At 68.4% G+C, this 57,228-nt stretch carries 52 protein-coding genes, 1 rRNA gene and 1 other RNA gene (1 of these 54 only partly in view); 27 read left to right on the top strand and 27 right to left on the bottom strand.

Features of this window, described 5'->3' with window-relative positions; all coding sequences use genetic code 11:
- Positions 1–831, bottom strand: partial view of an RNA polymerase sigma factor SigJ gene (gene sigJ, locus AB0F86_RS22370; protein WP_356985050.1) — the 5' portion only. It extends 108 nt beyond the left edge of the window; 831 of the gene's 939 nt are visible here — the first part of the coding sequence; it begins with the start codon at positions 829–831; the stop codon falls past the left edge of the window.
- Between the two features lie 110 nt (positions 832–941).
- Here sigJ and AB0F86_RS22365 point away from each other — a divergent pair, with 110 nt between their 5' ends.
- Complete coding sequence (locus AB0F86_RS22365) at positions 942–1,859, top strand: cobalamin biosynthesis protein (RefSeq protein WP_356985049.1); 918 nt, start codon at positions 942–944, stop codon at positions 1,857–1,859.
- A gap of 3 nt (positions 1,860–1,862) precedes the next feature.
- Here the strand turns inward: AB0F86_RS22365 and AB0F86_RS22360 are convergent, their stop codons facing one another.
- Positions 1,863–2,720 carry an SURF1 family protein gene (locus AB0F86_RS22360; RefSeq protein WP_356985048.1) on the bottom strand — a complete coding sequence of 286 codons (858 nt, stop codon included), beginning with the start codon at positions 2,718–2,720 and terminating at the stop codon, positions 1,863–1,865.
- Positions 2,720–3,223, bottom strand: a complete 504-nt coding sequence (locus tag AB0F86_RS22355) for a low molecular weight protein-tyrosine-phosphatase (protein ID WP_225281144.1) — start codon at positions 3,221–3,223, stop codon at positions 2,720–2,722. The genes AB0F86_RS22360 and AB0F86_RS22355 overlap by 1 nt, the downstream gene beginning before the upstream one ends.
- Positions 3,224–3,267: 44 nt before the next feature.
- Here AB0F86_RS22355 and cobC point away from each other — a divergent pair, with 44 nt between their 5' ends.
- The 5 genes from cobC to AB0F86_RS22330 all read left to right on the top strand — a co-directional run bounded on the left by cobC (position 3,268) and on the right by AB0F86_RS22330 (position 8,650).
- Positions 3,268–4,449, top strand: coding sequence for an Rv2231c family pyridoxal phosphate-dependent protein CobC (gene cobC / locus AB0F86_RS22350; protein ID WP_356985047.1), 1,182 nt, complete (start codon positions 3,268–3,270; stop codon positions 4,447–4,449).
- Positions 4,450–4,544: 95 nt separating this feature from the next.
- Entirely contained in the window at positions 4,545–5,660 is a 1,116-nt protein-coding gene (locus tag AB0F86_RS22345) for a Nif3-like dinuclear metal center hexameric protein (protein ID WP_356985046.1), read from the top strand.
- A gap of 109 nt (positions 5,661–5,769) precedes the next feature.
- A complete protein-coding gene (locus AB0F86_RS22340; protein ID WP_181697970.1) occupies positions 5,770–6,507 on the top strand; it encodes a C4-type zinc ribbon domain-containing protein in 738 nt (245 codons plus the stop codon).
- 17 nt (positions 6,508–6,524) lie between these two features.
- The gene (locus AB0F86_RS22335; RefSeq protein WP_356985211.1) at positions 6,525–7,847 is read left to right on the top strand and encodes a bifunctional RNase H/acid phosphatase; all 1,323 of its coding nucleotides are present in this window, start codon (positions 6,525–6,527) and stop codon (positions 7,845–7,847) included.
- Between the two features lie 98 nt (positions 7,848–7,945).
- Complete coding sequence (locus AB0F86_RS22330) at positions 7,946–8,650, top strand: S1 family peptidase (RefSeq protein WP_243749924.1); 705 nt, start codon at positions 7,946–7,948, stop codon at positions 8,648–8,650.
- Between the two features lie 63 nt (positions 8,651–8,713).
- On the opposite strand, the gene AB0F86_RS22325 is transcribed toward AB0F86_RS22330, so the two are convergent.
- Positions 8,714–9,601: an alpha/beta fold hydrolase gene (locus AB0F86_RS22325; RefSeq protein WP_225281148.1), complete on the bottom strand. Its 888-nt coding sequence runs from the start codon at positions 9,599–9,601 to the stop codon at positions 8,714–8,716.
- Between the two features lie 36 nt (positions 9,602–9,637).
- Between AB0F86_RS22325 and rnpB the strand changes: the two genes are divergently transcribed.
- An RNA gene (rnpB, locus tag AB0F86_RS22320) (RNase P RNA component class A) lies at positions 9,638–10,047 on the top strand.
- Positions 10,048–10,108: 61 nt separating this feature from the next.
- On the opposite strand, the gene AB0F86_RS22315 is transcribed toward rnpB, so the two are convergent.
- The gene (locus AB0F86_RS22315; RefSeq protein WP_225281149.1) at positions 10,109–10,474 is read right to left on the bottom strand and encodes a hypothetical protein; all 366 of its coding nucleotides are present in this window, start codon (positions 10,472–10,474) and stop codon (positions 10,109–10,111) included.
- Positions 10,475–10,868: 394 nt separating this feature from the next.
- Here AB0F86_RS22315 and AB0F86_RS22310 point away from each other — a divergent pair, with 394 nt between their 5' ends.
- Both AB0F86_RS22310 and AB0F86_RS22305 read left to right on the top strand, forming a co-directional pair.
- Positions 10,869–11,201 (top strand): hypothetical protein, encoded by a 333-nt coding sequence (locus AB0F86_RS22310; RefSeq protein ID WP_067487308.1) that lies wholly within the window; start codon positions 10,869–10,871, stop codon positions 11,199–11,201.
- Between the two features lie 19 nt (positions 11,202–11,220).
- The gene (locus AB0F86_RS22305) at positions 11,221–12,678 is read left to right on the top strand and encodes an RNB domain-containing ribonuclease (protein ID WP_356985045.1); all 1,458 of its coding nucleotides are present in this window, start codon (positions 11,221–11,223) and stop codon (positions 12,676–12,678) included.
- 156 nt (positions 12,679–12,834) lie between these two features.
- Here AB0F86_RS22305 and AB0F86_RS22300 read toward each other — a convergent pair whose 3' ends face one another.
- The 4 genes from AB0F86_RS22300 to panB all read right to left on the bottom strand — a co-directional run bounded on the left by AB0F86_RS22300 (position 12,835) and on the right by panB (position 16,041).
- Positions 12,835–13,683, bottom strand: coding sequence for a CHAD domain-containing protein (locus tag AB0F86_RS22300; protein ID WP_356985044.1), 849 nt, complete (start codon positions 13,681–13,683; stop codon positions 12,835–12,837).
- Between the two features lie 3 nt (positions 13,684–13,686).
- Complete coding sequence (gene pip, locus AB0F86_RS22295; RefSeq protein WP_356985043.1) at positions 13,687–14,649, bottom strand: prolyl aminopeptidase; 963 nt, start codon at positions 14,647–14,649, stop codon at positions 13,687–13,689.
- Positions 14,649–15,080, bottom strand: coding sequence for a hypothetical protein (locus AB0F86_RS22290; protein ID WP_181697964.1), 432 nt, complete (start codon positions 15,078–15,080; stop codon positions 14,649–14,651). Before AB0F86_RS22290 ends, pip begins: the two co-directional genes overlap by 1 nt.
- Positions 15,081–15,183: 103 nt before the next feature.
- A complete protein-coding gene (gene panB, locus AB0F86_RS22285) occupies positions 15,184–16,041 on the bottom strand; it encodes a 3-methyl-2-oxobutanoate hydroxymethyltransferase (RefSeq protein ID WP_356985210.1) in 858 nt (285 codons plus the stop codon).
- A gap of 143 nt (positions 16,042–16,184) precedes the next feature.
- Here panB and AB0F86_RS22280 point away from each other — a divergent pair, with 143 nt between their 5' ends.
- From AB0F86_RS22280 to AB0F86_RS22270, 3 genes are all read left to right on the top strand, one after another.
- Complete coding sequence (locus tag AB0F86_RS22280) at positions 16,185–17,786, top strand: alpha/beta hydrolase (protein WP_181697963.1); 1,602 nt, start codon at positions 16,185–16,187, stop codon at positions 17,784–17,786.
- Positions 17,787–17,901: 115 nt separating this feature from the next.
- On the top strand, positions 17,902–19,242 hold the full coding sequence (gene glnA, locus AB0F86_RS22275; protein WP_067487327.1) for a type I glutamate--ammonia ligase: 1,341 nt from the start codon (positions 17,902–17,904) through the stop codon (positions 19,240–19,242).
- Positions 19,243–19,303: 61 nt separating this feature from the next.
- The gene (locus AB0F86_RS22270; RefSeq protein WP_356985042.1) at positions 19,304–22,315 is read left to right on the top strand and encodes a bifunctional [glutamine synthetase] adenylyltransferase/[glutamine synthetase]-adenylyl-L-tyrosine phosphorylase; all 3,012 of its coding nucleotides are present in this window, start codon (positions 19,304–19,306) and stop codon (positions 22,313–22,315) included.
- A 59-nt stretch (positions 22,316–22,374) separates the two neighbouring features.
- Here AB0F86_RS22270 and AB0F86_RS22265 read toward each other — a convergent pair whose 3' ends face one another.
- Positions 22,375–22,578: a cold-shock protein gene (locus tag AB0F86_RS22265; RefSeq protein WP_056821080.1), complete on the bottom strand. Its 204-nt coding sequence runs from the start codon at positions 22,576–22,578 to the stop codon at positions 22,375–22,377.
- A 221-nt stretch (positions 22,579–22,799) separates the two neighbouring features.
- Here AB0F86_RS22265 and AB0F86_RS22260 point away from each other — a divergent pair, with 221 nt between their 5' ends.
- Both AB0F86_RS22260 and AB0F86_RS22255 read left to right on the top strand, forming a co-directional pair.
- Positions 22,800–23,795 (top strand): hypothetical protein, encoded by a 996-nt coding sequence (locus tag AB0F86_RS22260; protein WP_181697960.1) that lies wholly within the window; start codon positions 22,800–22,802, stop codon positions 23,793–23,795.
- A 115-nt stretch (positions 23,796–23,910) separates the two neighbouring features.
- Complete coding sequence (locus tag AB0F86_RS22255) at positions 23,911–26,427, top strand: DUF262 domain-containing protein (RefSeq protein ID WP_225281155.1); 2,517 nt, start codon at positions 23,911–23,913, stop codon at positions 26,425–26,427.
- On the opposite strand, the gene AB0F86_RS22250 is transcribed toward AB0F86_RS22255, so the two are convergent.
- Positions 26,424–26,681, bottom strand: a complete 258-nt coding sequence (locus AB0F86_RS22250) for a hypothetical protein (protein WP_356985041.1) — start codon at positions 26,679–26,681, stop codon at positions 26,424–26,426. The two genes, AB0F86_RS22255 and AB0F86_RS22250, sit on opposite strands and share 4 nt — an antisense overlap.
- A 94-nt stretch (positions 26,682–26,775) precedes the next feature.
- Between AB0F86_RS22250 and AB0F86_RS22245 the strand changes: the two genes are divergently transcribed.
- Entirely contained in the window at positions 26,776–27,726 is a 951-nt protein-coding gene (locus AB0F86_RS22245; protein WP_356985040.1) for an endonuclease/exonuclease/phosphatase family protein, read from the top strand.
- Positions 27,727–27,800: 74 nt separating this feature from the next.
- Entirely contained in the window at positions 27,801–29,252 is a 1,452-nt protein-coding gene (locus AB0F86_RS22240) for a metallopeptidase (RefSeq protein ID WP_356985039.1), read from the top strand.
- A gap of 1 nt (position 29,253) precedes the next feature.
- Here the strand turns inward: AB0F86_RS22240 and AB0F86_RS22235 are convergent, their stop codons facing one another.
- The 3 genes from AB0F86_RS22235 to AB0F86_RS22225 are packed head-to-tail and all read right to left on the bottom strand — an operon-like array spanning position 29,254 to position 32,021.
- Positions 29,254–29,715 (bottom strand): 6,7-dimethyl-8-ribityllumazine synthase, encoded by a 462-nt coding sequence (locus tag AB0F86_RS22235; RefSeq protein WP_181697955.1) that lies wholly within the window; start codon positions 29,713–29,715, stop codon positions 29,254–29,256.
- Positions 29,716–29,739: 24 nt separating this feature from the next.
- The gene (locus AB0F86_RS22230; protein ID WP_356985038.1) at positions 29,740–30,573 is read right to left on the bottom strand and encodes a lysophospholipase; all 834 of its coding nucleotides are present in this window, start codon (positions 30,571–30,573) and stop codon (positions 29,740–29,742) included.
- Entirely contained in the window at positions 30,570–32,021 is a 1,452-nt protein-coding gene (locus tag AB0F86_RS22225) for a M20/M25/M40 family metallo-hydrolase (protein WP_356985037.1), read from the bottom strand. Before AB0F86_RS22225 ends, AB0F86_RS22230 begins: the two co-directional genes overlap by 4 nt.
- Before the next feature lie 100 nt (positions 32,022–32,121).
- Between AB0F86_RS22225 and AB0F86_RS22220 the strand changes: the two genes are divergently transcribed.
- Positions 32,122–32,868, top strand: a complete 747-nt coding sequence (locus tag AB0F86_RS22220) for a DUF4191 domain-containing protein (protein WP_067487348.1) — start codon at positions 32,122–32,124, stop codon at positions 32,866–32,868.
- A 51-nt stretch (positions 32,869–32,919) separates the two neighbouring features.
- On the opposite strand, the gene AB0F86_RS22215 is transcribed toward AB0F86_RS22220, so the two are convergent.
- Together AB0F86_RS22215 and AB0F86_RS22210 are read right to left on the bottom strand one after the other, a co-directional pair.
- Positions 32,920–33,303, bottom strand: a complete 384-nt coding sequence (locus tag AB0F86_RS22215; protein ID WP_356985036.1) for a YrdB family protein — start codon at positions 33,301–33,303, stop codon at positions 32,920–32,922.
- 39 nt (positions 33,304–33,342) lie between these two features.
- Positions 33,343–33,795 (bottom strand): RDD family protein, encoded by a 453-nt coding sequence (locus AB0F86_RS22210; protein ID WP_181697951.1) that lies wholly within the window; start codon positions 33,793–33,795, stop codon positions 33,343–33,345.
- 253 nt (positions 33,796–34,048) lie between these two features.
- Between AB0F86_RS22210 and glnA (AB0F86_RS22205) the strand changes: the two genes are divergently transcribed.
- Positions 34,049–35,485 carry a type I glutamate--ammonia ligase gene (gene glnA / locus AB0F86_RS22205; protein WP_067487357.1) on the top strand — a complete coding sequence of 479 codons (1,437 nt, stop codon included), beginning with the start codon at positions 34,049–34,051 and terminating at the stop codon, positions 35,483–35,485.
- 185 nt (positions 35,486–35,670) lie between these two features.
- The gene (locus AB0F86_RS22200; protein WP_356985035.1) at positions 35,671–37,323 is read left to right on the top strand and encodes a CocE/NonD family hydrolase; all 1,653 of its coding nucleotides are present in this window, start codon (positions 35,671–35,673) and stop codon (positions 37,321–37,323) included.
- On the opposite strand, the gene AB0F86_RS22195 is transcribed toward AB0F86_RS22200, so the two are convergent.
- The 3 genes from AB0F86_RS22195 to AB0F86_RS22185 form a co-directional block, all read right to left on the bottom strand.
- The gene (locus tag AB0F86_RS22195) at positions 37,320–39,029 is read right to left on the bottom strand and encodes an alpha/beta fold hydrolase (protein ID WP_356985034.1); all 1,710 of its coding nucleotides are present in this window, start codon (positions 39,027–39,029) and stop codon (positions 37,320–37,322) included. The two genes, AB0F86_RS22200 and AB0F86_RS22195, sit on opposite strands and share 4 nt — an antisense overlap.
- Before the next feature lie 73 nt (positions 39,030–39,102).
- Positions 39,103–39,657, bottom strand: a complete 555-nt coding sequence (locus AB0F86_RS22190) for a TetR/AcrR family transcriptional regulator (RefSeq protein WP_356985033.1) — start codon at positions 39,655–39,657, stop codon at positions 39,103–39,105.
- A 38-nt stretch (positions 39,658–39,695) separates the two neighbouring features.
- Positions 39,696–40,649, bottom strand: coding sequence for a nitronate monooxygenase (locus tag AB0F86_RS22185; RefSeq protein WP_356985032.1), 954 nt, complete (start codon positions 40,647–40,649; stop codon positions 39,696–39,698).
- Positions 40,650–40,783: 134 nt separating this feature from the next.
- Between AB0F86_RS22185 and AB0F86_RS22180 the strand changes: the two genes are divergently transcribed.
- Complete coding sequence (locus tag AB0F86_RS22180) at positions 40,784–41,080, top strand: hypothetical protein (protein ID WP_356985031.1); 297 nt, start codon at positions 40,784–40,786, stop codon at positions 41,078–41,080.
- On the opposite strand, the gene AB0F86_RS22175 is transcribed toward AB0F86_RS22180, so the two are convergent.
- A complete protein-coding gene (locus AB0F86_RS22175; protein ID WP_356985030.1) occupies positions 41,013–41,594 on the bottom strand; it encodes a helix-turn-helix domain-containing protein in 582 nt (193 codons plus the stop codon). The genes AB0F86_RS22180 and AB0F86_RS22175 overlap by 68 nt on opposite strands.
- Positions 41,595–41,692: 98 nt before the next feature.
- On the opposite strand from AB0F86_RS22175, the gene AB0F86_RS22170 reads away from it, so the two are divergent.
- Both AB0F86_RS22170 and AB0F86_RS22165 read left to right on the top strand, forming a co-directional pair.
- Complete coding sequence (locus AB0F86_RS22170) at positions 41,693–42,355, top strand: methyltransferase domain-containing protein (protein WP_356985029.1); 663 nt, start codon at positions 41,693–41,695, stop codon at positions 42,353–42,355.
- A gap of 71 nt (positions 42,356–42,426) precedes the next feature.
- Positions 42,427–43,068 (top strand): HD domain-containing protein, encoded by a 642-nt coding sequence (locus AB0F86_RS22165; protein ID WP_356985028.1) that lies wholly within the window; start codon positions 42,427–42,429, stop codon positions 43,066–43,068.
- 2 nt (positions 43,069–43,070) lie between these two features.
- Here the strand turns inward: AB0F86_RS22165 and nagB are convergent, their stop codons facing one another.
- The 4 genes from nagB to AB0F86_RS22145 form a co-directional block, all read right to left on the bottom strand.
- Positions 43,071–43,850, bottom strand: a complete 780-nt coding sequence (gene nagB, locus AB0F86_RS22160; RefSeq protein WP_356985027.1) for a glucosamine-6-phosphate deaminase — start codon at positions 43,848–43,850, stop codon at positions 43,071–43,073.
- Entirely contained in the window at positions 43,850–45,133 is a 1,284-nt protein-coding gene (locus tag AB0F86_RS22155) for an amidohydrolase family protein (RefSeq protein ID WP_356985026.1), read from the bottom strand. Before AB0F86_RS22155 ends, nagB begins: the two co-directional genes overlap by 1 nt.
- An 846-nt stretch (positions 45,134–45,979) precedes the next feature.
- Positions 45,980–47,644: a phosphoenolpyruvate--protein phosphotransferase gene (ptsP, locus tag AB0F86_RS22150; RefSeq protein ID WP_356985025.1), complete on the bottom strand. Its 1,665-nt coding sequence runs from the start codon at positions 47,642–47,644 to the stop codon at positions 45,980–45,982.
- Between the two features lie 6 nt (positions 47,645–47,650).
- Positions 47,651–48,976, bottom strand: a complete 1,326-nt coding sequence (locus AB0F86_RS22145; protein ID WP_356985024.1) for a PTS transporter subunit EIIC — start codon at positions 48,974–48,976, stop codon at positions 47,651–47,653.
- Positions 48,977–49,150: 174 nt separating this feature from the next.
- On the opposite strand from AB0F86_RS22145, the gene AB0F86_RS22140 reads away from it, so the two are divergent.
- The 3 genes from AB0F86_RS22140 to AB0F86_RS22130 all read left to right on the top strand — a co-directional run bounded on the left by AB0F86_RS22140 (position 49,151) and on the right by AB0F86_RS22130 (position 51,382).
- Entirely contained in the window at positions 49,151–49,381 is a 231-nt protein-coding gene (locus tag AB0F86_RS22140) for a PTS glucose/sucrose transporter subunit IIB (RefSeq protein WP_067487390.1), read from the top strand.
- Positions 49,378–49,827: a PTS glucose transporter subunit IIA gene (locus tag AB0F86_RS22135; protein WP_181697939.1), complete on the top strand. Its 450-nt coding sequence runs from the start codon at positions 49,378–49,380 to the stop codon at positions 49,825–49,827. The genes AB0F86_RS22140 and AB0F86_RS22135 overlap by 4 nt, the downstream gene beginning before the upstream one ends.
- Before the next feature lie 499 nt (positions 49,828–50,326).
- Positions 50,327–51,382: a class I SAM-dependent methyltransferase gene (locus AB0F86_RS22130; protein ID WP_356985023.1), complete on the top strand. Its 1,056-nt coding sequence runs from the start codon at positions 50,327–50,329 to the stop codon at positions 51,380–51,382.
- Here AB0F86_RS22130 and AB0F86_RS22125 read toward each other — a convergent pair.
- Together AB0F86_RS22125 and AB0F86_RS22120 are read right to left on the bottom strand one after the other, a co-directional pair.
- The gene (locus tag AB0F86_RS22125) at positions 51,364–54,708 is read right to left on the bottom strand and encodes an AAA domain-containing protein (RefSeq protein WP_356985022.1); all 3,345 of its coding nucleotides are present in this window, start codon (positions 54,706–54,708) and stop codon (positions 51,364–51,366) included. The genes AB0F86_RS22130 and AB0F86_RS22125 overlap by 19 nt on opposite strands.
- A 78-nt stretch (positions 54,709–54,786) precedes the next feature.
- Positions 54,787–55,041, bottom strand: coding sequence for a hypothetical protein (locus AB0F86_RS22120; RefSeq protein ID WP_181697936.1), 255 nt, complete (start codon positions 55,039–55,041; stop codon positions 54,787–54,789).
- 147 nt (positions 55,042–55,188) lie between these two features.
- Here AB0F86_RS22120 and AB0F86_RS22115 point away from each other — a divergent pair, with 147 nt between their 5' ends.
- Positions 55,189–55,806: a hypothetical protein gene (locus tag AB0F86_RS22115; RefSeq protein ID WP_356985021.1), complete on the top strand. Its 618-nt coding sequence runs from the start codon at positions 55,189–55,191 to the stop codon at positions 55,804–55,806.
- A 12-nt stretch (positions 55,807–55,818) separates the two neighbouring features.
- On the opposite strand, the gene AB0F86_RS22110 is transcribed toward AB0F86_RS22115, so the two are convergent.
- A complete protein-coding gene (locus AB0F86_RS22110) occupies positions 55,819–56,382 on the bottom strand; it encodes an ElyC/SanA/YdcF family protein (RefSeq protein WP_356985020.1) in 564 nt (187 codons plus the stop codon).
- Between the two features lie 556 nt (positions 56,383–56,938).
- Between AB0F86_RS22110 and AB0F86_RS22105 the strand changes: the two genes are divergently transcribed.
- A 16S ribosomal RNA gene (locus AB0F86_RS22105) occupies positions 56,939–57,228 on the top strand; the annotation flags it as partial.

Here is a 57,228-nt window from a genome sequence, read left to right as displayed (position 1 = left end):
GACGACGAACGAGAAGACACCGATGTGGTTGCCGTCGAACACCACCAGCCCCGGTGCGCCGTTGACCAGCACCGCACGGCCCCAGGCATCCGTCGCCGACGGCGCGTGGTACCAGCCGAGCAGCATCTTGGCGATGAGCTCGGCGCCGCGCACGGGCTGGCGGATCGCGGGCACCTTGCCGCCACCGTCGGCGGTGAGCACCACCTTCTCGTCCAGCACGCCGAGCAGCGAACTGAGGTCACCCGAGCGCCAGGCCAGGGCGAACGCCGAAACCACCTTCTCCTGTTCGGCGGGCGACGCCGGGAATCGCGGCGTGCCGCTCTCCACGTGCTTGCGCGCACGCGAGGCCAGCTGACGCACCGCGGCCGGGGTGCGCCCGACCACCTCGGCGACCTCCGGGCCCGACATCCCGAACACGTCCTGGAGTACGAAGGCCGTGCGTTCGGCGGGTGAGAGCGATTCGAGCACGACCAGCAGTGCGGTGGTGACCCGTTCGTCCTGGGAGATGCGGTCGGCTGGATCGTCCATGGTGCTGACCTCCGGTTCCGGCAACCACTCGCCGACGTACTGTTCGCGCCGGGCCCGCGCGGACCCGAGCTGGTCGAGGGCGAGCCTGCCCGTCACGGTGGTGAGCCAGGCACGCAGATTGTCGATCTCGTCCGCCTTGCCCGCCTCGTGCTGCCGCTGCAGCCGCAGCCACGCCTCCTGCACCACGTCTTCGGCGTCGGCCAGGCTGCCGAGGGTGCTGTAGGCGAGCCTGCGCAGGTAGGCGCGGTGCTCCTCGAAGCGTCGCGCCAGTTCCGCGCGGTCGAGGTTCGCGGTGTCGGTCATCGTGCCAGCCGTTCGGTCGAGAGTGGGCGGTCGCCCAGGATGCTGTCATGTAGACGACGAAGCAGACGCATCCGGTGTGACATCGCTGCCCCACCGGTTAACCTCGCCCGGTGCACAAGGGGATTTCGACCGCCGCGGGACTGCTGCTCGGTTTCGCACTCGACCGGGCATTCGCCGACCCGCGCCGCTGGCATCCGGTAGCCGGATTCGGTACGGCGGCAGCGGCATTGGAGCAGCGAACCTACGCCGACACCCACCGCTCCGGAATCCTGCACGAGACCGTTGCGGTCGGCTCGGTCCTCGCGTTCGGTGCGGTAGCCGCGCGCGGCGGCCTGCTCGCGACAACCCTCGCCACCTGGACCGTTCTAGGTGGCCGCAGCCTGGCCCAGGCCGGCCACGACATGGCCGACCGGCTCGACGCCGGCGATATCGACGCCGCCCGCGAACTGCTGCCCTCGCTGTGCGGACGCGACCCCTCGGTCCTCGACGCCGACGGATTGGCCCGCGCCGCACTGGAATCCATCGCCGAGAACACCTCCGACGCCACCGTCGCACCGCTGCTGTGGGGTGCCGTGGCCGGAGTTCCCGGGCTGCTCGGATATCGAGCGGTGAACACGCTCGACGCGATGATCGGCTACCGCAACGACCGCTACCTACGCTTCGGCTGGGCAGCCGCCCGCACCGACGACATCGCGAATCTCGTCCCCGCCCGACTGACCGGACTGCTCACAGTGGTGCTGGCTCCCCTCGTCGGCGGCAGCCCCGGGGAGGCCTGGCAGGCCTGGCGGCAGGACGCGCGCAAACACCCCAGCCCCAACGCCGGAGTCGTCGAGGCATCGATGGCAGGCGCTCTCGGAGTCCGACTCGGAGGCCGCACCCAATACCGCTACGGAGCAGAACTACGCCCGACACTGGGAACCGGACGCGCCCCCGAAACCGAAGATCTCCGCAGAGCCGTCCGAATGTCGGAAGCAGTACAGATCGGAGCCGTAGCAGTCAGCGCCGCGCTGGCACTGCTGCGCAGGTGAGCGTCAGCGAGTGCGGCCGTACCGATCGGCCAGACGCGCTTCCGTAGTGCTCTCCTGAGAAGTCGAAGCAGGCTGATCGGACACCTCGGACCCGACTTCTCCACGCTCCCGCCGCCGAGCCCGCATTTCGGCGAACACGAAATACCCCAGCCCGAGCGGAGCCATCACACCGAAGGCCAGCCATTGAAGGCCGTAGGACAGATACGGCCCCGCATCCAGCTGAGGAAGGGGAACAGGCGTGAACGCCCCCGGCTGCCCCTCGGCAAGCTGAAGATAACCACCCTTATCGGTCCCGGTAGGGATAGCCGTCAGCGGGATACCGAGAACAGTGGATTCCTGAGTGGTGTCGACGGTATACACCTGCCGGAACCCGTCCTGCGTGCTCGGCACTTTGTCCGGGACGACCCCTTCGGACGCACGGACCCGCGCTTCGATGCGCTGAGCCCCACCCGGCGGTTCGGCAATCGCAGGCGGCCGCGTCCCGTCGACAGCCGCGACCAGACCGCGGTCGACGAGCACTGTACGACCATCATCGAGCCGAAACGCGGCGAGAACCGCGTACCCCGGTGCACCGTCCAGGTGGCGCAACCGGACGAGCACCGTCGAATCCGGCAGGAAGGTCCCGGTGGCGATAACCTTCCGCCACTCGGTATGGGTACCGGGATCACCGGCGAGGATGTCGGTAACAGCCACCGGTTCGGCCTGCACCGAGTCGGCGATCAACTGATTTCGGTGCTCGGTGCTGCTGTTCTTGTTCAGCTGCCAAGGCGCGAGGATCGTGAAACACAGGTAGGCGAACGCGACGACGACGAGCGCCAGAATCAGCCAGCTCGGCCGCAGCAGAAAGGTGAGTTTGCGCATCAGCGTCGCGCGGCGGCCGGGTCGCGGGCCTCGAGTTCGGCCCGCACCCAGTCGAGCAGGCCGGGGACGGCTGCCTCGATCTGGTCGCGGACCAGGTCGAAGTCGGTCTGGTCGCCGTAATACGGGTCGGGCACGTCGACTCCGTCGGCGGCGGGGTCGAAGCTGCGCAGCAGCCTGCGCTGTTCGGTGGGGACGCCTCGGTGGGCGAGTTCCCGGTCGTGGCTGGTGTCGAGCACCACGATCAGGTCGGCGTCGCGATGTTCGTCGCCGAAGGTGGCGGCGATGTGTTCGGCGGCGTACCCGGCGTGGCGCAGGGTCGCGGCGGTGCGCGGATCGGCGGGGTCGCCGACGTGCCACGATCCGGTGCCCGCGCTGCTCACCCGCACCCGGTTCGCCAGACCGGCACGGTACAGATGCGCTTCGAACATCTTCGCCGCCATCGGCGACCGGCAGATGTTCCCTGTGCAGACGAAGGTCACGTGCAGCTCTCCCACGGCTCCCATTGTCGCCGGTAGGGCCGCGGCACCGCCACGTAGGGTGTTCAGTTGTGTTCGAGGACTCGGTCGACCCCGCGATGCTGCGCCACCACGGCGACGTGGAAGCGCGCCCGGGCATGCTCGATTTCGCGGTGAACGTCCAGGGCACCGCCCCACCGGCCTGGCTACGCGACCGGCTCGCCGCCCGCCTCACCGACCTCGGCCGCTACCCCGACGCAGGCGAGGAACTCGCCGCCCGCACGGCCGTCGCCGCCCGCCACGGCCGCACCCCCGACGAAGTCCTGCTGCTGGCAGGCGCCGCCGAAGGCTTCGCGATGCTGCCCCGCCTGCGCCCCCGCCTCGCCGCCGTCATCCACCCGTCCTTCACCGAGCCGGAACTGGCCTTGCGTGAGGCAGGCGTTCCGGTGACCCGCGTCGTCCTCGAACGCCCGTACACCCTCGACCCCGCCCAGGTACCGGAAGAAGCCGACCTGGTCGTCCTGGGCAACCCAACCAACCCCACCTCGATCCTGCACCCCGCCGAAACCATCCAGGCGTTACGCCGCCCGGGCCGCCTCGTCGCCGTAGACGAAGCCTTCGCCGACGCGGTCGCCTACCTCCGAGCGTCGGCGGGTTCGTCGACTGCACGACCCGAGGTCGGTAGCGCCGCGACGCAGCGTGTAGTGGCCGGTGGCGCTGCGCCCCTGAGTCCGGATGCCGACGCAGTCCCCGGTGCGGTACGTCCGAAGGGCATCAGTGGTGAACTCGAGTCGCTGGCCGGGCTGAGTGCACCGGACGTCCTGGTGCTGCGCAGTCTCACCAAGACGTGGGCGCTGGCCGGTCTGCGCTGCGGCTACGTACTCGGTGCTCCCGAGGTGCTGGCCCGGCTGACCGAGGGCCGCCCCCACTGGCCGCTTGGCACCCTGCAGCTCGAGGCGATCCGCGCCACCGCCGAACCCGCCGCCGTCGCCGAATCCCACCACCTCGCCCAGCGCATCGCCGCCGACCGCGACGCCATGATCGACCGTCTCACCGCGCTCGGCATCGACGTGCACACCCCGGCCACCGGCCCGTTCCTGCTCCTGCGCGTCACGGACGGCGCCCTGGTCCGCAAGCATCTCGCCGACCGAGGCATCGCCGTCCGCCGCGCCGACACCTTCCCGGGTCTCGGCCCCGACTATTTGCGCGTCGCCGTGCGCGGCCGCGACGAGGTGGATCAGCTGATCGACGGGTTGCGGGCCGCGCTGTGGTGATACCGATTCCTCACGGGGGCCTTGTGCGATCAGGGCGAACGAATGTCGAACCTGCCCACGACGGCGCAGGTCTCAGCGGAGCGAAGGAGGCGGCGGTGACCGACCTGGCCGAACTGATCGGGGTGCTCGACGCGGCGTACCCACCGAAACTGGCCGAATCGTGGGATTCGGTCGGCCTGGTGTGTGGTGATCCGGCGCAACAGGTTTCGAAGGTGCTGTTCGCCGTAGACGCCACCGCAGCCGTCGTGGACGAGGCGATCGCTTGGGGCGCACAGGCTTTGGTCGTGCATCACCCCCTGCTGCTGCGCGGCGTCGACACCGTGGCGGCGAATACGCCCAAAGGCGCCCTGCTGCATCGGTTGATCCGCTCCGACTGCGCACTGTTCTCCGCGCACACCAACGCAGATTCCGCGGACCCCGGCGTCTCCGACGCGCTCGCCGCCGCTGTCGGCCTCACCGTCACGGGCCCGCTCGACCCCAAACCGGTTGCCCCGATGGACAAGTGGGTCATCCAGGTGCCGCAGACCCACACGGCCGCCTTGATGTCGGCGCTGTTCGCGGCAGGCGCAGGAGCGATCGGCGACTACCGCGAGGCGGCCTGGTACACCTCCGGCACGGGTCAGTTCCTGCCGGTCGACGGCGCGAACCCGGCCATCGGTGCGGTCGGAACCGTCGAGACCGTCACCGAGGACGCGATCGAGGTCGTCGCGGCGCCGTCCGCGCGCACCGCTGTCCTCGCGGCCCTGCGCGCGGCCCACCCCTACGAGGAACCGGCCTACCACGTCACCGAACGCGCACCCCTGCCGTCGTCCCTCGGCATCGGCCGCATCGGCGAACTCGCTGAACCCGAGACACTGCGCGAGTTCACCGCCCGCGTGGGCAACGGTCTACCGCGCACCGTCTGGGGTGTGCGGGCCGCGGGCGACTCCGACCGCACGATCAAGCGGGTGGCCGTCTGCGGCGGTGCGGGCGACTCCTACCTCGACGCCGCCATCCGCGCGGGCGTCGACGCCTATCTCACCTCCGACCTGCGTCATCACCCCGTCGACGAACACCTCCGCCGAGGTGGCCCCGCCCTCGTCGACGCCGCCCACTGGGCCACCGAATTCCCGTGGTGCGCCCAGGCCGAATCCGTCGTCACCCGGGCGCTGCCCGCCCTCACCACCCGCGTGTCGACCCTTCGCACGGATCCGTGGACGGTCACGGGCTGAGTCACCGCACCCCGCTCGGTCGCTGATCCGGGTCATGGCGTGTTCGCCTCGTGCGGCGCGGTACGGTTGATCGATCCATCCGTCCACCGTGTTCAGGAGTTCGTGCCCGTTGAATGTCGAACCGTCGGTCCAGTCCAAGCTGTTGCAGCTCGCCGCTGTCGATGCCGAGCTGACGCGGATCGCGCACCGGCGCACCGCGCTGCCCGAGCAGCAGGAGGTCGCGCGGCTGGCGGCCGAGCGCAACGGCTACAAGGACGCCGCGGTCGCGGTCGAGATCGGCATCGACGACCTGGATCGTGACATCCGCAAACTCGAGGGTGAGGTCGAGGCGGTGCGCAAGCGCGAGGACCGCGACCGCGCCATGCTCACCGCGGGCTCCGTCGCCGCCAAACAGCTGTCCGAACTCCAGCACGAACTGGGCAGCCTGGAACGCCGTCGCGCCGTCCTCGAGGACGAACTGCTGACCGTGATGGAGCAGCGTGAGGCGATGGCCGCCGACCACGACCACGCCGGTGCTCGGCTCAGCAAGGCCGACCAGGACCTGGCCGACGCCGAACGCCTGCGCGACGAGGCGATGGCCGACCTCGAGGTCGCGCAGCAACGGTGCGAGAACGACCGCGCCGCCCTGATCGGCCTGTTCCCCGGTGAACTGCTCGCCGTCTACGACAAGCAGCGCGCCGCCCACGGTGTCGGTGCCGCCCTGCTGCAGGCCCGCCGCTGTGGTGCGTGCCGCATCGAGATCGACCGCGGTGAGATGCAGCGCATCGCCAAGGCCGCCCCGGATGCGGTGGTCCGCTGCCCCGAGTGTGGCGCGATCATGGTGCGCACCAAGGAATCCGGACTGTGACCGCTGGGCCGGTTGGTGTGCGTGAGGTGATCGTCGAGGCCGACGGTGGTTCACGCGGCAATCCCGGCCCGGCCGGTTACGGCGCGGTCGTCTTCGCCGACGACCATGTGCGCGTGCTGGCCGAACGCAAGGAATACGTCGGCGTCACCACCAACAATGTGGCCGAATACCGTGGGCTGATCGCGGGTTTGGAGGCTGCGACCGAACTCGGTGCGCGGGTGGTGACGGTGCGCATGGACTCCAAGCTCGTCGTCGAACAGATGTCGAGCCGCTGGAAAATCAAGCACGCCTCCATGATTCCGCTCGCCGAACAGGCACGCCGGTTGGTGTCCGGTTTCGAGCGCGTGAGCTTCACCTGGATCCCGCGCGCCGAGAACTCCCACGCCGACCGGCTGGCGAACGAGGCGATGGACGACGGCGCCCTCGTCGGCACCGTCCGCGAGTCTCTCGCCGCGGGCTACACACCGGGAGATCAGGTCGCCCTCGGCGCGGCGGATGATCGAGCCGCAGCCGAGGTGGAGCCGAGCGTCGTCGCCGGTGACGAAGCATCGACTACTTCGGGCGTAACCATGACCCCGGCCGGCGACAAGGCTGCTGTCACACCGACGGGCGAGCAGGTGGCTGTCACGCCGACAGGTGAGCAGATCGTCGTCGGTGGCGCGGGCGAGACGGAATCGCCTGCCGCCCAGCAGGTTTCCACCTATTCCCCGGGTTGGACCGGCGCCATCGGCCGTCCCACCCGCCTGCTCTTGTTGCGCCACGGCCAAACCGAGCTGTCGGTGCAACGCCGCTACTCCGGCCGCGGCAACCCGCCCCTCACCGACCTCGGCCGCGAACAGGCCGACCGCGCCGCGAAAATGCTTGCCGCCAAGGGCGATATCGCCGCCGTCGTGAGCTCACCGTTGCAGCGGGCTCGTTCGACCGCCGAGGCCGCCGCCACCGCACTCGATGTGCCCCTGCGCATTCTCGACGGCCTCATCGAAACCGACTTCGGCCAGTGGGAAGGACTCACCTTCGCCGAAGCGGCACAGCGGGATCCGGCGCTGCACGCGGACTGGCTTGGCGACCCGTCGATCCCCGCGCCCGGTGGCGAGAGCTTCGACCAGGTGCGCGAACGGATCGAGGGTGTGCGCCGCGACCTGGTCGCGCTGTACCCGGGCGAGAACGTCGTCGTGGTCAGTCATGTCACCCCCATCAAGACCTTGCTGCAGCTGGCGCTCGGGGTCGGCCCGTCGCTGCTGTACCGGTTGCATCTGGACCTGGCGTCGCTGTGTATCGCCGAGTTCTATCCCGACGGTGGCGCTTCGGTGCGCCTGGTCAACGACACTTCCTATCTCTGAGGTGGCCCCGTGTCACCTGGGCGCGGTACGGTCGCCCGGGTTCGCGATGCGCGTCACGTCGACGCATAGCCGGTCGCGGCCGTGGAGAAAGGTACTTGATGAAGTTTCTACGGATGGCGGCGTTCGCGGCGGCCATCGCGGGGGCGCTCACCACGTCTGCCGGTGTAGGCAGCGTGTCGGCTGATCCGAGCGTGGTGCTCGGTGCCGGTTCGGGCATCGTCTTCGACAACAACTCCGGCTGTTCGCTCACGGCCATCGGCCACGACAACGCGGGTCGGCTGGTCGGTCTCACCGCCGGGCACTGCGCGTCGACCGGTGCCAAGGTCGGCGCCGAGCAGGCGCTGCACGCGGGCGTGATCGGTACCGTCGCCTTCTCCGACGACGGCGACTACCTGGATTTCGCTGTGCTGCAACTGGATGCGTCCAAGGTGGTGCCCACGCGCACGATCGGCCAGACCACCGTGGCAGGCCTCGGCCCCGCACCGGCACCGGGCTCCACCGTGTGCTCCGACGGCCGGACCAGCGGCCGCAGCTGCGGTGTGGTGTGGGGTGAGCTCGAGGGCAACTCGATCAACCAGTACTGCTCGCAGCCGGGCGATTCCGGTGGTCCGGTCGTTGTCGGTGACCGGCTCGTCGGCATGAACCAGGGCAGGCTCACCGGCCTCGGCCCCGTGGACTTCGACGTGCCGTGCACCAACGGCGCCAACCCGATCCACTCGCCCGCCTACTTCCAGCCGATCGAGGTGATCCTCGATGTGGTGAACCGCGCGGGTGGGGTCGGCGCGGGCTTCCAGCCGATCTGATCGCCGCACGAAACACTCAGGGGCGCAGCATCATCACGATGCTGCGCCCTGTTTCATGCGTGATCAGGGGCGCAGGATCGACACCAGGAAGTCGGTCTGGTCGCGCACGACCTGTTCGAAGACGTCGTCGAAGTACACGTCGAAGTGGCCGACCGGGTATTCCTTGACCACGGCGTGTTTGGTGCGTGCGGCCGCCTTGCGGGTGGGGCCGGACGGTGCGACGGAATCGTTCTCGGCGATCGTGTACAGCACCGGGACCTTCAGCGACTTGGCGCGTCGGCCGGGGGCGTCGAACAGGGTGGAGAAAGCTACGCGGGCACCGACTTTGGGGTCGTAGGTCGGGCTCTCCTCGGCGAGCCTGCCGAAGCCTTCGGGCACATCGGAGGCACTCATCAGGGCGGCGGCGCGTTTGCGGCCTGCCAGGCGGATGCGAATCGGCTTGCGGCGCAACGGGCCCAACAGCAGATCGGTCATGGCGACGGTCGCCACCTTGGTCAGGCTGATCGGTCCCTTCGCCCGCGCCGACGCCCAGCCGCTGGTGAACGGCACCTGGGCGACCACGGCCGCCAGGTAGTCGTCGTCGGGAGCGACGGAAAGCACGTGCCCACCACCGAAAGACGTGCCCCACAACGCGATCCGGGTGGCGTCGAAGCCGCGGATGCTGCGCGCGTAGGCGATCGCGGCCTTCCAGTCCTGACGCTGCCTGGCGATATTGAGCACCTGGCGGGGCGCACCCTCACTGGCGCCGAAATGCCGATAGTCGAAGGCCAGCACCCCCATTCCCGCCGCGACGAACCGTCGCGCATACCGATCCAACCCCATCTCGCGGGTCGCCCCCAGCCCGTGTCCCATGATCACCAGCGGACGCGGCCTCGGCGCACCATCGGGGAGGTAGAGCCATGCGGCGCATTGCTGGTCACCCGATGGGAAACTGACGTCGACACGTTCCATGACTGATAACCGTACCGAGTACCATGGCGGAGCGGACGAGTCGGCCGGGCGACCGCGGTGACGGGAACGGGCACATCGGTGTCGCCGCCCGCCACCGAGGAAAGTCCGGACTCCACAGAGCAGGGCGGTTGTTAACGGCAACCCGGGGTGACCCGCGGGACAGTGCCACAGAAAACAAACCGCCGCACGCTCAACGTGCGGTAAGGGTGAAACGGTGCGGTAAGAGCGCACCAGCGCCTCGGGTGACCGGGGCGGCTAGGTAAACCCCGCCCGGAGCAAGGTCGAAGGCCGCACCGGCGACGGTGCGGCTGCGCAGGTGTTCGAGGGCTGCTCGCCCGAGCCTGCGGGTGGACCGCTCGAGGCACCCGGCGACGGTGTGTCCAGATGGATGGTCGCCCCCCGGCGCGAGCCGGGGACAGGATCCGGCTTACAGGCCGGCTCGCCCGCCCAGGAAACGACGAAGGCGGCGGTCCCGCACGGGACCGCCGCCTCGTCTGTCCGGGGACTTCAGCACATCAGCTTGGCCATGTCGTAGACCGCGCGCGCTTCCTGCTCCGTGGCCGAAACGGAGCCGTTGGTCGAGCTCTTCACGATTCCGGCGATGGTGTCGGCCTCGGCCTTGCCCGCCTTGATGTCGGAGCACGTCTGGTTGAGCACCCCGCTCACCGCTAGGTCGTCACGGCCGGCGGCCAGCTTCGGGAAAGCATTGCGATAGCTCACCACGAACATGCCGGCCTTACCGGGATCGACCTGAACGGCCGGGGTGGTGGTGGTTGCGGGGGCTGCGGCGGTGGACGAGTCCTCGCCGCAACCGGTCAGAAGCAGGGCGAAGACGGCGGTGCCTGCCGCGAGGGCGGCGGTAGTTCTACTCACGCAGCGGGATGCTAGCGGCCCAGGAAACAAGGCGCCTCCCGTCAGGTTAACGGGAGGCGACATGTTGATTCGTGTGACGGTGAGTCAGGCCGGGTTGATCATCAGCACCTGGGCCCAGTAGGTGGCCTGGTCAGGCCCGAGGATCGGCAACAGGTAATCGTAAATCAGCGACGACATACGCTCGGAACTCCCATTTATCGACGTGGGTGCAACACTTTTCCGGCTTGTGCCGGATGTGCCGTCGCCACAGTAACAATTCGTGCGAGACGCGCGACGGGGCGGTGAATATGCGCGGGAACTCGCCGGGAACGTGAGCGAGGTCATAGAGTGTTGCCCGTCGGCAGGGCCCGTTGTGCGGGCTCACACATCGATCGCGGAAGCAGGTCACATTTCCATGCGGGTAGTTCGTTCCATTGTCGCCGGTGCATTGATCGCCGGAGCCGCCGCGGTGCTCACCTCGATGGGTGCCGGTTCGGCGGGTGCGGTCGCGGTGACCCCGCTGCCCGGCGGGGTCCAGGTCGACCTGAGCCCGGCCGATACCGCCTGGGTGCACCAGAACAAGTTCGGCCGGACCGTGGCCGGTCTGCCGCATCCGTCGGCGGCCTCGTTCGGTCAGGCGCTCGACGCGGCGGCCGCCGTGTCGTCGTCGGTGCCGGGTGGCCGGGTCACCTTCACCGTGTACGGCCCGTTCGATCAGCTCAACGGCACCATGCTGGCACTGCAGTAACAATCGCTACGCTGCCAGGATGGAACTCCATCAGCGGATCGTCTCGGCGCCGGTAGATTTCGGCGCCATCCGTTCCGAATTCGGGCTGGCCTCGGACTATCCGGCCGAGGCTGTCTCCGAGGCCCGCGACGCGGTCGACGCGTTCGCGGGCACCCGGGTGGACCGCACCGACCTCGAGCTGGTGACCATCGACCCACCGAGCGCCATGGATCTGGACCAGGCGCTGCACCTCGAACGCACCGCGACCGGTTTCACCCTGCACTACGCCATCGCCGATCTCGGCGCGGTGATCGTGCCCGGCGGTGCCCTTGCCCGCGAATCCGAATCACGCGGCCAGACCTTCTATCTCCCCGACGGCACCGTGCCGCTGCATCCGCCCGTGCTGTCGGAGGGGACCGCGAGCCTGTTGCCCGGTGTCGACCGGCCCGTCGCGCTGTGGACCATCGAACTCGACAACGACGCCGCGCTCCTTCGTTTTTCGGTCGAGCGTGCCCTGGTGCGCTCCCGTGAACGCTTCGACTATCAGCAGGTCCAGGCCGCCGCCGACGCCGGAACACTGCACCCCTCGTTGGCCGCGCTGCCCGAATTCGGTCGGCTGCGGATCGAGGCCGGTCTCGCGCGCGGTGCGATCTCGCTGCGCCTGCCGGCCCAGGACGTGGTGCGCCACGGCGACAACTGGCGCCTCGACCTGGAACCGCGCACGGCCGCCGACGACTGGAACGAGCAGGTCTCCCTGCTCACCGGGATGTGCGCGGCACGAATCATGCTCGATCACAAGGGGACCCGGCTCGGTCTGCTGCGCACGATGCCGCCACCGCCCGACTCCGCCGTCGCCTCGATGCGCCGCACCGCCGCCGCCCTCGACATCGCCTGGCCCGACGACCTGCCGGTCGGCCGCATGCTGGCGGGCCTTGACCCCAACACTCCCGCCGGGCTGGTCCTGATGTCGGAGGCGACCACCCTGCTGCGCGGCGCCGGCTACACCCTGCTCGCCGACCTCGACGACCCCACTGCCGACCAGCTGACCCACAGCGCCATCGGCGCCCCCTACGCTCACGTCACCGCCCCGCTGCGCCGCCTGGCCGACCGCTTCACCACCGAGATCTGCCTGGCGCACTGCGCGGGCACCGAGGTACCGCAGTGGGTGCTGGACGGCCTGGCGCCTGCCGCGGAAACCCTGCGCCGCACCGATTCGCTCGCCAACAAGGTCGACCGCGCGTGCGTCGACCTCACCGAGGCCACGATCCTCGGCCCGCGCGTCGGCACCGACTTCGCCGCCCTGGTCCTGCGCGAGGCCAACGGTTCGCGCGACGCGGAGATCTTCGTCGCCGAACCCCCGATCCTGGCGCGCTGCGCGGGCAAGCCACCGGAAGGCGAACGCGTCTCGGTGCGCCTGCGTACCGCCGATCCCACGACGAGAACCATCGAATTCGCCTATACCGCCGATGGGATCGGCGCGCCCGCCGGCATCGAGTGAGCCCCGGCGCGCGTCGAGGTCGACGCGCTGCCGACGTTTTCGAACCCGCTGCGACCGATGGGGCATCGAGCCTGCACGGCGGCACAGCCTTTCGGTCGACACTCAGTTCGGCATGCCGTGGCCGGTGTCGTGAGTGACAGCCGGGTTCGCCGGTGGTCAGTCGGTCGAGATGAACGCCGCGGCAGCGGGATAACCCGCGATGGCCCGGCCCGCCGCGGCTTCCTCGGTGTCGGCGAGGAGTTCGTAGACGGTGGCGTCGGTGGAATCGCTTGCGGCGGCGAGGATGGCTGCGCGGGATTCCACGGCGTCGCGGTGGTCGCCCAGGACCGATTGCAGGCGTTTGGCGCGGGCGCCCAGGTCGGTGGCGTCGGCGCCGAGAACCTCGCCCGCAGCTTCGCAGGAATAGCGTAAACGCTTGGCACCCTTGCGGATGTCGTGCAGCAGCTCCACCCGGTCGGCGGGGGTGGCGGTGGGCTCGGCGAAGACCAGTTTGCGCAGGCGTTTGCGGTCGCGGCCGAGCACGCGCGCGAACACGTCGTCCGCGTCGTCGCCGGCGAGGGAATCGTCGAGCGGGGGATCGGTGCGCCACGTAATGAGGACCGCGCGCAGGGCCGCGTACCGCTCGCCGTCGAGGGCGGTGAGGATCTCGTCGTGGGCCTGGGCGTAGGCGTCGTCGGCGGCGCCGACCAGACGGCGGGTGACCTCGGTGGGCACCTCGCCGAACCCGTCGAGCAGTTTCGCGAACCGCTCACCTCGGACCTCCGCGTCGCGGGCGACCCCGAGCAGTTCCGCGAGCCACTTCAGCTCCGTCACCGTCTCGGCGGCGGCGTCGCTGTCGAAAAGCTTGCGGTAGGAACGCAATACGCTGCGCAACCGGCGCGTGGCCACCCGCATCTGGTGCACCGAGTCCTCGGCGTCGGCGCGGACATCGGGTTCGGCGGCGAGCAGCCGGTCGATGTCCTCGCGCAGCGCCGCGACGACGGCGGGTCCGGCTTCGATCGCCATGGGTCAGTCTCGCTTCCCGAACAGGTCGGTCGCCTCGACCAGGTGGTGGGTGATGCCGGGCTCGTGCGCGGTGTGCGCGGCGTCCTCGACGATGTGCAGGGTGGAGCCGGGCCACGCGTTGTGCAGTTCCCAGGCGCTCACCGCGGGGCACACCACGTCGTGGCGGCCCTGCACGATCACTCCGGGGATGTCGGCGATCCGATGGATGTCACGCAGCAACTGTCCCTCGTCGAGGAATCCGCCGTGCCGGAAATAGTGGTTTTCGATGCGGGCGAAGGCGAGGGCGAAGCGTGGCTCACCGGTCTCGGCGACCCGATCCGGGTGCGGCAGTAGCGAACTCGTGGCGCCTTCCCACGTCGACCAGGCGACGGCGGCACCGAGCGCGATCTCCGGATCCGGCGAATGCAGCAGCCGGTGATACACCTCGACGAGGTCGTCCCCGCGCTCCTCGGGCGGCACCGGTGCCAGGAATTTCGCCCACTCGGCGGGGTAGATGTTGCCCGCCGCGCCGTTGTAGTACCAGTCGATCTCCTTGCGCCGCAACAGGAAGATGCCGCGCAACACCAGTTCGGTGACCCGCTCCGGGTGCGCCTGGGCATAGGCGAGGCCGAGGGTGGAACCCCACGACCCGCCGAACACCTGCCAGCGTTCGACACCGAGGTGCTCGCGCAGCGCCTCCATGTCGGCGATCAGGTGCGGTGTGGTGTTGAACTCGAGGCTCGCCCCGTCGGCGATGTGCGGCACCGACTTTCCGCACCCGCGCTGATCGAACAACACGATCCGGTACACCGCCGGATCGAAGAACCGGCGTTGCAACGGACCTGTGCCGCCGCCGGGGCCGCCGTGCACGAACACCACCGGCTTGCCGTCGGGGTTGCCGCTGACCTCCCAGTACACCGACTGGCCGTCGCCGACGTCGAGGAGACCTTTGTCGAACGGTTCGATCTCGGGGTACAGGGCGCGCATCAGAACGCCAATCCCGCGGCGAGGTCGGGCAGGTCGAGTGCGGTGAGCGTTTCGGTGCGCACATCGGGGCAGGCCTCGGTCGTCACCCGGTCGATCATCGCCTTGTCGGCCAGCACGTGCCCGTTGATGCCGCCGTTGCGCAGCGCCCACTCGTGCACCATCGTGTTCAGCGCGAGCCGGCCGAGGGTCGGGCCCTGCACCCGGAAGTTCGACAGCTCCGGGCGGATCATGTCGCACAACTGGCTCGCCGAGGAGTCGCTGATCTCCAGCGTGGTGCTCGGCGTCGCCGTCTTGGTGGTGGTGGCACCGGCGGTCGTGGTCGTCGCGGACCCGCTGGGCGTGACTTCCGCACCGCCACAGGCTGTCAGGGTCACGGCGGCGAGAACACCGGTGACAACGAGCCCGGGACTGGTCTTCCATCGGCGATGCATGCGTACCTCTTCGAGTCGGCTGTTTCGACTCCGAGTCTGCCATCTCGCCGTCGGCCGCGCCGCTGCCCGACCCCGCCGGACGACGGGGCCGGGTGTGCGCGGATCAGAAGCTGTGCTCGGGCCCCGGGAAGGTGCCCTGACGCACCTCGTCGGCGTAAGCGGCTGCGGCGGAGCGCAATTCGTCGCCCACATTGCCGAACCGCTTCACGAACTTGGCCGTCTTGCCGCTGGTGTAGCCGGCCATGTCCTGCCAGACCAGCACCTGGGCGTCACAATCGGCGCCGGCGCCGATTCCCACGGTCGGGATGGTGAGCTTGCGGGTGACCTGACCGGCCAGCTCGGCGGGCACCATCTCCATCACCACGGAGAAGGCACCGGCCTCCTGCACCGCGATCGCGTCGGCGACGAGTTGCTCGGCACCGTCGCCGCGACCCTGCACCCGGAAACCGCCGAGTGTGTTCACGCTCTGCGGGGTGAAACCGATGTGGGCCATCACGGGAATGCCCGCGGCGGTGATGAGCGCGATCTGCTCGGCGACCCGCTCGCCGCCCTCCAGCTTCACCGCGTGGGCGCCACCCTCCTTCATGAAGCGGGTGGCGGTGGCCAGCGCCTGCTGGGGCGAGGACTCGTAGGTGCCGAACGGCAGGTCGGCGACGACCAGGGCGTGCGGCGCACCGCGCACCACGCCACGGACCAGCGGGATCAGCTCGTCGACAGTGATCGGCACGGTGGTGTCGTAGCCGTAGACGACGTTGGCGGCGGAATCGCCGACCAGCAGGACAGGGATGCCCGCCTCTTCGAACAGGCGGGCCGAGGAGTAGTCGTAGGCGGTCAGCATCGACCAGCGCTCACCCTCGGCCTTCATCTGCTGCAGATGCTGGACGCGGGTCTTGCGGCGAGGCTTGGGGGTGGTAGCGGGAGCGGCACCGTAGGCAGGGCTCTGCTCATCGGATACGGACATCATCGTCCCTACTTTCGTCTGGTTCCTCGAGGCCCGTAGCGGGTCCCCGGGTTTTTCTGACGCATCCAGTGTGCCACCTCGCCCCGAACCGTTTTAAGGGCGTGGCCGGTGGGATCGGTCACACCCGCGCTTCGGTTACCGTGATGGCGAGCCCGTTCGGGTGCGTCGTGTTGCGCCGCCCGGCGCGGAAAGGTTGGCCAACTGTGCAGCGAGGCAGGCTCGTCGTTGTTCTCGGCGCGATCTGCGCGCTGGTCGCCACCGGATGCGGATCCGGCAGCGACAGCGCCACCCCGCCCACTCCGCTGCCGCCGTCACCCCCCGGGCTGAACGATTTCTACGAACAGCGCATCGACTGGGGTTCCTGCGAGGAGTTCGGCAGCCCGGAGGAACGGTTGCCGCCGAGCACCCAGTGCGCGCGCGTCACCGTGCCGATCGATTACGCCCGGCCCGACGGTCCGACCGCGCAGATCGCGTTGTCGCGCATCCCGGCCAGGGGCGACAAGATCGGGTCGCTGCTGATGAATCCGGGCGGGCCCGGCGTCTCCGGGTTGTCGATGGTCACCGTCGGGCACCGCACAGAGCTGGCCGAACGATTCGACCGCATCGGTTTCGATCCGCGTGGTGTCGGCTCCTCGCTGCCCGCGATCGTATGCCTGACCCCGCCCGAAGCCGATGCCGAACGCGCCGAACCGCCCACCGACAACACCCCGGCGGGCATCGCCGAGGCCGAGGCCGAGAACCGCGAATACGCCGGCCGTTGCGCTGAGCGCTCGGGCATCGACCTGCTCGGCCATGTCGGCACCCGGGAAGTCGTCCAGGACATGGACGTGCTGCGCTCGGCCCTCGGTGACGCGAAACTGACCTACCTCGGCTACTCCTACGGCACCCGCCTCGGTGCCGCCTACGCCGAGAAGTACCCGCAGAACGTGCGCGCGATGGTCCTCGACGGCGCCGTCGACTCCTCCCAGGAACCCGTGCAGGAGTCGCTGCGCCAGGCGGCGGGCTTCCAGGGCGTGTTCGACGCCTACGCCGCCGACTGCGCGAACAGCGCCGACTGCCCGCTCGGAACCGACCCGGCAGGTGCGGTGGCCCGCTTCCGGCAACTCGTCGACCCGCTGCAAGCCGCCCCGGCCCGCACCGAGGATCCGCGCGGCCTGAGCTACAACGACGCCATCACCGGCGTCCAGCAGGCCCTCTACAGCGACGAGATGTGGCCACTGCTCACCCGCGGCCTCACCGAACTGCAGGGCGGCACGGGGGACACCCTGCTGCAACTGGCCGACCTCTACGACGGCCGTCGCGCCGACGGCACCTACGCCAACACCCAGGACGCCTTCAACGCCATCCGCTGCGTCGACGACCCGCGCATCACCGACCCCGCGGTCGTCGCCCGCCAGGACACCGAATACCGCAGGGCAGCACCATTTCTCGACGACGGCAAGGGCACCGGCGCGGCACCGCTGGAACTGTGCGCGTCCTGGCCGGTGTCGAACACGAGCGAACCGCACCGGATATCGGCGCCCGGCGTGGCGAAGATCGTCGTCGTCTCCACCACCGAGGACCCGGCCACCCCGTACCAGGCCGGTGTCGACCTGGCCGAGCAGCTCGGCGCCGCGCTCGTCACCTTCCGGGGCAACCGGCACACCGCCGCCCTCGTCGCCGGTGACCGATGCCTCGACGACGCCGTCATCGCCTACCTCACCGAACTCGCCACGCCCACGCCCGGACTCACCTGCGGCGGATGAGAGACCGCGCACACCGCCCGGTCACGCCACGTGAGAAGTGCGGACGATGTGACGTAATAGCAAACGAGTCGGCGTATGTAACACGGATTTAACGCCGGGTGCCTACGCTCGCCGTATGGATCGCCAGAAGGAATTCGTGCTGCGGACGCTCGAAGAGCGGGACATCCGCTTCGTACGTCTCTGGTTCACCGATGTGCTGGGCTACCTCAAGTCCGTCGCCATCGCCCCCGCCGAGCTCGAAGGCGCCTTCGAGGAGGGCATCGGCTTCGACGGGTCGGCCATCGAAGGCTTCGCGCGCGTGTCCGAGGCGGACATGGTCGCCCGGCCCGATCCGTCGACCTTCCAGGTGCTGCCCTGGGCCAGCTCCAAGGGCCACCAGCATTCGGCGCGCATGTTCTGCGACATCACCATGCCCGACGGTTCGCCGTCGTGGGCCGACCCGCGCCACGTGCTGCGCCGTCAGCTGAACAAGGCCGCCGACGTGGGCTTCAGCTGCTACGTGCACCCCGAGATCGAGTTCTTCCTATTGGAGAACCAGCTCAAGGACGGCTACCAGCCGATGCCCGCCGACAACGGCGGCTTCTTCGACCAGGCCGTGCACGACTCGGCCCCCAACTTCCGCCGCCACGCCATCGACGCGCTCGAGTCGATGGGCATCTCCGTGGAGTTCAGCCACCACGAGGGCGCGCCGGGCCAGCAGGAAATCGACCTACGGTACGCCGACGCGCTATCCATGGCCGACAACGTGATGACCTTCCGCTACCTCATCAAGGAGGTGGCGATCGACGAGGGTGTGCGCGCGACGTTCATGCCCAAGCCGTTCTCCCAGTACCCCGGTTCGGCCATGCACACCCACATGAGCCTGTTCGAGGGCGAGTCCAACGCCTTCGCCGACCCGGACGACCCGAACAACCTGTCGAGCACCGCTCGCTCGTTCATCGCGGGCATCCTCGAGCACGCCCCGGAGATCAGCGCGATCACCAACCAGTGGGTCAACTCCTACAAGCGCCTCATCCACGGCGGCGAGGCTCCCACGGCCGCGTCCTGGGGCCGTTCGAACCGCTCGGCGCTGGTCCGCGTGCCGATGTACACGCCGAACAAGTCGTCGTCGCGGCGCGTCGAGATCCGCAGCCCCGATTCGGCCTGCAACCCCTACCTCACCTTCGCGGTGCTGCTCGCGGCCGGTCTGCGCGGCATCGAGAAGGGCTACAACCTGCCGCCCGAGGCCGAGGACGACGTGTGGTCGCTGACCGACGCCGAGCGCCGCGCGATGGGCTTCCGCTCGCTGCCGGGCACCCTCGACGAGGCACTGCAGGCGATGGAGCGCTCGGAGCTGGTCGCCGAGACCCTCGGCGAGCACGTCTTCGACTTCTTCCTGCGCAACAAGCGCCGCGAATGGGCCGACTACCGCAGCCAGGTCACCCCCTGGGAACTCAAGGAATACCTCAGCCTGTAATTCCTGCGCCGGGGGATCCGGCGTGACGCTGTCGTTGCCCGGACCATGTAAGTTTTGACGCATGGTTCGGCCACCGACTGCCCGCTCCACTGTTCCCGGCGTAGGTCGGCTCGGGTTACTCGAACCCACCGCGGCGGACTCCCTGCACCAGCTCGGCTGGGACAATGTCGACGGCGTGCCCGTGCTCTGGGCGCTGTCACGTTCGCCCGACGCCGATCTGGCCCTGTCCACGCTCGTGCGGTTGCGCGAAGCGCTCGGAAACGAGTGGGGTGAACTCGATACGGCGATCCGCTCGGAAACGACGCTGCGCGGCAGGCTGTTCGCGCTGCTCGGTTCCTCGACGGCGTTCGGCGATCACCTCGTTGCCGTACCGCAGCGCTGGAAAGTGCTGCGCGCCAGTCGGCTTCCGGATCGCGACGAACTGATCGCCGACCTGCTCGACGCCGTCGACGCGAAACCCGAGACCGGCCCCAACGCGGGCCCCATGCTGTTCCGGGCCGGTATCTCCGGTCCCGAGTCGATCGCGTTGCTGCGCGACCGGTATCGCGATCAGCTCATGCTCCTCGCCGCGATCGACCTGGCCTCCACCGTCGAGAACGAACCGGTGCCGCCGTATCAGGTGGTCGGCAGGCACCTGTCGGATCTGGCCGACGCCGCGCTCACCGCCGCCCTGTCGGTGTCGGTGGCGCGGGTCTGCAAGAACGGCGAGGTTCCGGTGCGCCTCGCGGTGATCGCGATGGGCAAATGCGGTGCGCGCGAACTGAATTACGTCAGCGATGTGGACGTGGTCTTCGTCGCCGAGCCCGCCGACGCCACCGCCACGCGCTTGGCCGCCGAGATGATGAGTGTCGCGAGTTCGGCCTTCTTCGAGGTCGACGCCGCGCTTCGCCCCGAGGGCAAGGCCGGTGCGCTGGTGCGCACCCTCGATTCGCATCTGGCCTACTACAAGCGCTGGGCCCGCACCTGGGAGTTCCAGGCCCTGCTGAAGAACCGGCCGATGACCGGTGATCTCGAACTCGGACAGCAGTACCGCGACGCGCTCATGCCGATGGTGTGGGCGGCCTCCGAACGCCCCGACTTCGTCGCCGACGTGCAGGCCATGCGCCGCCGGGTGGAAGACCTGGTGCCCGCCGACCTGCGCGAACGTGAACTCAAACTCGGCGCGGGCAGCCTGCGAGATGTCGAATTCGCCGTGCAGCTACTGCAATTGGTGCACGGGCGGGTCGACGACTCGCTGCACGTCACCAATACCGTCGAGGCGCTCACCGCGCTCGCGGCGGGCGGGTACGTCGGCCGCGACGACGCCGCCAACCTCACCGCCTCCTACGAATTCCTCCGCCTGCTCGAGCACCGCCTGCAACTGCAGCGGCTGAAACGAACACACACCCTGCCCGCCGCCGACGACGAGGAAGGCATGCGCTGGCTGGCGCGCGCCGCCCATATCCGGCCCGACGGCCGTCAGGACGCGGTCGGCGTGCTCGACACCGAGATCCGCCGCAACGCGGTGCGGGTGCGCCGCCTGCACGCCAAGCTCTTCTACCGGCCGCTGCTCGACGCGGTGGCCCGGATGGATTCCGACGCGCTCCGCCTGAGCCCCGACGCCGCCGTGCGCCAGCTCGCCGCCCTCGGTTACGCCGCCCCGGAGAACGCGCTCGGGCACCTCAAGGCGCTCACCGGTGGAGTGTCGCGCAAGGGCCGGATCCAGGCGCTGCTGCTGCCGACCCTGCTCGAATGGCTCGGTGACACACCGAATCCCGACGCGGGCCTGCTCGCGTACCGCCGGGTGTCGGAGGGGCTCGACGACCAGATCTGGTTCCTGCGCGAACTGCGCGACGAGGGCGCCATCGCCCAGCGGTTGATGATCGTGCTCGGCTCCTCGGAGTACCTACCCGATCTGCTCATCAACGCCCCCGAGACCATCCGCATGTACGCCGACGGCCCCGGCGGGCCACAGCTGCTCGGACCGCAACCCGAGGACGTGGCGCGCGGCATCCAGACCGCCGCCGCCCGCTACGACGACCCGAAACGCGCTGTGGCGGCGGCTCGTTCGCTGCGCAGGCACGAGCTGGCCAGGGTCTCCTCGGCCGACCTGCTCGGCATGCTCGACGTGCCGCAGGTGTGCGCGGCGCTGTCGTCGGTCTGGGTGGCCGTGCTCGAGGCGGCGCTCAGCGCTGTCATCCGGGCCTCGGAAGCCGAGCGTGGCGCCCCCGCGCCCGCCGACATCGCGGTGATCGGCATGGGCAGGCTCGGCGGTAAGGAACTCGGCTACGGTTCCGACGCCGACGTGCTGTTCGTGTGCGATCCCCGCCCCGGCGAAGACGAGACGACCGCGGTGAAGTGGGCGACCAATGTCGCGGAGAACGTGCAGCGGCTGCTCGGTGCCCCCAGTGTCGACCCGCCGCTGCAGGTCGATGCGGGCTTGCGCCCCGAGGGGCGTCAGGGCGCCCTGGTTCGCACGCTCGCGGCCTATCAGGCCTACTACGCCCAGTGGGCTCAGTCGTGGGAGGTGCAGGCGCTGCTGCGCGCACACCAGGTGGCGGGGGATCAGGACCTGGGTGTGCGGTTCCTGCACGTCATCGACCCGGTGCGCTACCCGGCAGGCGGGGTGTCGCCCGAGGCGGTGCGCGAGATCCGCCGTATCAAGGCGCGCGTGGATTCCGAGCGTCTGCCGCGCGGCGCCAACCCCGCCACCCACACCAAACTCGGTCGCGGTGGCCTGGCCGATATCGAGTGGACGGTGCAACTGCTGCAGTTGCGGCACGCCCACGAGGTGCCCGGCCTGCACAACACCTCGACACTGCAGTCGCTCGACGTGATCGAAGCCGAGGGCATCCTCGAGCCGGAAGACGTTGCGCTGCTGCGGGAATCGTGGCTCACGGCGACGGCGGCCCGCAACGCGCTCGTGCTGGTGAAGGGCAAGCCGACCGATCAGCTGCCCGGTCCAGGCCGACTGCTGTCGGCGGTGGCGCGCGTGGCCGGCTGGCCCAACGACGACGGCAGTGAATTCCTCGACAACTACCTGCGCATCACGCGCCGGGCCAGGGCCGTCGTCGAGCGGGTCTTCGGGGTGTGAGGACATGAGAAAGGCCCCGCACCAGTAGTGCGGGGCCTTCCTACAGCATCACGCCGAAATCAGATGGCGCGGACGTCCTGAGCCTGGGGGCCCTTCTGGCCCTGACCGACCTCGAACTCCACGCGCTGGCCCTCTTCGAGCGACTTGAAGCCCGAGCCGCCGATGGCCGAGTAATGCACGAAGACGTCGGGGCCGCCTCCGTCTTGGGCGATGAAGCCGAAGCCCTTTTCGCCGTTGAACCACTTAACAGTGCCTTGAGTCATGTTTTTAAAAGTCTTTTCCGTAGGTGAGCCACGGCGATCACTTGCGATCAGCCCAGTCTCAGCGTCCAAGTATGCCACACTCGTCAGCAAACCGCGCATCCGACTGCATCACACCACCGTATGGGCGGAGTCTGCGGAAATCCCCGGGCGTGTCGCACGCGGTTTCGGTCATCCTTCGGCCTCCCTCACCCGCCGCCGCGAAGTGTGCCAATCTGGGCACCATGGACATCGACCTCGCCATGCGGGTACTCGACGCACACGTGGCCTTCGAGAAGCAGCGGCTGCGCGATCCCGCGGGTTTTCTCGAACTGATCACCGAGGAGGTGGACGGCGCGCTCGCCGAGGCCGACGTGCTCACCCTGGCCGAGGCCGTCACCCGCGAGCAGATCAAGGCCGTCGCGCACAAGTACGCGGTGCAGTTCCCCGTCGAGGGCGCCATCCCCGAACTCGTCGGTGAGGTGGCCGCGCGGTTGTACAACCATCGCGTCAACGACGAGATCGAGGTCGGCGAGGTCGTCGACACCCGCCACTTCGACGACCTCGTCGACGCGATCGCGGGCATGGAGGTGACGCACCGGGTCCTGCGCATGGTGCTGAACAGTCCCGTCACCGTCGACGCCTGCGTGGAGGCCGTGCAGCGCGCGGTGGTGACCGCGGTCGACGACGGGCGCCATGTGGAGGGCGGCGGGCTGGCCGCCTCGCTACGTGGTGCGCTGTCGCGGCTGGCCGAACCGGCGATGCCCGTGATCGAGAACGGCGTCGGGCGCATCACCCGCACCGGTGCGCGATTCGTGTTGCGCGGCAACAGCAACGACGCCGACGAGGTACTCATCGACACCGCCCGCGAGACCTGGCGCAAGCACGTCGGCGATTCGGTCGGCACCTTCCGAGAGGTGGTCTCGGCCGACGACGTCGAGGACATCGTCGTGCTCGCCTTCGAGTTCTGGCGCTCCTTCCGCGACACCGACTACTTCCACGCCCTGCTCGACGAGGGCATCGACCATGTCTTCGACAAGTACGGCGACACCGCGCTCACCGAGCTCTTGGCCGAGCTCGGCGTGAGCCGCGCCGACATCATGGAGGAGGCATTGCGTTTCGGCCCGTCGGTGCTCGAAAAGCTCGACGAACGCGGCTATCTCGACGCACTGTTGCGACGCAGGCTCGCACCGTTCTACGCCTCGGCGGAGTTCCGTGCCGCGGTGGCCGGGACCGGGTAGCGCGGCACTCGACCCGCCAGTCCTGTTCGGGCGCTGGGATGTCGGAGCCTGTCGGTACGATCCGTGCGACGATGGGGCGGTTCGCCGCTAGGAGGAACGCGATCGAAAGGCTGCCGTGACACGTCTGTCCACCCTGCTCGACCAGATCGATTCCGGGGCCGTGCTGCTGCCGGAGTTCCAGCGCGGGTACGTGTGGAACCGCGATCAGGTGCGTGGGCTCATGCGGTCGCTGTACCTGGGTTACCCGGTCGGTGGCTTGCTGGTGTGGGAGACAGGATCCGACGACATCGCGGTGCGCGGCACGGCCGCCGGCTCGGGCCTGCGGCAGCTGCTGCTCGACGGCCAGCAGCGCATCACCACCCTCTACGGCATCGTGCGCGGGAAGGCGCCGTCGTTCTTCGAGGGCGACGCCGTCGCGTTCACCGGCCTCCATTTCGATGTCGAGCGTGAGCTTTTCGAGTTCCAGGTGCCAGGTCGTGACATCAGTCCGGCGTGGATCGATGTCACCGAACTGTTCGCGCTCGGCCCGATGCACTACATGTCCAGGTTCCCCGACGAGTCGCCGGAAACTCTGGCGCTGTACCTGGACCGGTTGAACAAGCTGCGCGAGATCACCCACCGCGAGTTCAATGTCGAGACCATCACCGGCTCGGACCGCACGGTCGACGAGGTGGTCGACATCTTCAACCGGGTGAACTCCGGCGGCACCAAACTCTCCAAGGGCGACCTGGCGCTGGCCACCCTGTGCGCCCAGTGGCCGCAGGCGCGCGGCAACCTGCGCGATCACCTGATCCGCTGGGACAAGGACGGCTACACCTTCACCCTCGACTGGCTGCTGCGCAATGTGATCGCGGTCGGCAACGGGCGCTCCCATTTCGACGCGCTCGGCGACCTCGAACCCGCCGAATTCGAGCTGGCGCTGAGCGAGTCGGCGCGTCAGGTCGACACCTTCCTCGACACCGTCGCAGGCAGGCTCGGCCTCGACCACGACCGAGTCCTCATGGGCCGCTACGCGATTCCGGTCATCACCCGGCTGCTCTTCCTCAACGGCGGGCAGTTCGACAACGACCTGCACCGCGACCGGGTGCTGTACTGGTACATCCATTCGGCGCTGTGGGGCCGCTTCAGCGGGTCGACCGAGACCTTTCTGCAGCAGGACTACGACACCCTCGAACGCGGTGGTATCGACGCGCTGATCGCCTCCCTGGAACGCTTGCGCGGCGGCTCGCTCGACCTGTGCGCCGACGACTTCGCCGGTGCCACCCGAGGTTCGCGATTCTACCCGCTGCTGTACCTGCTCACCCGGGTGGACGGATCGCGCGATCTCGGCACGGGAACCGAACTCGGCATCGAACAGTTCGGCGACCGCACCCCGGTGCAGGTGCACTACCTGTTCCCCAAAACCCTGCTGCGCGAATACGGCTACGAACGCAACGAGATCAATGCGATCGCCAACTTCTGCTTCCTGAGTCCCGGCTCGGAAGCCGAAGTGGGCGAGCGTGAACCGGCCGACTACTTCGCGGAGATGGAGCGGCGCAACCCGGGCGTCCTAGCCTCGCAGTGGATTCCCACCGACCCCAACCTCTGGCGCGTGGAGAACTATCGCGAATTCCTGCGCGCGCGACGCATGCAGCTCTCGCGGGCGGCCGATACGTTCCTGGAGAAGCTGCGCACGGGCAACCTGCACCGGCCGACGCTGCTGACGGTCGGCGTCGCCGGTGTCACGGTCGGCGACCCGGCCGTCGACCAGGTGAACGCCCTCGTGGAGGACCTCGTCGCCGACGGCTTCGGTTTCCCGCTGCTCGACAGCGAGGTCTCCGACCCCATCACCGGCCGCGAACTCGCGGTGGCGGAGGCGTTCTGGCCCGAGGGCCTGCAGCCCGGTGTCGGGATGCCCGTGGTGCTGCTGCTCGAACCGGCCGACGCCGACCTCACCCGCTTCTCCCAGCTGGGCTACGCGGTGTTCACCTCCGTCGACGCCCTGCGCGGCTACGTGGAGAACCTGCGTGCCGAGGCGTCCGGCGCCCCCGGCTTCGACGGTCCCGCCGCCGATGTGGCCGCGCTGGCCGAACGGCTGCCCGCCACCTGGGTCGGCAACTCCGAACTGGTCTGGTTCACCTACTCGTGGGCGCTGCTCGAGCAGGACCGGGCGAGCGGTCCCGAGGTGGTGGAACTCAGTCCCGAACAGGTCGCGTTGCGCTACATCGCGCTGTGGGCGCTCACCCGCACCTTCTACATCCACGCCTTCGACCAGGGCAACCCCGGGGAATGGCGCTACTACCTCGGCGACGCCATCGGCCCCAACCCGCTGATCCCGCGTGAGTGGCTCGCCGAGCGGGCGGTCCAGTCCGGTGCCCTGGCGCCCGGTGCGGTCCCCGGTGACGAGGACATCGCGATCGCCCTGGTACACGGCGTCATCGATACCGTCGACGAGGTGGCCAACGCGCTCACCCACATCCTGGGCGGGCCGGGCCTGTTCGCTTCGCTCTGGGCCTCGGCGGGCGCGGCCGAACACTACGGTTATCCGCTGTCGACCGATCAGATCAACGACCTCATCAACCAGGTCGTCAACGATCCGGCGTCGCGAAAGATCCAGGCCTACAACTGGATCGAAGCGGGCATGCCGCTCTAGTCCGGTGCGCCGGTCACGCGCTGGAAGGTCGTCACGAATTCGCGCAGGGCATCGGGGTCGGCCGTTTCCACGGTGATCGGGGTGCCCGCGCGCACGTCGAGTTCCGGCCAGCAGACGGGCAGGACCGGCAGCTGCACGGTCCGGGTACCGATGGTCACGGTGATCGCGGGGGTGCGGCTCGTCGCGACGGTCATCAGGTTCTCGACGGCCTGCTCGGTGAGCTGCCCGGCGGCACTGAATTGTTCGATGTACACGGCCACCTCCTTCTCGGCGGCCAGTGTATGCCCCTCAGAGAATCCTCAGAGGCACCACAGCGAGGCCCGATGCGTGCCCGCTTAGGCTGCTCGCATGATGCGTGAATGGATGGATCGAGCACTGCTCGTCCTGGGGTGGGGCGCAGTGATCGCGGCGGTGGCCGGGATCGTGTTGCACGTCGGGAACTGGCAGCAGAAATCGTTGGTCTTGCTGGCTTCGGGGGCGATGTGGCTGATGCTCGGCGCCGTGGTGGGGGTGGTGTTGCTGCTGCTCGCGCGCGGGTGGCGCAGTGCCGCCGTCGGGGCCGCGGTGCTGGTGGGGGCGGGCGCGCTGGTCGTGCCGTCCTACGTTCCCGAGGCGCGCGCCGCCGACGGGCCGGAAGTGGTTGTGCTGCAGTCGAACATCCTCTTCGGCAAGGCCGACCCGAACGCGGTGGTCTCGACGGTGCGCGACAACGACGTCGACCTACTCACCGTCGAGGAACTGACCTTCGACGCGATCACGGCGCTGCGCGCGGCCGGGCTGGAGGAGCAGCTTCCGCACGTCTACCTCGAAGCGGCCCACGCGGGCGGCGGCGGCACCGGAATCTACAGCCGCTACCCCTTGCGCGACACCCGGAAATTCGACGGATTCGTGATGAGCAACCTCGGCGCGACCATGGAACACCCACAGCGCGGCCCGATCTCGGTGTTCGCTTTCCATCCGATGCCGCCGAACCTCGACTTCGTGGCGTGGTCGAACGAGATGCGCCGGGTCGACGAGATCCTCGCCGCCACCAGCGCGCCCGCGATCGTCGGCGCGGATTTCAATGCGACCCAGAACCATTCGGCCTACCGGGCACTGCTCGACGGCCCGTTCGCCTCGGCCGCCGACCAGACCGGCGACGGCATCCTGCTCACCTACCCCGCCGACCGCCGCTGGGGTCCGCTGCTCGGTATCGACTACGTGCTCGTCGCCGGTGGCGTCGCCGAAGACGTTCGCACACTGACCCTTCCGGGTACCGACCATCGCGCTGTGCTCGCCACGCTCCGAATGGACCGCTGACACTTCTGGATTACCATGTGAGCGCTCGACAGCGGAGGCTTCGTGTCCGCGTCATTTTCCGGGGAGGACAGCGTATGAGAAGACATCGGTTCGGCGTGGCCGTGGCCGCGGCACTGATGAGCGTGGGGGTGCTGGTCACCGGTTGCTCGACGGCGAACACCGTCGCCGGCGACCAGGCGGTACCTACGCAGGACAACCCGTGGGAGGTGGCGGGCGCGACCTCGAGCGAGGGACCGAGCGGCCCACGCCCGGGTGTGCCCGACACCGACAAGAAGGCCGAGAACACCGACAACGGTGCCATCGACAAGCTCGCGATGAACGCGATCGCCGACATCGAAGAGTACTGGCAGGGGGAGTATCCCAAGACTTTCCGCGGCGACTTCAAGCCCGCCTCGAAGTACATCTCGTGGTCGGCGCGTGCCTCGGAGGCCGAGTCGGTGGAGTTCTGCTTCGGCAGTACCTACAAGCTGGTCAACGCGGCCTACTGCCCGCTCGACCACACCATCGGCTGGGACCGTGAGGTGCTGTTGCCGCTGCTGGTCGACAAGTACAAAGAGATGTCGGTGGTGATGGTGCTGGCCCACGAGTACGGGCACGCCATCCAGGCGCAGGCAGACCTGCTGCGCGGGTTCCTGATGGACGGCCTGGTGAAGGAACAGCAGGCCGACTGCCTGGCCGGTGTGTTCCTCCGCCATGTGGCCGAAGGCAATTCGAAGCACTTCACCCTCAACACCACCGACGGCCTCAACGGTGTCCTCGGCGCGACCGTCGCCGTGCGCGACCGCGACCCCAACGATCCCGACGCCATCCACGGTTCGGCGTTCGAGCGGGTCACCGCGGTGCAGATGGGTTACACCGACGGCGCCAAGGCGTGCAAGGCCATCGACAAGGACGAGATCGCCAAGCGCCGCGAGGGGCTGCCGGTCACCTTCGAGGAGGACGAGCGCGACAAGCAGTTGCCGGTGAACCAGGAAACGCTCAGCACGCTCGCCACCCAGCTCGGCAAGTCGATGCCGGTGCAGAACGCGCCCGAGTTCGACTACAGCGGCGTCACCCGCGACTGCGCGAAAACGACTACGACCGAACCGGTCTCGTACTGCCCGTCGTCCAACACCATCGGCACCGACGTGCCCGCCATGGCCAAGCGGGCCGGAGAAGGCGCGAGCGGTAAGGAGGAGCCGCTGTCGGCGGTCGTCACCGGCGACTACAACGCCGCCGTGGTGTTCGTCTCCCGCTACGCCCTTGCGCTGCAACAGGATCGGAAGGTCTCGCTGACCGGCGCGGCCACCGCCGGCCTTCGCACGGCCTGCCTGTCGGGTGCGCTCACCACGAAACTCAGTGAGCCGGGCAGTGATCCGCGACTGTCGGCGGGTGACCTCGACGAAGCGGTCTCCGGCCTGCTCGCCGACGGCCTCGCCGCCGGCGACGTCGACGGCAAGGTGGTGCCGAGCGGATATCAGCGCCTCGAGGCCTTCCGCACCGGCGTCCTGCAGGGCGAGCAGGCCTGCTGGACTCAGTTCCAGTAGGTCAGGAAACCGGCAGCGATCGGAGGGAGCTGAGGGTGTTCGCCACCGCGCGGGCAGCCTCGGCTCCCTTCGTCACGAAGTGGTTGGTGTAGTAGTCCACGTGCTCGCTGTGCTCGTGGAAGTGATGCGGGGTGAGCACCACCGAGAACACCGGCACGTCGGTGTCGAGCTGCACCCGCATCAGTCCGTCGATGACCGCCGAGGCGACGAAGTCGTGGCGGTAGATGCCGCCGTCGACGACAAGGGCGGCCGCGACGACGGCCTCGTAGCGGCCGGTGGCGGCCAGGCGCTTGGCGTGCAACGGGATCTCGAAGGCACCCGGCACGTCGAACACCTCGACCACCGCCGGGTCGAAGCCCAGACCGGCGTACTCGGCGAGGAAACCCTCGTGTGCCTTGGTGACGATGGAGCTGTGCCAGCTGGCACGGATGAAGGCGACGGCGCCCGGAGTGGTGTTTCCCATGGTCGGAGTCTACTAGCCGACAAGTTACTTGTCGGTAATATGGTTCGTGAGCCAGTCGACGACGTCGCCGATCACCTCGTCGCGCTCGGGTTCGTTGAAGACCTCGTGGTAGTAGCCCGCGTAGCGGCGCACGGTCTTGTCGGTGGAGCCCGCGTCGCGTTCGAGTACGTCGGAGCTCGACGGCGCGGCGATCGCGTCGCCGGTGCCGTGCAGTACGAGCAGCGGTGCGGTGAGCGAGCCGAGGCGTTGTTTCACCAGGTCGGTGTGACGCAGGATTTCCACGGCGGTGCGGGCGGGCAGCTTGCCGCGGAACACCAGCGGGTCGTTGTCGTAGGCGCGAACCACGTCGGGATCGCGGCTGATCTGCGACGAATCCAGTTTCAGCACACCGAGATTCGGGGCGAACCGGGTGAGTAGTGGTGCGGCGGCCCGCTGCACCGGGTTGCCGAGTGGGATGTCGAGCGGCGGCGCCGATACCACCACGCCGGTCACGTCGAGGGGCGCGCGGGTAGCCAAGTGCAGCACGACGAGAGCGCCCATCGAATGCCCGAGCACGAATCGCGGCAGCCCAGGGTTGGCGGCACTCGCGAGGTCGAGCAGGCTCGCCACATTGTCGGCGGCGGCGTCCATCGATTCGATGTTGGCGCGACGACCGCCCGACTGCCCGTGCCCGACATGGTCGAGGGCGTACACCGCGAACCCGGCCTCGGCCAGCGCGGCGCCGAGGTATTCGTAGCGGCCGGAGTGTTCGGCCACGCCGTGCACGAGCGTCACCACCGCGCGCGGTGTCTCGGGTCGCCATGCGCGCCACACGATTCGGCCGCCGTTGCCCGCGAAGTCACCGGTCTCGGTTGTCATTGCTGCGTTCCTGTCGGCTCGGGCGCTGTCCGGCCGGTCGTGGCCTGCTCGGGTGCGTCGCTCGACGCGAGCCACTGGATCAGACGCCGATTGAATTCGATCAGCCGAGCGTAGTTGAGCCGTGAGATCCGCTCGTCGGTTCCGTGGATACGTTCCAGGTCTTTGGCGTCGAGCACAATCGGCGCGAAGTTGCAGCGCGTTTCGACCAAATCGTCGTAGTGGCGGGAGTCGGTCGCACCGGGCACCAGGCCGGTCGTCGTCACGATGCCCGGCACCAAATCGGTGGCGATGTCGGCGATGACGTCGTAGGCGGGTCCGGCGCCGCTGACCTGCGACGGTTCCGACGTGGGGCCGACGAGCTCGACCGTCACGCCGTCGTCGCCGATCACCCGGCGGCAGTGCGCGAGGACGGTCGCGACCGAATCACCGGGCAGAATACGGAAATTCACCAGCGCCTCCGCGCTCTGCGGCAGCACATTGGCCTTCACCCCACCCGTGATCACCGTGGGTGCCGTCGTCGTGCGCACGAGCGCTTCCGTGCTGGGAGCCAGTGCCATGATCCGGGTGAGCAGCGGTGCCGCGAGCCGCGACAGCACCTCGGAATCGGTGAGCCCGAGCAGCTTGCGGCGTGGCCCGGGCAGGGCCACGCGCATCCGGGCGAGCATGTCGGCGATCACCGGCGTCAACCGCAATGGCATCGGCCGGTCCTGCACCCGGGCCACCGCGCGAGCCAGCCTGCCCACCGCGGTCTGGCGCCCGGGCATCGAGGAGTGCCCGCCGGTCTCGGTCACCGAGAGCCGCACCGTCGCGTAGCCCTTCTCGCCGAGCATGATGCTGGCCACCGGGCGGTCCACACCGTCGGCGACGCCGTCGGTGATGACACCGCCCTCGTCGAGCAGCAGATCCGCGTGCACGCCGAGATCGCGCAGGTGCTCGGCCATGCGCACCGCGCCGCCGTCACCGAACACCTCCTCGTCGTGGCCGAAGGCCAGGTAGACCGTGCGGCTCGGCCGGATGCCGTTCCGCAATGCCCACTCCACGGCCTCGAGAACGGCGAGCACCCGACTCTTGTCGTCGATCGCGCCCCGGCCCCAGATGAACTCGTCGTCGACCACACCGGCGAACGGTGGATGGGTCCAGCGTTGTGGGTCGTCGGCCGGGACCACATCCTGATGGGCCAGCAGAATCGCCGACACACCCTCCTCGACGCCCGGCCAGCGGTAGAGCCTGCTGCGGCCGAACAGGGTGAGCTCGAGTTCGGCGTGGGTCAGCGGGAACGCGGCCTCGAGGTGCTCGGCCAGGCGGGCGAACTCGGCGTCGGCGCTGCGGGCGGGATCGTCGGCCGAGACGGTCGCGCAGCGCAGGGCCGCGGCCAGCCGTTCGGCCACCTCGTCGTCGGCACCGTCGGTGACGGGGGAGTGGGCACTGTTGTCGGTGATCGGGCGCACCTGCGCCATTCTCGCCGGACACGCGGCCGAAAGTGCGGCGAATCGTCGCGAGTGTCATGCGGTCCGACCGGCGCGCGACGGTGCATCTAAGCTGAACACCATGGCAGGAGGCAAGGGCGGCAAGCCGTCGAAGGAAGCCAAGGCCGCGGCTAAAGCGGCCCGTAAGCAGGCATCACGCGAACGTCGTCAGCAGTTGTGGCAGGCGTTCAACATGCAGCGCAAGGAAGACAAGGCGCTGCTGCCGCTGATGATCGGCGCACTGGTGGCCACGACGGTGGTGTTCTTCGTCATCGGCCTGATCTTCGACATGCAGTGGTTCCTGCTGCCGCTCGGTCTGCTGCTCGGTGTGCTGTTCGCCTTCATCATCTTCGGGCGGCGCGTGCAGAAGAACGTCTACCGCAAGGCCGAAGGCCAGGCGGGTGCGGCGGCGTGGGTGCTGGAGAACCTGCAGGGCAAGTGGCGGGTCGCCAACGGCGTGGCCGCGACCACCCAGCTCGACGCGGTGCACCGCGTGATCGGTCTGCCGGGCGTCATCTTCGTCGCCGAGGGTTCGCCGCAACGGGTCAAGTCGCTCATCGCGCAGGAGAAGAAGCGCACCGGGCGCCTCATCGGTGACACCCCCATCTACGAGGTGATCGTCGGCAACGAGGAAGGGCAGACACCGCTCAAGGATCTGCAGAAGTTCCTCACCAAGCTGCCGCGCAATATCGACGTCAAGCGGATCGACCAGATCGAGGGCAGGCTCTCGGCCCTCAGCTCCCGCAGCGGCGGTCCCGCGATGCCCAAGGGCCCGATGCCCCCCGGCGCGAAGATGAAGGGCATGCAGCGCGCCATCCGTCGCCGCTGATCCACCCCGTCGCGAGCCCGTCACCGTGCAAGGTGACGGGCTCGCCGCTTTTCAGGCCTGGGGCGTGCGGCCGGTCAGCAGCCACAGGACACGGTCGTAGGCCAGCAGGTGATAGCCGACGAGGACAGCGGCCGAGATCAGCGCCAACCGGGGCAACGCCGCTGCCCACAGGGCCGCGGCCCCGCCGAAGAGCACAGCGAGCTCGACGCCGAGCCGCACCGGACCGGGGACGGCAACCGGCGCGTCACCGCTGCGGCTCGGGTCGTCGGGGACCGCGAGCGTGCCCCACAGCACAGCCGCCGCGACCGGCAGCACCACGACGAGCAGATATCGCCACGGGGAATCGAAGGCACGCCAGCCGAACACTCCGAACGAGGTGATGGCGATCAGTTCGAGGAGAAAACGTACGGCCAGCAGGGCCGGATTCAGTGACACGGCCTGATCGTATGGCCGCGCCGCACGCCGCGCGCTCGATCAGCGGGCGTTGACCAGGGCGGTGCCGGTGGCCTGGTCGTGCATGCCGCGACCGTCGGCATCGGTGAACAGCGCGGGCACCACGAAGAACACCAGCACCTGCCGGGCCAGCGCGCGCACGAACCCGACCGGCACGGGCGCATCGATGCGCGCCACCCGCATCCGCAGGAAGTACTGGCCGGGGGTGAACCCGAACAGCGTCACCGCGAGCACACCGATCACGAACCACACCAGCAGCGGCACCGACGACGACGCGAAACTGCCGGTGATGACGGCCGCGATGCCCACCGCGATGAACCAGTCGACGAACAGCGCGACCACCCGCCGCCACGTCGGGGCAAGCGACCCCGCGCCCTCGCGAGGCAACCCGTAGAGCTCGCCGGGGTAACCCGAGGTCTCGTCGTCGCCTTCGGTGGGATTGCCCGAGAGCCATGTGCCGGTGATGCGCGCCATGAGTTCCAGGATAGAGCCGGGTCAGCACCCGCTCCCGACCGCATTGACGGAGGTCACGTGAGCGCGCGCGGGTGGAGATGGCAGGATTGGGCGTGCAGGTCGCGCCCGGATGGCAGACATCACCGTCGCCCGGCATGCGCGTAACACTGGCGAAACACAGCCTTGACTGTAGGGAAACACCGCGTCCATAACGTCAGGTCGCGACGAACCCACGCATCGTGACGGGCTGGGAACCGATCCGTAAGGAGAACAAGTGACGTTCAGCACGGCCGAAGAGGTCATCCAGTACATCAAGGAACAGGACATCGAGTACGTCGATATCCGTTTCTCGGACCTTCCCGGCGTCCAGCAGCACTTCTCGATCCCGGCCAAGGCGTTCACCGCCGACCTGGCCGAAGAGGGTCTCGCGTTCGACGGTTCCTCGGTGCGTGGCTTCCAGTCGATCGACGAGTCGGACATGCTCCTGCTCCCCGACTTCAGCACCGCCCGGATCGACCCGTTCCGTGCCGCGAAGACGCTCAACCTGAACTTCTTCGTGCACGACCCGTTCACCCGTGAGGCCTACTCCCGCGACCCGCGCAACATCGCGCGCAAGGCGGAGGAGTACCTGCGTTCGACCGGTATCGCCGACACCGCGTACTTCGGTGCCGAGGCCGAGTTCTACATCTTCGACGGCATCCGCTACGGCTCGGGCATGAACGGCTCGTTCTACGAGATCGAGTCGATCTCGGGCTCGTGGAACACCGGCAAGGAGTTCAACCCGGACGGCAGCCGCAACCTGGGCTACAAGGTCCGCAACAAGGGCGGTTACTTCCCCGTCGCCCCGTACGACCACTACGTCGACCTGCGCGACAAGATCTCGACCAACCTGCAGAACGCGGGCTTCGAGCTCGAGCGCGGCCACCACGAGGTCGGCACCGCCGGTCAGGCCGAGATCAACTACAAGTTCGGCACCCTGCTGGGCGCTGCGGACGACCTGCAGCTGTTCAAGTACATCGTGAAGAACACCGCGTGGCAGGAAGGCAAGTCTGTCACCTTCATGCCGAAGCCCCTCTTCGGTGACAACGGCTCGGGCATGCACGTGCACCAGTCGCTGTGGAAGGACGGCAAGCCGCTGTTCCACGACGAGGCCGGCTACGGCGGCCTGTCGGATCTGGCGCGTCACTACATCGGCGGCATCCTGCACCACGCCCCGTCGCTGCTGGCGTTCACCAACCCGACCGTCAACTCCTACCACCGTCTGGTGCCGGGCTACGAGGCCCCCATCAACCTGGTGTACTCGCAGCGCAACCGCTCGGCTGCCGTGCGTATCCCGGTGACGGGCAACAACCCGAAGGCCAAGCGCATCGAGTTCCGCGCGCCCGACTCCTCGGGTAACCCGTACCTGGCCTTCGCCGCCATGATGATGGCCGGCCTGGACGGCATCAAGAACAAGATCGAGCCGCTGGCTCCGGTCGACAAGGACCTCTACGAGCTGCCGCCCGAGGAGGCCAAGAACATCCCGCAGGCCCCCACCAGCCTCGCGACGGTCATCGACCGCCTCGAGCAGGATCACGACTACCTTACCGAAGGCAACGTCTTCACCGAGGACCTGATCGAGACCTGGATCCAGCTCAAGCGCGACAACGAAATCGCGCCGGTGAACCTGCGTCCGCACCCGTACGAGTTCGAGCTCTACTACGACGTGTAAATCTCACCTGTGCGAACGGGCCTGATCGGCCCTTCGGTTCGCAGCTGGTACGCAGTTCGAAAGTCCCCTCCGGCACCGTCGGAGGGGACTTTCGTCTGTGGTGGTCCGCCGCCGGTGACCGGTCGATTGTGCGCCCCCGGATGTCGGGGCTGGACGGGGTGGGCGGTAGCGGTCATAGTGCTCGGGTGCGATGGGGTGTTGTGGTGGCTCGGGCCGTGGTCGGCGTGGCGTTGATGTTCGGTGCCGCGGCGGCGCCGGTGTCGGCGGATGAGCCACCGATCGAGGTCGAGTTCAGCTGGACGCAGGAGTATTTCACCGCTGCCGATGGCACTCGGTTGCATGCGGATGTGTTGCGGCCCGCCGGGTTGGCGGCTGACGCCCGCACCCCTGTTCTGCTGACGGCGAGTCCGTACCGTGCGCACCTGGCGTACCTGAGCGTGCCGCGCCCGGGTGGTGGCCCGTCGACGGAAAATCTGCCGGTCGAGTGGGCGCTGCGCGCCGGATACACCTATGTGATCGTGGATTTGCGCGGCTTCGGCGGGTCCAACGGCTGTCCGGATTACGGCGGGCCGGGGGAGCGCTCGGATGTGGTCGCGGCGGTCGAGTGGGCGGCGAGCAGGCCGTGGTCGACCGGCCGGGTCGGCATGGTCGGCACTTCCTATGAGGGCTGGACCGGGATGATGGCGCTGGCCGAGAAGCCGAAGGGGCTCGCGGCGGTCGCGGCGTTCGCGCCGGTCGTCGACCCGTATTCGTACCTGTACATGCAGGGCACCTCGTGGAAGTTCGGTGGTAAACCGCTGACCGAAGACGGTGTGCGCCCCGCCGACATGGCAGGCGGCGAGCACCTGGCCATCGCGTCGACCCCCGGTCACTGGGCCGACAGCGACGAGTACAAGGCCAACGCCGTCCAGATGACCCAGGCCTGCGCCGACAGCTATCTCGGGCTCACCATGAACCACAACGGTGCCGACCCCGGCTGGCGGGAACGCGACATGGTCGAGGACCTGCGCGGCAACACCACTCCGCTGTTCCTCGGCCAGGGCTTCCTCGACGCCAATACCCGCGCCGACCGGGTCATCGAGGCCTGGGAAGCGCGGGGCCCGGGCGAGCATCGTGCCTGGTTCGGGCAGTGGGGTCACTCCGATTGCCGGGAGAAGTGCGGCACACCGCATTTCGCCGCCGAGCTGTACGCATTCCTGGACCGGCACGTGGCCGGCGCCGACGTCGAGGTGCCCGGCCCGCCGGTCACCGTCGGCCAGTTCGACGGCGGGTGGCGCAGCGAAGACGTGTGGCCGCCGGTCGACACGCGGCGCACGACGGTCCAGTTGCGCACCGGAACCTACGTCGATCGCGGTCTGCTGCCCGGTGCCGACCGGGAGATCTGGTCCATCTCGGATCCGGTCACCCAGCCGGTGCACCTGGCGGGCCGCCCCACCGCATCCCTGACGTTGTCCGGCCCGCCCGAGGCGACGGTCGCGCTCGAGCTCTACGACATCGCACCCGACGGCCGCGCCACGGTGATGAGCCGGGGGATCGCACCGGTTCGCACCGAAACGCAGGTCCGGCTGCTGTGGCAGGACGCGCGGCTGGCCGTCGGGCACCGGCTGGGCGTGCGCATCACCGATGTGGTCGACGACGTGTGGTCGCATACGCCGACCAATGCGCGCGTCACCGTCGAGGCGGCGCGGGTGGAGCTGCCGTTGCTCACCGTCGCCCGCGAGCTGAACCTGTCCGGTGGTGTGCCGACCTGGCATGCGCGGTGGCGTGGTGCCGAAACCGTCGAACTCGGGCAGGCGCTGCTGAACGATCCGGCCGTGCGAGTCGAACTACCTGCTTAAGGGCGGCGGGAGGCGGCCATTTCCGAGCCCTTGATCACGCGGATGACCTGGTCGGTATGGGTCAGCTGCGGGTAGTGCCCGGCACCGGCGATGGTGGTGACCCGGTGGGTGGTCGGTTGGGTCAGCGGGTCGTCGGCACCGACGACGATATCGACCGGAACCCGGACCTCGGCGAGTTTCGCGGCCAGGTCGGCACGGTATCGGTCCTGGCGTACCGACCGCATGATCGCGAACGTACGCTGGGCCACTCCGTTGCGCCGCAGGCCGGCGACCGCCGACTCGATCGCCGCACCGTTCGGAATACCGAGGCGCGCTGCGAGTTTCGCGGCCGGAAGCCGCTTCGCGACAGCGGCAGCGACGGGCGAAGCGGTGATCCACGGCAGCTGGGACTGGAGGAACCAGGGTGCGATCAGCACCAGTCGCGAAACCCGGTCCGGGTGGCGGAGGGCGTATTCGACAGCCGCGCCGGCGCCGAGTGAATGGCCCACGAGCACAGGTGTGCTGTGTACGGGCGCGAGGAGATCGTCGATCCACTCGGCGGTCGACATACCCGACGGGGCCGAGCGGCCTAGGCCCGGCAGATCCGCGGCGAGGACCGAACCTTCCAGTGCGTCGGCGAGACCGGCCCATGATTCGCTGTCGAGCGGAATTCCGTGCAGCAGCACATAATCAGGCTCGGTGTGGTCACCACTGAGCCACGTTCCCGCTCGGAAACCGGAAGCCGACGTCGCCTCGACGGCTCCGTTGCGAGTGGCGACGATCCGGTCGGCGTAGGCCCGCAGTAGATCACCCACCGGTGGTTGTTCGATTCCCAGCCGTGCGGCGACTTCGTCGCCGGCGGAGGTGTCGTATCGGTCGTTGCTGACGAACGACAGCGTCTCGGGATCGGTCCCCGTGAGCGCCCGTGGCAATCGCCGCAACAGTTCGGCGGGGACGGTGAGGCGCGGTGCGCGGACACGCAAGTGGTCGGCGACGAGTCGAATCAGCTCGGGAAGATTCGGCGTCGTGGCGTCGAGGATCGGGTAGGAACGTCCGGCTGTGTCGGGCAGGGTGGGCAGGCCGACGATGAAACGGGTGAGGTAGTCCAGGTCGACGACCGGGATGAACGTGTCGGCCGACCCGGGCAGGACGGGCAGCTTGCCACGCCACAGCAAGTCGATCATGTCGGCCGGCCCGAAGTACTGCCCGGGACCGACCACGCTGGACGGGTTGGCGAAGGTCAACGGAATGTTCTTGTCAGCAGCCACTTTTCGCAGCAGCGCATCGGCTTCGACCTTCGAGGCCTCGTAGGCGCCGGAACGGTAATCGGTGTGTCCGGCCTCGGCGCGGTATCCGGTGATGTGCACGATACGACGCAGATCCGGCTGCCGCGCTGCCCATTCCAGCACGTGCAACGCACCGTCGAGATTGACCCGACGGGCCACGTCGGCGTCGAGCCCGAACTTCATCAACGCGGCCGCGTTGTACACATCGCGTACCCCTTCGATCGACTCACCCAGTGCGAGATCGGGTTCGGCGATATCGGTGGTGGTGATCGTCAGGTCTGCGGTGTCCGCGCCCTGTTCGGCCAGCCATGTGGACAGGCGGTGTTCACTCCCGGCGCGCACAGCGGCTGTGACGGTGTGCCCGGTGCGCAGTAGTTCCGCGACCAGTGAGCGGCCGATGAATCCGGCAGCCCCGAAAACGATCGAATCGGTATGAACCATGATGTCCTACTTTCAGTAGACCGATTGGCATATTTTGTGGTGATAAGAGAACCCCGCTGCGGGCGCCGCGGGGTCAGACGAGGAGGTCGATGGTGTCGGCCAGTTGATCGAGGGGTCGACGATCGCGGTGCGCTCTGGCCAGTACCAGTCCGCCTTCGATCAGGGCGAGCGACGCCGTGGCGAGGCGTTCGGGCTCGGGGTGGCCGAACGCGGTCAGCCGCTCCCGGATGGCGTCCTCCCACAGGCGGTAGGTGTCCGAACAGGTCTGTCGCACAGCGTCATTGGTCGACGCGGTATCCAGCGCCACGGCCGCGACCGGGCAGCCGATGGTCCAGTCGGAGACCTCGAGTTGGTCGCCGAGCAGCCGGAGCATGGTGTGGGCGAATTCCCGCGCGTCGGCCGCCTCGATCGCGCGGATCAGCTGCGCCATCTCGGTGCCGCTGTCGGTGAGTGCCGCCGAGATCAGTTCGTCCTTGCCGCCGGGGAAGTGGAAATACAGCGACCCACGTGGCGCTCCACTGTCCTCGACGATCTGCTTCAGGCCGGTGCCGAAGTAGCCGCGTGATTCGATCAGTGACCGAGTGGTCCTGATCAGTTTGCACCGGGTTTCGGCTCCTTTTGCGCCCACGAGGCAAAACTAGACCGGTCAACATATTTTTGCAAGGCTCAGTCTGCCGTGAGCAGCTCAGCGGCTTCAGCGCAGAGGCGCGCGATCGTTTCGGCGACCGGTTCCACATGCGTGACCAGCCCGACGCCCTGCCCCGCGTCGACCGGCGCGATCCGTGGGTCGTCGGCGGCAATGGCGGCGCGCAGATCGTTGACATCGGGCGGGTTCTCGTCGCCCTCGGCCCTGGTCCACGGATCGGTGAATTCGTTGCGCAGCACCCGCGCCGGATAGATCGGCGGCCACGGCAGGTCGAGTGCCTCGTCGAATTCCGTGGTCACCACGGTGCTGGTGGAGTCGGCGGCGAGCATGGCCCGCCGCGCGTTCTCACCCAGCAGCGACTCCTCGGCGGGTGCGAGACAGGTCCCGAGCCACGCACCCGACGCGCCCGCGGACAGCACCGCGGCCAGCGTCCGCCCGGAACCGACGCCACCTGCGGCGAGCACCGGCACGCTCGCGATCTCGAGGACCGCGTCGAGCAGCGGCATGAGCGCCAGTCGGTCGGCGCCGTGCCCGCCGCCTTCGCTGCCGCGCGCGACGATCACGTCGATGCCCGCCTCCTGTGCTCGGTGCGCGCCGGGCACGTCGTAGACCTGCGTGATCGCGAGAATGCCCGCCGCTTGTACCTCGGGCACCCAGGAGAAGTCCGTTCCGAAACTGATCGACAGTGCACGTGGCCGGGCGGCGAGAGCGGTGTCGAGCAGGTCGGCTTCGCGTGTGCGTACCCAGTCGACCAGTCCGATCCCCACCGGGGCGCCGCCTGCCTCGCTCAGTTCGCGGCGCAGTGCCTGCGCCGATCCGGCACTGCCCATCCCGATCATGCCGAGTCCACCCGTCTCGCACACTGCGGCCGCGAGCCGGCCCCCCGCCGCGCCGCCCATCGGCGCGTTCACGATCGGGACCCGCAGCCCGAGCGAGCGCGACCAGGCGGTGGACAGGACCGGATCGGGGGTCATCAGCGCGGCTCCTCTCGTCCCGGACGGGCGCCGGGCGCGGCAGTTCCCATCATGACAGCCCGAATGAACGCGACCTGTCGGCCAGTGCGCGTATGTTCGACGGCACTGCCGCATCGACACCAACGGGGGTCCGGATGACGATCAGAGATCGACTGGAACAGGCGATCACCGAACCGCCGACGGTCTTCGGCGAGCCAACCGACACGGCCGATGGTGCCACCGTCATCACCGTCGCTCGCGGCGGCGGCTTCGGCAGGCCCGCGCGGCCCGTCGGTGTCTTCGTCATTCACGAAGGCCGGGCGCACTGGTCACCGGCGGTCGACGCCAATCACATTGCCCAACTGGGGGAGTGGATCGGTCTGCTCACCGGCGTGATCCTGGCGCTTGCCCTGTTGCGTCGTCCGCCGTGGCCGGATCTGCGCCGCCACTGATCCCGTTCACCACCAGCTTCTCGAACTGCTGCCATGCCCGCGCGGCGGGCAGCGGATCGGCCGGGTCGACGATCTCCGCGGTGAGGCCGAGCAGTCCCCAGGACACGAAGGCGACAGTGGTCGCCGGCCATTCTTCGAACAGTTCGGCGATCAGGTCCGCCAATCCGCGCCGGTAGGCATGGATCACGGTGGTCGCCGCCTTGGGCCCGACCAGCGGCCGGTACACCTCGGGATACCGGCCCGCGAGCTGGAACAGCACCCGCAGTCGGCCGAGCGGGGAGGCCCCGGCGGCGGTGTTCGCGATTTCGCGGCGCAGGAATTCGGTGCAGCTCACCAGCAGCAGGTCGTCCTTGTCCCGGTAGTGGGCGTAGAAGGTGGACCGCCCCACGTCGGCGCGTTCGATGATGTCGCTCACCGTCACCCGCTCGTAGCCACGCTCGATCATCAGCTCGATCAGCGCGCGGTGCAGGGCGTCGCGGGTGCGCCGGACGCGGCGATCGGTGTGCTCGGACATCGTGCCTCCCGGACGGATTTCCCGGATCTGTGCGGAAACGGACAGATCGCCATATCTTGCGCCTGGTCGCGGCCACGACCTCGCCCGACCATAGGCTCATGACAGGAAATCAGCTTCTCACTCCCATGTTCGTCGACGACGGCGACGGCCTGCTCATCGCGGGCCTGCGCCGCTACAACGTATTCACCAGCGTGTTCTTCCTCGGCAGGCATCGCGCGCTACTCACCGAGCTCGTCACAGCCTCAGGTGTCCGTACCGGTGACCGTGTGCTCGATATCGGCTGCGGCCCAGGGAAACTCGTCCGCGCTCTCGGTATCGCGACGGGCACGACCGGTGCTGCTGTCGGTGTCGACCCGTCGGCGGCCGCCATCGACGACAACCGGCGGCGCGATCACACCCCTCATCACTGCTACGAGCAGGGCCCCGCGCAGCGATTGCCCTTCGGTGATGCCGAATTCGATGTTGTGACCAGTACTTTCGTCATGCATCACATCCCGGAGCAACACCGTGCGGAGGCGCTGGCGCAGATGTGGCGCGTGCTGCGTCCCGGCGGCAGGTTGCTACTGGCGGATGCCTCGCCGTCGCCACGGATGCGCCGATTGCTCGCACCGATGTTCGGCGGCTTCGACGCTGTCGATATCCGCCGCTACCGTGAGCAGCTGGCGGCCATCGGATTCACCGAGCTCGGCTACACCCAGAGCCGTTATCAGACCGGCATTCTCACCTGTGTGAAACCCGCATCCGGGACCGCTCAGCGCTGATCGGCCCGACTTGTCGGTGGCCTCGGCTAGGGTCGGGGCAACAGGATCGCAATCGAGCACGGGGGTGTCGCATGGAGTTCGATCAGCGCGAAGCGCAGGCACGGGAATTCGCCGTCGCGGCGCACGGTGACCAGCGTTATGGGGAGCGGCCGTACGTCACCCATCTCGCGGCCGTGCGCGGCGTCCTCGACGACTTCGGCTTCGGCGGCGATCTCGCGGTGGCGGCCTGGCTCCACGACGTCATCGAGGACACCCCGGTCACCGCCGAAGAGGTCGAATCCCGTTTCGGGCGTGCGGTCCTCGATCTCGTCTGGGCGGTCACCGGCGTGGGTTCCGACCGCAAGGCGCGAAACCTCGACGCCTACACCAAGATCGCCGCCCACCCTCGCGCCGTGATCCTCAAACTCGCCGACCGCACGGCCAATGCCGAGGCGAGCCCACCCGCCTCCAGCTGGATGGGCATGTACCGCACCGAACACCCCACCTTCAAAGCGCATCTCGGCGGATTGCTCGCCGACGACCCGACGGTCGCCCGCATGTGGAAACGTCTCGATCGCCGATTAGACCCCGAGGTGGCCGCGCCGTCCGCGCAATGGGCCGAGATCGACCGGCTCGTCGCGGCGGGCGAACACGCGCAGGCGGTGGCCGCCGTGCGCGCCGCCTTCGAGTGCGACCCGGGTGAAGCCGAACGCATCCTGGCCGAACGCGCCTGAACTCAGAACGACTGCCACACAGGCTTGTTCGCGAGGGCGTACTTGTAGTAGTCGGCCAGCTTCAGCTTGCTCGCGGCGGCTTCGTCGATCACCACGGTGACATGCGGATGCCACTGCATCACCGAGGCCGGGCAGAAGGCCGACAGCGGTCCCTCGGCGGCGGCCGCGATGGCGTCGGCCTTCCCCGCGCCCAGCGCGATCATCACCAGGTGCCGGGCTTCGCAGATGGTGCCGAGCCCTTGGGTGAGCACATGGTGCGGAACGTCGTCGGGTCCGTCGAAGAACCGGGCATTGTCCCAGCGGGTCTGCTCGGTGAGCGTCTTCACCCTGGTCCGTGAAGTCAGCGACGAACCGGGCTCGTTGAAGCCGATATGCCCGTCGGTGCCGATGCCGAGCAGCTGCACGTCCACCCCGCCGGCGGCGGCGATCGCGGCGTCATAACGCCTGCCTTCGCCCGCGATGTCGCCCGCCTCCCCGTTCGGGCTCAACACACGCGCAGGATCGAGGTTCACATGATCGACGAATTCCGACCGGATCACCGAGAAATACGACTGCGGATGGCTTTTCGGCAGCCCGACGTACTCGTCGAGCAGAAACCCGCTGGCCGTGGTGAAATCCAGATCGCCGTCGCGGTAGCGGCGCGCCAGTTCCCGGTAACTGCCGAGCGGCGACGACCCGGTGGCCAGGCCGAGGATCGCATTGCCCTGGCGCACATAGCCGCCGACGATATCGGCGACCGTGGAGGCCACTTCGTGTTCGTCCGCGCGGATCACGATTTCCATCAGCTTCCTTCCATTCCGGCGACGAACACCCGCCGCACCTGCCATTGCCGATCGACCACGAGCACATCGGCCCGCGCACCCGCCCGCAACGTGCCGCGCTCGGCCTCGAGTCCGAGCACCCGCGCAGGCGTGCGCGTGGCAGCCCTGACCGCATCGACGAGGGGGATACCCGCATGCTCGACCGACCACCGCACCACCTCGAGCAGTGTTGCCGTGCCGCCGGCGATAGCGCCCGGCGAACCGTCCTCGGTGGCGAGCCGAGCGATCCCGTGCCGCACCTGCACATCCAGGGCGCCGAGCCGGTAATCACCGTCGCTCATCCCGGCGGCCGCCATCGCGTCCGATACCAGGGCGATCTGGTCGGCTCCGACGGTATCGAACACCATCGCGACGGTCTCGGGCGCCAGATGCACACCGTCGGCGATCAACTCGACGACCATCTCGCCGCGGCCGGCGGCGGCAAGGCAGGCGGCGGCGGGCCCGGGCCTGCGGTGATGCAGCTCGGGCATCCCGTTGAAGAGGTGGGTGGCGGTGATCGGCTCGCCACCGAACCGCACTGCGCCGCCGGCTTCGGTTCGGGTCGCTCCGGAGCTGTCGAGGGGCTGCGGAGCCGTACCGGGGTTTCGTCGTGCGGATGCCTGCTCGGTTGTTTCGCGCGGGCGGACGCACTCGGCGATCCGAGCCGACGTCGTCGCCGCGTCGGCATCGGTATGTCCCAGGCTCGGCAGCACACCGTATTCGTGCATCGCGGCGAGCAATTCGGCGAAGTTCGCGGTTTCCGGCGCCAGCGTCATCGACCGGACGGTCCCGCGCGACGCCCGGTAGATCCGCTCGAACAGCACCGGATCCCCGGCAACGATGGCCGCCGGATCCTGCGCACCACACCGCACCGCGTTGATGAACGGCCCCTCGAGATGAACCCCGAGCAGTTCCCCGCCGTCCACCAGATCCGCCAGCACCGCCGCCTGCTCGACCAACACCTCCGGCGCCGCCGACACCAAGCTGCCGAGCAACCCAGTCGTGCCGTGCGCGCGATGGTGCGCCGCCGCAACCCGCGCGCCCGCCCCGTCAGCATTGGGAAACCCGAACCCGGCCCCACCGTGGCAATGCAGGTCGATCAACCCGGGCAGCACAAGGTCATCCGTGGCCTCTGGAAGTTCCTGCGGGCGTGGATAACTCGCTGCCGCACCAACCCACGTAATCGTCGCCCCATCGAATTCGACCACACCATCGGCAATTTCACCCGCACCCGCACCGACGACACACCCCCGCAAGGCAGTCACGCCGACCCACCTATCCCTCTCCCGATACCGCCGGATACCGGCCTGCCCGCAACCGCCGCACCCCGCGGGCCGATGATCGACCAGCGCGCCGGCAGCGGCCCAACCGTTGGCAGCGTCACTGCCCGGTATGCGCCGACCACCATCCCCGCCACTGGCCCGACCGCTGAAATCCTTGCTGCCGGAAGCTCGGCTGCCAGGGCCGCGGCCAACGGTTCGACTGGTTGCACCGTTACTGCCGGGAACTTGCCCGCCACTACCGTGAGCGGGTGTCCCGCGACCGCTGGTTGCGCGATCGCGGACAGCCTTGCTGCTGGAAGCGCGGCTGCCACGACCGCAGCCGGCGCCCCGGCCGATGGCATCGTTACTGCCGGGGACATGGTCGCCACGACCGAAGGTGGCGTCCCGGCTGGTGACGCAGTTGCCACTGGTTCGGCTGCCACAACCGCCGCTGGCCGCCTGGCCGGTGGCACCGTTGCTGCCGGGAGCGTGCCCGCCATGACCGCGGGCGGTTGTCCCGCGACCGTTGGTTGCCCGATCGGTGACAGCATTGCCACTGGTGGCATGTCCGCCACGCCTACGAACGGCCCGGGCGAAGTCGTTGTTACTGATGGCCAAGCGGCGACTACCGCCGCTGCAGGTTCGACCGGTGGCACCGTTGCTGCCTGGGGCCCGCCCGCCCCGCCCGGAGGCGGCGGCCCTGCCGGTGATTTGGTTGCAACTGGAGGCCCGATCAGTGACATCCCCGCTGCCAGGGGGACGGCTGCCACCACGCTGTCGGCGGCCGAACGTCGCACGCCGCGCACAGCCGCAGCGACCACCGAGCCGCTCGACCCCGCCGTCACCACCTCATGCCCGTCCAACGATCGCCGCGACCACCTCACGTGCCGTCTGTGGCCCGCGCGCAGCGCACGCCGCGTCGGCTGCTTCCTGACAGCGTTGAATGTCGATCCCCGCTAAGGCGGCTCGGACGGCGGGCAGGGCAGGTACCGACATCGACAGGCTCGTCACTCCGAGCCCGACCAGCACTGGCGCGAGCAGGGGATCCGACGCCGCCTCACCGCACACACCAACCGACTTGCCCGATGCCGTTCCCGCCGCGCCGACCATCGCGATCAAATCGAGCACCGCGGGCTGCCAGGGATCGAGGAGCTGCGCGAGGCTGCCCGCCATCCGGTCCGCCGCACAGGTGTACTGGCTGAGATCGTTGGTACCGATGCTCACGAAGTCCAGGTGCGCCAGCAGATCGGCCGCCCGCAATGCCGCCGCCGGGATCTCGATCATCGCCCCGACCTTGCGCACCCCGGATTCCTTTGCCAGCGCCGCGAATCCGGCCGCCTCGTCGGCCGTGGCGACCATCGGTGCCATCACCCACAGATCGGCACCGGTCGCCTCACCCGCGTGAGCCAGCGCGGTGAGCTGGGTGGCCAGTGTTTCCGGGAACACCGACCCGATCCGCAACCCGCGCACACCGAGCGCCGGATTCTCCTCGGTCCCGAGATCGAGGAACGGCAGCGGTTTGTCCGAGCCCGCGTCGAGCGTGCGCACCACCACGCGGCGGCCCGCGAACTGTTCGAGAACCGCTGTGTAAGAGGCGGTCTGCTCGTCCAGCGTCGGCTCCGAGGCCTTGCCGAGGTACATGAATTCGGTGCGGAACAGGCCCACACCCTCGCTGTCGACCGGCGCCGCCTTCACCGCGTCGTCGACCGTGCCGATATTGACCAGCAGGTGCACCGGGGTGCCGTCGGCGGTGCGCCCCGGCCCGCTGGCTGCCGCCAACCGAGCCTTGTCTGCGGCCGCTTGCTCTGCCGCCGCCTTCTGACGTTCAGGGCTCGGGTCGATCACCACCTCACCGGTCGAGCCGTCGAGCAGCACCGGTGCACCGTCGACGAGTTCGTCGGTCTGCGAGCAGTTCACTACGGCGGGCAGGCAGAGCGATTTCGCCAGGATCGCGGTGTGACTGGTAGGCCCGCCTTCGCTGGTGAGCAGGCCGACCACATCACTGCCGCCCAGCATCGCCGTGTCGGCAGGCGCCAGATCGCGCGCGACGAGCACGAACGGAAATCCCGGCTCGGGGATACCCGGCATCGGTTCACCGAGCAGCACCGCGATGGTTCGCCCGCCGATATCGCGCAGATCGGTCGCGCGTTCGGCCATGTACCCGCCCAGCGCCTCGAGCTTGGCGCAGAACCCCTCGAACGCCAGGTGCACGGCGTGCGCCGTCGGCATTCCCGCTTTCAATTCCTTCTCGGCGGCGGCGACGATGCCCGGGTCACGCGCCATCGTCGCCGACATCGAAAGGATCTCCGCCGCAACACCGTCCACGCGCGACGCCCTGGCGGCCATTTCGTCGGCCACCCTCGCGAGCGCCGCCTTCACCCGGGCCAGTTCCTCGTCGGGTGGCCCGCCGACCGGGTCCTGCGCGGAGGTCTCGAGCTGCGAACCGAATCGCAACCACGGCGCACACACCACCCCGGGACTGACCCCGAGCCCACGGATCACCTGTTCCGGCATCGGGCGTCACTCACCTTCCGGCTTCTTGTCCAGCTTCGTCTCGGTTCCATCGTTTCGAGTATCGTCGCTGTCCGCCGCTACGGGTTCGGCTTGTGCCTCGGCCACGCCGGAGACCTCCTCATCGGTCTCCGCCTCGCGGCCGGGTGTGCGCAGGTTCCACTTCTTGATCACGAAGCTGAACAGCAGGTAGTACACCAGCGCGTACCCGAGCCCGATCGGGATCAGGAGCCACGCATCGGTCGCCTTGCCGAAGTTCAGCAGATAGTCGATGGCGCCTGCCGAGAAGGTGAACCCGTCGTGGATGCCGAGCGCGTTCACCAGCGCCATCGACGTACCGGTCAGGATCGCGTGCACCACGTACAGCGGCCACGCCACGAACATGAACGAGAACTCGAGCGGCTCGGTGATGCCGGTGACGAACGCGGTGAGCCCGGTGGAGAGCATGATGCCGCCGACCAGCTTCTTCTGCGAGGGCCGCGCATGGCGCCAGATGGCGAAGGCAGCGGCGGGCAGGGCGAACATCATGATCGGGAAGAAGCCGGTCATGAAGGTGCCCGCGCTCGGGTCACCCGCGAAGAAGCGGTTCAGATCGCCGCGCACCAGCTGACCGGAAGCATCGGTGTAATCGCCGACGAGGAACCAGACCGTGGAGTTCAGAATGTGGTGCAGTCCGGTGGGAATCAGCAACCGGTTGGCCGCGCCGTAGATACCGCCACCGACCACCGAATTGTCCGCGACCGCCTCACCGACCCAGGTGAGCGCCGAGTTGAACGCCGGATACAGGAAGGCCATCGCGACACCGACCACCAGACCGGTGACGGCGGTGAGGATGGGCACCAGTCGTCTGCCGTTGAAGAACCCGAGGAAATCGGGCAGCTTCGTGCGATAGAACCGCTGCCACAGGATCGCCGAGAGCAGACCCATCACGATGCCGCCGAGCACGCCGTAGTTGATGAGAGCCTGCGCGCCCTTGGGGTCGGTCTTGCCTTCCAGCACGATCGGCGACATCGCCTCGAACACGCCGTTGATCACCATGTAACCGACCACGGCGGCCAGTGCGGTCGACCCGTCGGCCTTCTTGGCCCAGCCGATGGCGATGCCCACGGCGAAGATCAGCGGCAACCAGGTGAACACCGCCTGGCCCGCGGCCGAGATCACCGACGCCGCGCTTTCCAGCGCGGAGAAGCGGCCGAGTAGGTCGTCCTGGCCGAGACGCAACAGGATGCCCGCCGCGGGAAGCACGGCGATGGGCAGCATCAGGCTGCGCCCGAGTCGCTGCAATCCCGCGAATGTTCTGGATTCTTGCTTGGGGCTGTCGGTAACGGCAGTCATGTCGACCTTCTTCGTCCAGCGGTTGTGAACCAGTGGCTCTGACGGGTACTGTCCGGTCATAACCAGTTGTCAGTTTGACCAGGTGGCCGTCGGATGTCAACCGTGAAATATGACGTGGCGCACAACCGAGGCTCCCATACTGGAACCGGCTACCACCGCGGAAAGGGAGAACACATGTCCAAAGCGGAAGCGATCGTCCAGGGCCTGGGCGGCGCGGAGAACATTGTCGAGATCGAGGCGTGCATCACCCGTTTGCGTACCGAGGTGCGCGACGGCGCCAAGGTCGACGAGGCCGCGCTCAAGGCGGCAGGCGCCCACGGTGTCCTCAAGTCGGGCACCGTCGTGCAGGTCGTCGTCGGCCCCGAAGCCGACACCCTGGCCGAGGACATCGGGGACATCCTGTGAACGTCACCGCCCCACTCGCCGGCCGCGTCATCCCGCTGTCGGAAGTTCCCGACCAGGTCTTCGCCGATCAACTGGTCGGCTCCGGCGTGGCCATCGACCCCGACCGCACCCGAGGCCCCCTCACCGTCACCGCCCCCATCACCGGCAAGCTCCTCAAACTCCACCCCCACGCCTTCGTGGTCTTCGGCGGCGGCGTCGGTGTCCTGGTCCACCTCGGCATCGACACGGTGAAACTCAAAGGCGAAGGCTTCACCCTCCACGCCACCGAAGGCGAAACCGTCGAGACCGGCACCCCCATCGTCACCTTCGACCCCACCGAGATCGCCGCCACCGGCAACCCGATCATCTGCCCGATCGTCGTAATGGATTCCCCGAAGAACTCCATCAATCCCGACACGATCGACACAGTCGTGGAACCCGGCGCACCCTTGTTCGATACGCCTTAACCGCGTGTAGCCAGCAGAGAATCAGCTGTTCTGGCAGCCGATCCCGTTCCCGTCGGCATCGAGCCCGTAGTCGTCGGGGCCGATTACTCGAACCGGGCCCGTGTATGCGGGCCCGTCCCCGCTGCCGCCCGCACAGTCGACGTCGGGGGCGATCGGAACGCACGGATCGTAGGAGGGATGGCACTCGCGGGGCGGCGGCGGTGGCGGTGGACAGAACTGGCTCGATCCGCTGTTGCACAGCAGATCGGTGACGGGATCAGCACTGGCTTGCGCCGGAAGCACGACAGCAAAAGCTATCGCGGCACAACAGGCTGGTCCGAGAAATGAGCTCGGCCTCATGACAACTCCGATCCTGTGAACTCTGCCCAGCCTCTCGCAAACAGGCGGCAACCGACAGCGGTGAGATCGAATCGTTGGGCACGCGGTGAACCGTGACGTTTCCTTGTCCGTTCTTCTTTCAGCAGGCTGTTCCAGCCCGCCTCGAATCAGGAGGACCCAAGTGAGCGCAGTGGAGCAGACCAGTGAGCAGTTCGCGCAGCGGTTGTTCGAGGCGGCGCTCGGCACGGTCGACATCCTGGCCATCCATCTGGGCGACCGGCTCGGTTGGTACTCGGCGCTGGCCTCGGGTCCGGCCGACGCGGCCGAGCTCACCGCTCGTGCCGGCGGCGATCGCCGATACGCGCGGGAATGGCTCGAACAGCAGGCGGCGACGGGCATCCTCACGGTGACACCAGACGGCCGCTTCGCCCTCCCGCCGGGCGTGGCCGAGGTGCTCACCGACACGAACAGCCTGGACTACCTCGCCCCGCTCGCCCGGATGCTCGCCGGCGCGGCGGTCCAGCTGCCCGCCCTGGTTCGCGCCTATCGCGACGGCGGCGGTGTCGGTTGGTCCGAATACGGCACCGACGTGCGTGAATCCCAAGCCGACATGAACCGCCCCTGGTTCGAACACCGCCTGGCCGCCGACCTCGCCACCGTCCCCGACATGCATGCCCTGCTGTCTACCCCCGGTGCGCGAGTCGCCGATATCGGCTCGGGTGGCGGTTGGTCCTCGATCGCCCTGGCCCGCGCCTACCCCGACCTGCGGGTCGACGGCTACGACATCGACCAGCCGTCGATCGATATGGCCACCACCAATGCCGCCGCCTTAGCCGACCGCGTCCATTTCCACCACGCCGACGTCACGGCCGACCTCCCGGAAGCGACCTACGACGCCGTCTTCGCCTTCGAATGCGTGCACGACATGCCGTACCCGGTCGAGGTGCTGTCGGCCGTACGACGTGCGCTGCGTCCCGGCGGGGTGGTGATCGTGATGGACGAGGCCGTCGACCCGGACTTCACTTCTCCCGCAAGCGATGTCGACCGCCTCATGTACGGCTTCAGCCTGCTCATCTGCCTACCGGACGGCATGGCGCACCCCGGTTCGGCAGGCACCGGAACCGTGATGCGCGCCGAGCAGCTGGGGGAGTACGCCCACAAGGCGGGCTTCACCACCGTCGACATCCTGCCGATCGAGAATTTCGGCTTCTGGCGGTTCTACCGGTTGACGGTCTGAGCGACCAGCTGATCGGACTCGGCAGGCCAATGCCGGGCGAGCACGTCGAAATACCGCTGGCTGCTCCACAATCGATAGTTGCCGATCACGTACACCCGCCGCCGCGCCCGCGACACCGCCGCGTTGAGCACATTCGGGTTGGCCGCGGCCCAGCGCCGCGAACCGCCCGCGGCGGGTGAGGTGCCGAGTACCAGCACAACCACCTCGGCCGAGTTCCCACGCATGCCATGGATCGTGCCCACCTGGGCGGCGGCGAACTCGTCCCCGAGCACCTCGCGGGCGACCCGCCGCGCACCGTCGGCGACATCGCGAAAGGGGCTGACCACCCGGATGTCGTCGGCCGCGACCCCGTCCTCCCGCAACTCCGTCAGCAAGGCACCGAGCGCCTCACCTTCGCCGGGAATCCAGTTCCCTTCGGCGCGTGCGGATCTCACATCGATCCACCGATCGTGTCCGGGGAAGTCGGGCCGCTCGGGCGTGCCGAAGACGAGCAGGTCGTCGTCGTAGGCGATCCGGTGGGTCAGCTCGAAGATCGGCAGATCGCTGCGCCGATGCACCCGCAACGGCGTTCCCACCCACACCGGCCGGTCGTAATCAGCGGGTGTCAGCCAGGTCCCGAACCGCACGCCACGATCTGCCGCCTGCCGCGCCGAGGCCAGATCCGGCATCCACTCCGCATCGAGCCCGTACTGGCGAACCAGCGCCTCCTGCGCCGAAGTCGGCAGCGTCACAACAGGTCCCAGCTGGCGATGATCCCCGACGATCACCGCCCGGCGCGCGCGCCACAGACCACCCGCCACTGCCTGCGGCGCGGCCTGGCCGGCGTCGTCGACGAACAACCAACCGAGCGCCTCACGCCCCAGCCCGGCGAACAACTTGGGCAGCGCGGCGAACGTCGTCGTGAGCATCGGCACCGCGAGGAACAGCGTCTGCCAGGCGGCCGCGATGGTTTCCGCCTTCGGTGTCAACGCGAGTTCGTCACGGATCAGTGCGATCGCCACGATCAGGTTGTCGCGCACCCGGGGCGCGGCGTTCAGCAGCAGCGCCCGATGCAGCCGCAACGCCGAGAGGAAGAGCTCGCGCCGAGCCGTCGAGTACTGCTCGTCGGCCCACGGATTGCACAGCTGGAACTGCTCGTCGTCGGCCGCGACATCACCGAAAGGAATCGTCTCCGACCAGTTCTCGCGCGCCGCTTCGATGATGTCGAGTGCCCGTGCCCGCCGCTCGGTCAACGCGACATGGTCACGGATGAGGGTGCGCCCGTGCTCGGCCGCCTGCGCCCACTGCTCACGCGCATGGTCGACCTCGCCCTGCCTGCGCCGCATCTCCGCCTCGGCGTCGTGGCGTTCACGCAACAGCTCGTTGGAGCGCGCACTCCACCGCCGCCCCGCCCGGAATCCGGTGGACAGCGACTCCGCGAACCCTGGTTTACGCCCGCCGTGCTCGGTGAGCAACGTGCTGACCCGATGATGCGTGGCCTGCGCCGCGCGCAGCAGTTCGGTTGCCTGCTGATGCTGCGCGCGCCAGTGTGCGTGTGCCGCATCGGCATTGGCGATCTCCGCCGACAACGACAGCAGGTCGTCGTTCATCGCAGGCAGCTCGGCGACCGCGTCGGCCACGTCCTGACGCTGCTGTGCGAGCGTTCGAACATGCTCGCGCCTGCTCTCGAAGTCGCGCACGGCGGTCTGCCAGTCGGGCACCGAATCCGGATCCGCCTCAGCCTGTTTGAGCAGATCGAGCATTCCCGCCGAACCGGCCTGCGCCTTGCGTTCGGTGGCGAACCGGTCGCCGAACCAGAACTGCTCCCCGAAGGTTCGTCTCGCGCCGCCGAGAGCCGAGGCGATCAACCCCCACGCAGGTTCGCCGCTGACGAATTCGGCCAACTCGCCGAAGTGGTTGATCCGCACATCGGCGTCGATCGCGTCGCGGTGCTGGATCTCGGCCACCACATCGGCGGCGCTCCGGTCGCTGCCGGTGGCGAGCACCACCTCGAACCCGGTCATCTCGGGTGCGAGCCGGTGCGCGCCGACGGTGTAGTTCTTGGCGACCTGCACCTGCTCGGTGACACCGGTGAACACATCCATCGGGTCGTCGAAAGCGGCCAGCCGCTCGGCTCTTTCGACCACGATCGCCGCGAGCAGGTCCCGCAGCATCGTCGTCGTTCCGGTGCCCGGCGCGCCGTGCACGGCGAAAATCCCTGCCCTGTCACGGAGTTCGGTCATCGCCTGATCTACCGCGAACTGCTGGCCCGCGACGAGCGGATCACCCGGCCACCGCCCGTCCGGAACGCGCTGGGGCAGCAGCCCTTCGACCATCACGTCCTGTCGCTGACGAACGTCGATCCGCTGATCTATGGGCAAGGTTTCACTCGCCGCGAGGTAGTCGCGCAGCGCCGCCCCGACGTCCCCACGCTCCACCGCCGCAGCGAGCGCACGCAGCTCCGCGCCAAGTCCGCTGTTGAGCCGATCTTCGGCCGCCGTGCTGTCGGCATCCCTGGCCGCGACCTGCACGCACGCCACCCGCACCCCACCGGCGCGTAATTCGGACCGGATCGAGAGTGCCCCACACAGATCCCCCGCGAACGTCTGCAACGCCCGCCCGGTCACCAGTGGCGTACCGAATTCCTCGTTCGCCATGACGCCACGCACGAACGCGGCGGCCGACATCCCCGCCAGCCCCGGCGAAACGACACCGTCCGCACCCGCCGCGATCAGCGAGGCGCCGACGCCACGACCGACCACATCCAAGGCACGCCAGCGCGGGCCGGGATCGTCGGCTTCCGGATCGACGCTCGGTACCTCGGTGGTCAGCAGGTCGAACGCGGCGGTGAATGCCGAGGAATCGTGCTCGAACCCGTCGGCCCAACCCGGATCGGCGGGGCCGGGGGAGCGCAACCGGTTGATCGCCCACGCCAGCCCCGACAACGTCGCCGATCCCTCGACGACCATGCCGTCGTCACTCAATGTCACCGCGAAAGTGGCTGTGGTTCCGGACTGTCGCGCGTCCGCCTCCAGCTCGTCCCGCCCGAAGGCGCGCATCAGCGATTCACGCGCACGCCCCACCTCGAACAGCCCGCCGAACACCACGAACTGCCATACCCGGCCCGGTTGCAGCGCCGGGAGCGCGGTGAGGTCTTCCCACGGTGCCGGTTCGTCGGCGCCGAGTTCCACCACCAGCGCACCGGTTTCGCGGCAGACGCCGACCTCCGGTACCAGTTGCGGACCGAACAGTTCAACGGTCCGCCAGAAACGCACGAGCCGCGCGGCATGCTCGGACCCGTTCACGATGCACCCCATTCCGTCGGCCAGCATGCTGACAACTCGCACCACGGTACGTGATGGCGCGTGCACGGGCACGGTAGGCCGATGGTCCCGTCACCGTCGACGAGACCATCGGCGCTGGTCCTACAGGCGCGGCAAGCACCCGGCGGCCCGAAGCCGGGCCGCCAGCGAAGAATTCACCATCGCACTCGATCCGCCCCCACCGGTGAGCGCCACCAGCACGTCACCACCGAGCCCGGCGCCGATCGAACAGCCGAGGACGTTGACATCGATGTAGATGTTCTCCTTGGCCTCCGGTTCCGCGACAGCCGAACCGGCCCCCACCGCCGTCGCGGCCACGACGGCCAACATGATCCCAACAGCTTTGACGATGCGCACTAGCTCTCCTCGAATTGCGGTGATCGGAATCGGCCCATCCGGTCGCGGACCGACGAGAGGGTTGACCGAACCCCTTCCACAGAAACCTCGAGTCCGGTCCATATTTTGCGTTGACGGCCGAACCACCGGAACCGCACGCTGAACCCCATGGACGAGTTGAACCGCGCCGCAGACCTGTTCGCCGTCGGCGAGCTGGACGAGTCGTACCTGACGATGATCGGCGCCGAGGCTGTGGCCCGAGGGTTCGATTCCCCGGCGCTGATCGAACTCGCCTGCCTGCATCGAACCGATTGCCGCGACGCCCCGGAACTGTTCCGCACTGCGCTCGCCGAACTCGAGATCGTTCAGCTCGAGGGTTGGCGCGAACGGGAAATAGCTGTCCGGCTCAGGCGCGCGAACCGCAACGCCGCCGCCTTACTGGCCGACGAAGGAGACGCCGACGAGTGCCTTCGCCTGATCTTCACCGATCTGTTCGAGCTGACGATGCGTCCCGAGCCCGAACCACCGGAGTTGGAGGAACTCGCCTGGGACTTCTACACCATGCAAATCAGCCTGGAGGACGGCCTGGATGCCGCGATCACGTGGGACGAGATCCGCACAGGATGCCGAAACCTCTTGGCGGGCCCTCCCTATGCGCCTGTGTACCCGCGGGCCGGCCGGGTGAATGAAACCCCGCCCGAGCCGCACATCCCTGCGGAAACACCCGACCGGCCGAGGCTGCTGGATCGACTTCGCGCCGGGCTCGCAGCAATCCTGCGCCGATAACCCTTCGGCAGATCAGCGCAGGATCATCTCGACGACCGCCTTGGGCGCCGCCAACCACTCCCGGATGTTGTTGCGTACCTCGGTGGCCCGCCTGCACTCGCAATAGGCGACCACCCCGTCGGCGTCGATATCCGCCGCCCGGCACAGCGCGACCGCCCGAGGCAGATGCTGGTACTGGCTGACGATGATCGCGCGCTCCACCCCGAACATCGACCGCGCCCGCTCACACGTCTCCCGCGTGGACAGGCCCTCCCCATCCGCTCGCACGATGCCCGGATCGACTCCGTGCTCGAGAAGATAACGCCGCATCGACGCGATCTCGTCGCCGGAAGTACCGCCGGCATCCCCGGACAGCAGGATCTCGCGCGCCTTCCCCGCCGCGACCAATTCGATCGCCACATCGAGGCGCCCCCGCAGGTACGCCATCGGCGTCCCGTCCGGCGCGACCCGCGCACCGGGAACAATGACAACCGGAACAGTGGGCGCTCCGGCCACATCACTGCGATGCCCCGACGACAACATCCACATGGCCGCATTGGCACAGACCGTCACCAACACCACGCCACTGGCCAACACCGCGCCGGCCTTCATAACGCGGCGTAACCGCCGCCGACTTCCACTACGTTCCTCGCTCAACGGCGCGACCCTCCCTTTGTTGTGGTTCGAAACCCGGCCTGACTAGGGAATTTGACATCGGAATTCCAGCCACGTAACTTTATTCCAGTCAGAGCGACACGGACACCGACCCGGTGCCGAAGAACTGGTCCGACAGGGCCGCTACGGTACAGGGAAACGAGGTAGGACGATGAGCGCCTGACCGATCATGTGTTCAGGGTTCTTCCGGATTTGCGTCCGGTCGACGCTCTGAGCTACAGTACGAACCCTTGCCTCACTGAAACCCTTCACTGGGTGGATGTTTGTGCGTGTGTTCTTTGAGAACTCAATAGTGTGTCGATGAATGTCAGTGCCAATATTTTTATTGGTTCCAGCCTTCGCGTACCCCCCGGTCGTGGGAGGTTGGACATTTTTGAACAACAGCGAATCTTTTTTTGCTGGTGTTCGCTTTGCTAGATTTTTCGGACTCTAGTTAGATATTTCTGATTCGCCCCTTTTTGGGGTGTTTCGAGAGTCTTCAACGGAGAGTTTGATTCTGGCTCAGGACGAACGCTAGCGGCGTGCTTAACACATGCAAGTCGAGCGGTAAGGCCCTTCGGGGTACACGAGCGGCGAACGGGTGAGTAACACGTGGGTGATCTGCCTTGCACTTCGGGATAAGCCTGGGAAACTGGGTCTAATACCGGATATGACCTTTGGTTGCATGACTGAGGGTGGAAAGATTTATCGGTGCGAGATGGGCCCGCGGCCTATCAGCTTGTTGGTGAGGTAACGGCTCACCAAGGCGACGACGGGTAGCCGACCTGA

The sequence above is a fragment of the Nocardia sp. NPDC023733 genome, from assembly GCF_040639775.1.
Lineage (GTDB): Bacteria > Actinomycetota > Actinomycetes > Mycobacteriales > Mycobacteriaceae > Nocardia > Nocardia rosealba.
The sequence above is the reverse complement of the archived record's forward strand: the minus strand, read 5'-3'. Positions and strand labels throughout refer to the sequence as shown.

Coding starts and splice junctions, on each gene's coding strand:
- AB0F86_RS22360 (WP_356985048.1), bottom strand. CDS start 2,720: ATGCGCAAACTCACCTTTCTGCTGCGGCCGAGCTGGCTGATTCTGGCG.
- AB0F86_RS22355 (WP_225281144.1), bottom strand. CDS start 3,223: ATGGGAGCCGTGGGAGAGCTGCACGTGACCTTCGTCTGCACAGGGAAC.
- AB0F86_RS22330 (WP_243749924.1), top strand. CDS start 7,946: ATGAAGTTTCTACGGATGGCGGCGTTCGCGGCGGCCATCGCGGGGGCG.
- AB0F86_RS22325 (WP_225281148.1), bottom strand. CDS start 9,601: ATGGAACGTGTCGACGTCAGTTTCCCATCGGGTGACCAGCAATGCGCC.
- AB0F86_RS22310 (WP_067487308.1), top strand. CDS start 10,869: ATGCGGGTAGTTCGTTCCATTGTCGCCGGTGCATTGATCGCCGGAGCC.
- AB0F86_RS22305 (WP_356985045.1), top strand. CDS start 11,221: ATGGAACTCCATCAGCGGATCGTCTCGGCGCCGGTAGATTTCGGCGCC.
- AB0F86_RS22300 (WP_356985044.1), bottom strand. CDS start 13,683: ATGGCGATCGAAGCCGGACCCGCCGTCGTCGCGGCGCTGCGCGAGGAC.
- pip (WP_356985043.1), bottom strand. CDS start 14,649: ATGCGCGCCCTGTACCCCGAGATCGAACCGTTCGACAAAGGTCTCCTC.
- AB0F86_RS22290 (WP_181697964.1), bottom strand. CDS start 15,080: ATGCATCGCCGATGGAAGACCAGTCCCGGGCTCGTTGTCACCGGTGTT.
- panB (WP_356985210.1), bottom strand. CDS start 16,041: ATGTCCGTATCCGATGAGCAGAGCCCTGCCTACGGTGCCGCTCCCGCT.
- AB0F86_RS22280 (WP_181697963.1), top strand. CDS start 16,185: ATGGCGAGCCCGTTCGGGTGCGTCGTGTTGCGCCGCCCGGCGCGGAAA.
- glnA (WP_067487327.1), top strand. CDS start 17,902: ATGGATCGCCAGAAGGAATTCGTGCTGCGGACGCTCGAAGAGCGGGAC.
- AB0F86_RS22270 (WP_356985042.1), top strand. CDS start 19,304: ATGGTTCGGCCACCGACTGCCCGCTCCACTGTTCCCGGCGTAGGTCGG.
- AB0F86_RS22265 (WP_056821080.1), bottom strand. CDS start 22,578: ATGACTCAAGGCACTGTTAAGTGGTTCAACGGCGAAAAGGGCTTCGGC.
- AB0F86_RS22260 (WP_181697960.1), top strand. CDS start 22,800: ATGGACATCGACCTCGCCATGCGGGTACTCGACGCACACGTGGCCTTC.
- AB0F86_RS22245 (WP_356985040.1), top strand. CDS start 26,776: ATGATGCGTGAATGGATGGATCGAGCACTGCTCGTCCTGGGGTGGGGC.
- AB0F86_RS22240 (WP_356985039.1), top strand. CDS start 27,801: ATGAGAAGACATCGGTTCGGCGTGGCCGTGGCCGCGGCACTGATGAGC.
- AB0F86_RS22235 (WP_181697955.1), bottom strand. CDS start 29,715: ATGGGAAACACCACTCCGGGCGCCGTCGCCTTCATCCGTGCCAGCTGG.
- AB0F86_RS22230 (WP_356985038.1), bottom strand. CDS start 30,573: ATGACAACCGAGACCGGTGACTTCGCGGGCAACGGCGGCCGAATCGTG.
- AB0F86_RS22220 (WP_067487348.1), top strand. CDS start 32,122: ATGGCAGGAGGCAAGGGCGGCAAGCCGTCGAAGGAAGCCAAGGCCGCG.
- AB0F86_RS22210 (WP_181697951.1), bottom strand. CDS start 33,795: ATGGCGCGCATCACCGGCACATGGCTCTCGGGCAATCCCACCGAAGGC.
- AB0F86_RS22195 (WP_356985034.1), bottom strand. CDS start 39,029: ATGGTTCATACCGATTCGATCGTTTTCGGGGCTGCCGGATTCATCGGC.
- AB0F86_RS22185 (WP_356985032.1), bottom strand. CDS start 40,649: ATGACCCCCGATCCGGTCCTGTCCACCGCCTGGTCGCGCTCGCTCGGG.
- AB0F86_RS22180 (WP_356985031.1), top strand. CDS start 40,784: ATGACGATCAGAGATCGACTGGAACAGGCGATCACCGAACCGCCGACG.
- AB0F86_RS22175 (WP_356985030.1), bottom strand. CDS start 41,594: ATGTCCGAGCACACCGATCGCCGCGTCCGGCGCACCCGCGACGCCCTG.
- AB0F86_RS22170 (WP_356985029.1), top strand. CDS start 41,693: ATGACAGGAAATCAGCTTCTCACTCCCATGTTCGTCGACGACGGCGAC.
- AB0F86_RS22165 (WP_356985028.1), top strand. CDS start 42,427: ATGGAGTTCGATCAGCGCGAAGCGCAGGCACGGGAATTCGCCGTCGCG.
- nagB (WP_356985027.1), bottom strand. CDS start 43,850: ATGGAAATCGTGATCCGCGCGGACGAACACGAAGTGGCCTCCACGGTC.
- ptsP (WP_356985025.1), bottom strand. CDS start 47,644: ATGCCGGAACAGGTGATCCGTGGGCTCGGGGTCAGTCCCGGGGTGGTG.
- AB0F86_RS22145 (WP_356985024.1), bottom strand. CDS start 48,976: ATGACTGCCGTTACCGACAGCCCCAAGCAAGAATCCAGAACATTCGCG.
- AB0F86_RS22140 (WP_067487390.1), top strand. CDS start 49,151: ATGTCCAAAGCGGAAGCGATCGTCCAGGGCCTGGGCGGCGCGGAGAAC.
- AB0F86_RS22115 (WP_356985021.1), top strand. CDS start 55,189: ATGGACGAGTTGAACCGCGCCGCAGACCTGTTCGCCGTCGGCGAGCTG.